Here is a 57,671-nt window from a genome sequence, read left to right on the forward strand (position 1 = left end):
TTAAAGTATTGGCAGATGTAGACAGATATCCACATTACCAGTATTCCTCTGTCAGAACCAATATTACCCTGAAGGTATTCGTCGGTTCTCCATTAAAACGGCCTCTTACGTTGCTCGCTGAAACATATATACTTTCGTATTAGTCCCCTCGAAACAACTAACCCGGCCGCTGGCTCCTGATGTTTCAGGAAGCGTGTGGGATAACAAAGTTGCATTGATCAACATATATAGACTTCGATTTGATATCGAGATCAATCAGGTCCATCACAGAAAAAACAAATTCTGTTCCACTAGACTTTAAAAAACTCTAAAAATGACCAACAAAGAAGGTATGGCGGTGTTGATGCGAGGAGTACCAAACATGAATACTAACGTATCAGCTTGGTGTTGATTGCACCATACCCCTCTTTGTGGTATTACATACTCCTTTTGTATCAGTGAACGTATAAGGTTTCTTATTCGTAATTAGTAATTTAATGGAAATAATCGGAGATCTAAAGCATCGGAGTCTATTTAAACATTTTTCGAAAAGTTATAATTTTTCATTTAAGGGATAATTTTTTTTAAATTTAGAAAATAAAAAAAAATATTTACTTTTCTTTTAAACCCGCTGCATTCCGATGATATTTACCAAGTTCACTGTTTTGCAGAGATAACCCGGAAAATATCGGACCATCCCTGCAGACGCACAAACCATCAGGATCCATGCAACATGATCCACAAACACCAACCCCGCATTTCATGTACCGGTGCATGCTGAATTGCGATTTTTCAAGTGAACTCCGTTTTTGAAGCACTGACAACACAGAACGCATCATGGGATCAGGTCCACAGACAACAATAGTATCATACTCATCAAGGGAAATCTCATCGAGCAGACCTGCAACATAACCATGAAATCCCGCAGAACCATCATCAGTTGCTACCCGGACATCGCATTTCTCTGTAAGCATTTTATGAAAAATTAGTTCATCAGCAGTTCTTGCCCCCATAAGAAAAGTCACATCCGGACATTCAAGTCCGACCCGGAGCAGAGGAGCGGTACCTGCCCCTCCGGAGATAGCGAGAATCTTCCCATGTAATCTGAAACCATTCCCAAAAGGACCACGAATTCCGAGTTTTTCCCCGGGTTTCATAGCAACCAGACGGGTGGTAGCATCTCCAACGCGCTGAATCGTTATCGCATTCTTGTACGAAAGGGCCATGGGTATCTCATCGGTGCCCTCTACCCAGACCATCACAAACTGTCCTATACATGACTCAAACTCGCGGTCAAAAAAGACCGTTGTAACACCCGGACTCTCCTTCACCACCTTTGTGATAGTTACCGTTACCGGAAGGCCTTCAGCCATGGGCACACCCCACAATTTCCCGGGGAGATATCCCATCAGGAGCATACAGATCCTTACAGATATGACTAAAAATATCCGGATCACGAACAATTGCGCTACCGATCTCAACACCCTGGGCGCCGGCCATCATCATCTCAATCACATCCTCCGCACACGAAACTCCTCCGCAACCGATAATTGGAATCGAACATGCTTCATACAACTCATACACACACCGGACTGCGATAGGAAAAATTGCCTTCCCGGAAAGACCTCCGTATTTGTTACCCAGGACCGGTCTTCTCATTCCGGTTGAAATACGCATAGCCCTGACGGTATTAATTGCAACAATTGCATCAGCTCCTCCTTCCTCGGCAGCCTTACCAATACTGGTAATGTCAGTTACATTAGGAGTCAGTTTTACCCAGGCAGGTTTTTTCCATTCCTTAACCGCTTCGGTGCAGGCCTTCACAATATCCGGATTTGTTCCAATCTGGGCGCCAAATCCTGAAGCATGAGGACAACTGACATTCAATTCAAACGCCTGCGCTTTATCTGCAAACCATCCGGCAACCTCATGAAATTGTTCAGGGTTTCCCCCAAAAATACTGACAATCACTGGTTCGCCGGATAATGCGGATAATTCATCCTGAAATTGCTTTGAAGGATTGGGAAGTCCCATCGCATTCATGAGTCCATCCTCAAGAACAACCAAACAGGGACCGGGGTGACCAAACCGTGGTTCAGGCCCAATCGATTTTGTAACAACTGCTCCTGCCCCTGAACGCAGCATACGTGAAAGCGAAGAAGCGCAGGTCCCGAGAACACCCGCTGCCAGCACAAGATGGTTTCTCGCAGATACACCACCCATCATCACGGGCTCTGGACTCAGTGTAATCATGATGAGAAAAATGAGATGATGGTAATTATCTATTCTTCGTTCCTACGGATATGGGATGACCAGCCTTGCTGTTTTCGGTACCGGGCGCATTGGGGGCGGAGTTGCTTCCCGGGCCGTGTCAAGTGGTCTGATAGACAATCTGGTATTGTATGACTGCTATCAACCACTCCTCGAGGCGCAACGACTTGACCTGGAACATATGCGATGTCCGGTAACAATCTCCACCAACCCGGAAAAAATTGCTGCATGTGATATTATCCTCTATACAGCAGGACTGCCAAGAAATCCAAATATTAAAACAAGGGCTGCATTACTGGACTGTAATGTACCTGTCGCTGCAGAACTTGCAGCACTTATCCCTGAGTACAAAGGAATTCTGATTGTTGTTACTAATCCTGCAGATGTCCTGACATATTATCTCTGGAAAAAAATTGGACTTTCCAAAAACAGGATTATTGGTTTTGGAGGTCAACTGGACGGAGCCCGCTTTAATTATGAACTCCGTCTTCGGGATCTTCGACCTGATGGAATAATTCTTGGAGAACACGGCGAACACCAGGTTCCTATTTTCAGCCTGGCTGGATTGGATGTGGATCTTAGCTCCAGAGAAGAAATTCTTACAACTCTTCGTAATGCCAGCATGGAGATCATAAAAGGAAAGGGTGCAACAGAATACGCTCCGGTTTATCACATATGGCAACTGGTATCAGCAATTCTTACAGATTCAAAAGAAAACTTTGTCTGTTCTGCTATTATGGATGGAGAATATGGGATTTCAGGATGTTCTCTTGGAATTCCAGTAATCATCGGCCGTGAAGGAATCCTTTCGGTAAAAACTCCGGAACTTGACTCATGGGAGATGGAACATTATCTGAATGCAGCCGGTTTTGTAACCGATCTCTGCAGGAGGCTGAATTTTGACTGATGAAAATGGGAACAATATCACACAGATAGAGCAATTTCAAAAGACTGATTCACAGAAATCGGATCAGGAACGGATTCAGATCAGTATCAACCAGGTGGAATATTCAACCGCGGCTGATGGCCCGATTATTCACATATTTGGAAGAAATGGGAAAGGAGATTTCCAGGAAATTCAGGTAACAGGTTTCTATCCTTATTTTTACATCCCGGTCTCACAGGTTACCCGGAACCACCCGGACCAGGTTTTGAAAGTTGACAATAAACCCTATCAGTCAATTCATGGAGAAGAACTCCGCCGCCTTTATACAAAACGACCATCAGATGTCAGGGATGTAAGAAGCGAATACAAACATTTTGAAGCAGACATCCCCTTTGCCACCAGGTACCTGATCGATGCAGGCATAACCGGAGGAATAGAGGTTCCAGCTGGTAGAACAGTCGTTCCCCACAACGAAGTTGTTCCTGCTGAAGTTCATGCTCCATCAAGATACTGTCTTCTTGATATTGAATGTGAAGATGACAAAGGAGGACTCCCGACACCGGATCGGGACAGGATCATCTGTATTACAACCTGGGACTCTTTTGATGATTATTATACAACATTTCTTCTTCAGAACGATGGCAAATCTATTCAAAAAGAAGAGATCTGTCATAAATCACTTGTGAATGGCTGTTTTAATCAGGAAACCCACACGGTCAGAATATTTGAGAACGAAACAACGCTCCTGAGGGATTTTTCACATTACATCAAAGAAAAAAACCCTGATATCCTTTCCGGATGGAATTTTACCGACTTTGACCTGCCTTTTATCTTCGGAAGAATACGGGCTCTCGGTCTTCCCCCTGACAGTCTTGCACGACTTCCCGGAATGAGTGAGCGTTCAGGTGTCAGAGGACGGGTTGATTTTGACCTTCTTTCCGCATACAAAAAGATGCAGTCATCAAAACTGGACTCATACCGTCTGGATGCAGTTGGAGAACGGGAAGTCGGTGACGTAAAGGCCTTCCATTACCAGCCGGGAATGACAACGCGGATGTGGAATGAATCTCCTGAAGAACTGGTCGAGTATAACTTCAAAGACGTCGAACTTTGCGTCAAAATTAACCAGAAAAATAATATCATTGAATTTTACCAGGAGATTGCAAAGTATGTCGGATGCCCGCTTGACCGGACACTGAATTCATCCAATGTCATTGATATCTATATTCTTCGAAAAGCCCATGGAAAGTTCATTCTCCCCTCGAAGGGCTATAGTCCGGGTGATGAATTTGAAGGTGCTACGGTATTTGAACCAAGTTCAGGAATTAGAGAAAATGTCGTAGTACTGGACCTGAAATCACTCTACCCCATGGCGATGATGACAATTAATGCTTCACCGGAAACAAAAAATCCGGAAGGGGATCTTATTGCACCCAATGGTATCCGGTTTTACTCAAAACCGGACGGACTTACCCGGAGCATCATCAGCGAACTATTGCTGGAACGTGATTTTAAAAAGAATAAGCGAAACGAATACCCCTTTGGTTCGGCAGAATATCATCTCTTTGACATGCAACAGAATGTCATCAAAGTCATCATGAATACCTACTACGGAGTGAGCGGGTATTCCCGATTCAGACTCTATGACCGCGAGATTGGATCGGCTGTTACCTCTGTTGGCAGGGCAATTATTGAACATACCAGAAATATTATTGAAAATATGGGATATACGGTCATATACGGCGATACCGATTCCTGTATGATCCAGATTCCATCAGATTCCCTGGATGAAACAATCACAAAAGCCCGTGAAATAGAAGCAATTCTGAATGAGAGTTACAATACATTCGCGAAAGATAAACTGCATGCTGAAAAACATTATTTCTCCATAAAATTCGAAAAAGTCTACAGGCGGTTCTTCCAGGGTGGAAAGAAGAAGCGTTATGCAGGCAACCTCATCTGGAAAGAGGGAAAGTCGGTTGATGAAATTGACATGGTTGGATTTGAGGCAAAACGATCAGATTCACCACTCCTTACCCGGACGGTGATGAAAGAGGTAATGAACCGGATCCTGCAGGGTGCCGAACTCCCGGAAATTAAAAAATACCTGGGAGATATCATCAAAAAATACCGGACCGGAGGATATTCTCTGGATGAAATCGGCATTCCCGGAGGAATTGGAAAAGAACTCAAGGACTATGAGACTGATGATGCACATGTCCGGGGAGCTACGTATGCAAACAAAAACTTTGGGACGAATTTCGGGAAAGGGAGCAAGCCAAAGAGAATCTACATAAAAGCCGTCAATGGAGGGTACCCGAAAACCGATGTCATCTGTTTTGAATATGGTGACCAGGTTCCAAAAGAATTCACTGTGGATCTGGAGTTGATGCTTGAAAAAACACTCAAATCTCCCATATCCCGGATCCTTGAACCGATTGGATGGACATGGTCAGATGTTGATCCGAGCAGGACGACCCTTTCTGATTTTTTTTAACTGATACTATGAAAGAAGAACAGACCGGGGAAGAGATCACGTGTACAATTCCCCGCATAGTTATCGCAGGGATTCATAGCGGGTGTGGAAAAACCACGGTGACTCGTGGATTGATGGCCGCTCTTAAAAAAAGAGGGCTTGTCGTTCAACCATTCAAGATTGGTCCGGATTTTATCGATCCCAGCCATCACACGAGGATATGCGGACGGGTTTCCAGAAATCTTGATGTGGTAATGACCGGAGAAGACGGGGTTCTGAACTCATTCTATGAAGGGACTCAGGGCGCTGACATTGCGGTTATTGAAGGCGTTATGGGGATGTATGACGGAATGGATCATTCCACGTATGGAAGTTCTGCTCATATTGCCCGGATTATCAAGGCACCCCTCCTCCTGGTAATTCCGGTCCACGGCATGTCAGCCAGTGTTCATGCCATCGCTGCCGGATTTAAAAATTACGAACCTGATTCCACAATGGCAGGAGTGATTCTGAACAAGGTGGGCAGCCCAAAACATGCAGACCTGCTGAAAGGAAGAGCAGAGATCCCCCAATTTGGTTTCATCCCAAAAGATCCCTCATTTCATACAGAAAGTCGTCACCTTGGCCTTTTCATGGGCGATGAATCACCAGCAGAGGAACCAGTATCCCTTATTGAAGAATCATGTGATGTCCCGGAGATTCTGAAAGTAGCATCCACGGCACCTCCATTAAAAATAACAGTCAGGAAAAAAGAAAACCCCAATTACCAGGTTCGTGTCGGAATTGCACGCGATCCGGCATTTTGTTTTTATTACCAGCATAACCTGGACCTCCTTAAAGAATCCGGAGCAGAACTCATATTTTTCAGTCCCATGCAGGATCACCTTCCTGACATTGATGCCCTGTATTTAGGCGGAGGCTACCCCGAATTACATCCGGACTATCTTGAAAACGGCCCTGCAAGGAGAGAGATACAAAAAGCGTGTGATGATAACCTTCCAGTTTACGGAGAATGCGGTGGGCTGATGTATCTTACCGAAGGCCTGTCAGGGGATCAATCCTACCGGTGGGCAGATGTTCTTCCGGCAAAAACCGGGATGGCAAACCGGTTCCAGGCTCTTGGTTATAGTGAAGGCACTACCACGGGAGGGACTAATATCACAACAGAAGGTATTCCGTTACGGGGTCATGAATTCCATTATTCATTTGTAACTCCCGAAAATGATGCACGGTACGGCATCAGGTTATCACGGGGGAAGGGTATCTCCAATGGAGATGATGGAATGTATTGTCATGAAACAATAGGTAGTTACACTCATGCCTGGTTTTCACGACAATTTACAGACACCATCGTAAAGGCAGCCAGGACTTATAAAATGAGATAATTATTTCTGCATTACCTGCCTGAACCGCTGACCAAAAACCGGGAAGAAATCCTTTTTTCTTGACATAACACCTTCAAGAACCACCGGTTGTTTCTGATACCCCATTTTGTTAACAAGACCGGAATCACCAGAAGCAAACAGGAAACTTGTCTGACCAATGACATCGGTGACCAGAACTATGCTCAAATCATATCCATGCATTGTCTGATACTGACTGAGAGAATCGCGAATTGTTCTGTCATTCTGGAGTGCAAAATCTTTAGAACCGGTCATGATCTGTGCAATTGACACAGTCCGGTCCTGAAGCGTATAGTCCTTAATATCCCTGACAATAAGCTCTTCTACCGGAACACCCTCAAGGTTCATGCCTTTATTGATAAGTTCACTTCCAAACTCTTCCGGATTAATTGAGGTGATTTCTGACAGATATCTGACAGCTTCGCGGTCCTGTTCTGTTGTGGTAGACATCTTCAGAACCAGGGTATCCGAAAGAATTCCAGCAAGGAGCAATGTAGCAACAGCCTTGTCCGGAACGACATGCTCTTCCCTGAACCTCATAGTGATAATCGTGGAGGTTGAACCAACCGGTTCATTCCTGAAACGAATGGGCTGCAATGTTGCAATGGTTCCCAGACGGTGATGATCAATTATCTCCAGAATTTCAGCGGTTTCAATTCCTTCTACTGCCTGGGCATATTCGTTATGATCCACCAGAATGACAGACTTGTGAACATCTTCCAGGAAGGAATTCCTGGAGAGCATGCCAATAAAATGACCGTCCTCATCGGTCACGCACGCAGTCCGGTATGGGGAGTTTGAAACAATCTGTGCGGCAGTTGAGAGAAGGAAATCGCGATGAAGTGTCTCGGCATCTGTTGCCATGATGGTCTCGACCGGTCCGGATAGGTGGAGCATTCTGCCAACACTAAACGCATCAAGGGGTGTTTTCAAAAGGGTGACCCCCATTTTTTTCGCACTCTCCCTGACCCGTTCACCAAGGTGTGCACCTTCGGCAATAATAAGAGCACAAATTCGCTCTGCAATCAATGCAATCTGTGACGGTTCATTATCCCCTATGATTGCAATATCTTCAGCTCCAAGCCTTGCAAGAGATATATGAAGTGCGTCGATGACAATAGATGCACTTCCGCTAATTTCTTCATGGGCGGCATGAACAATTTCTGCCTGAAGTATCCGGGCGAGTGCTTCTAGTTTTATTGGACCGACTTTAAGTGGAAGACTTGCATGGGGACTGACATACGCCCGGGCAAGACCATGTTCACTGACAAGACCTAAAAACCGGTCATCTGTATCCACGATCGGAATGTTTCTGAGATCATATTCATCCATCAGAGAGGCAACATCAATGGCAGGCAGGCTCATTGGAGCTTTCTGAGTATAGAGGAATGGGATGTCCCCTACCATTGGCTCAACATTTTCAATCAGAACCGGAGTTTCAAGACCGGTTATCTCAAGGGCATACCGGCTCTCAGCATTGATATCCCCGCACCGTGCAGGAATGAAGTTGTTTTCATGTACCTGGTTTAATAGAGAAGCATATGCAATAGCACTGGCAATACTATCAGTATCAGGCTGCCGGTGTCCGATGATGTAGGTTTGCTGCATAAGTGATATACACAGAATTGCGTGTTAACCGTACATATGAATTACCGATCCTTTAAATTGCCATAGAAGAATATTCCTAACAAAGGCGGGATACATGAACCTGAATGATGAGATAGACCTGGGTCAGGTTACAGGAGTCATGCAGAAATTAATCGGATATATCGGAGTTGTTGCCCTGTTAATCGGCGGGATAGCCATGTACGTTGATCTTCCTGTAATTGGAAGAGTTACATGCCTCTATTGTCCGACTCCTTCGGGATATTTTTACATTATTTTGGCACTGGCCTCTGCATTCCTCTTGTATTCTGGTTGGACCAAACTCCTGTACCTGACAGGAGGACTGGCATTTGTTCTAATGGCATATGATGGATATTCATCTACAACCATGGGATATGCAGTCCAGATGCTCCTCTCCGGTGGACTGACTCCCTCAATGGGAGGTCAGATGGATCCGGTGATGGCCCAAATGATGCAGAATACCGATCTTTCAATCCCTGTCGGGTGGATAGTGACTGCACTTGGCGCATTGCTTCTGATATTAGTCCCTAAAATTGAGGCTGATACTGATGAAAAAGCCCCGGCAAATCCCAGGGAAGCAAATCTTCAGGAGAGGATGAAGGAACTAGATAAGATAGTTGCCATGTATAAGGACGGTGACCTTTCAAAACAGGAATTTAACCGATTAAAAGAGGATATTCTCGGAACGACCAAAGAGAAATAACCTTTTTTTGGTTTGTATAAAACGCCGGAGAAGTTTTATTTTTTCTAGCATATTTAAATACCTCCACAGAAGGCCGCTATTCACCGATCTCCTAATCAACCACCTAATTACAAGGGTCCGATCTTTCGAGAATAGCGACCCCTTATTAAAACGACTATAATCATTTATTCATTATTTAAAACCCATTTCTTACGTATTTTTATATGATACCAGACCTACAACCAGGATCAATATAAATATCAGATATTTACCCTAAAAAACCTCAAATAAGAGTTATTTTTTCCCCTTCTTCTTACAAACCCTCCCCAGGTAAGAAGGTTCAGATAGTACCCCCGGGGAGACAGAGAACCCATTTGTACCTGAACAGTCAACAGGTATATGCAAATCAGATAATGATCTTCAAATAATTACATTTGAGCCGATTTTTGAATGAATTACGTATAAATTAATTGAAATATGAAAGATATCACCATCAAAGGTGCCAGGGAACATAACCTGAAAAATATCACCGTAACAATCCCACGAGATCAATTTGTGGTTGTTACAGGTCTTTCCGGATCAGGCAAATCAACCCTGGCATTTGACACACTCTATGCGGAGGGGCAACGCAGGTACGTTGAGTCCCTCTCCTCATATGCACGGCAGTTCCTTGGTCTGATGAATAAACCGGACGTGGATTCCATCGAAGGTCTTTCACCGGCTATTTCAATCGAACAAAAATCAACTTCAAAAAACCCCCGTTCAACTGTTGGAACGGTAACTGAGATTTATGATTACCTCCGTCTGCTCTATGCACGAATCGGGATTCCATACTGTCCGGAGCATAACCTTCCCATCATTGGCCAGTCACCGGAACGAATAGCTGAGCGCATTGAAGAGGAATGTTCAGGCCAGGTGACCATCCTTGCACCACTTATCCGGAAGAAGAAGGGAACATATCAGCAGCTTTTCAAAGATTTAAACAAGGAAGGATTTGCAAGGGTCAGAGTAAACGGGGAAATCCACCGGACTGAAGATGATATTGTACTTGAACGGTACAAGATGCATGACATCGACCTGGTTATTGACCGGCTTGACATTTCTGACCATTCACGGCTTGTTGAGGCATGTGAACAGGCTGTTGCCAGATCTGACGGATTACTGATCGTTACCTGCGAAGATGGAACAGAAAAATTGTTCTCCTCAAAGATGGCATGCCCGGAGTGTGGAATTACCTTTGAAGAACTCCAGCCCAGGATGTTCTCTTTCAACAGTCCTTTTGGTGCCTGTCCGGAATGTAAGGGCCTTGGATTCAGAATGGATTTTGAACCAGACCTTATTATTCCTGATAAGGAAAAATCCATCGCTGAAGGAGCAATCGCCACCTATCGAAATTTTCTGGATGGATACCGATCACAGTTTGTCGGAGCGGTTGCAGATCATTTTGGATTTTCTGTTAATACTCCCATTAAGGATCTTACAGAAAAGCAGTATAATGCCCTGATGTATGGATCAACTGAAAAAATAGCCTTCCATATGAGTTACAAGCAGGGAGAAGGGGAATGGTCTCACCGTGGCACCTGGGAAGGACTGCTCCCCCAGGCTGAACGACTTTATAGCCAAACAAACTCTGAATACCGGAAACGTGAACTGGAAAAGTTCATGAGGATCTCTCCGTGCGGGGCATGTAAAGGGAAAAGGCTCAAGGAAAAGATTCTGGCAGTACGGGTTGCAGATAAATCCATTATCGACCTGACTGATCTTTCTATCTCTGCCAGTATCGCATTTTTCAACAACTTACATCTCTCAGAAAAGGAGATGGAGATTGCCAGGCAGGTTCTCAAGGAGGTACTGGCTCGCCTTACCTTCCTGGAACGGGTAGGCCTTGGATACCTGACCCTCTCACGCAGTGCCGGAACACTTTCCGGTGGGGAAGCGCAACGAATTCGGCTGGCAACCCAGATTGGATCCAACCTCATGGGAGTGCTCTATGTACTGGATGAGCCATCCATCGGTCTTCATCAGCGGGATAATAACCGGCTCATTGATACGCTTCGCCAGCTCCGGGATCTTGGAAATACCCTCATCGTGGTTGAACATGATGAGGATACCATACGGGCAGCGGACCATGTTATCGACATGGGACCAGGAGCCGGTCTTAACGGTGGAGAGATAATCGCCGAAGGAACTCCAATTGAGATAGAACAAAATGAAAAGTCTCTAACCGGTGCCTACCTCTCCGGAAGGATGAAGATAGATATTCCCAAAACCAGACGGACAAGTGACCGGTTCATATCCATCTCCGGGTGCTCGGAAAACAATCTGAAAAATATCACGGCAAAAATTCCCATGGGAACCCTGACACTTATCACCGGGGTTTCAGGTTCTGGAAAGTCAACCCTCATCTATGATACCCTGTATCCGGCATTGCAGAAGACGGTTTACCATTCTCGTGTCGAAGCCGGGAAACATACTGCAGTTTCCAGCGATGATCCAATTGACAAAGTCATTGTTATTGACCAGTCACCAATCGGGAGGACGCCTCGATCCAACCCTGCCACGTACACCAAGCTCTTTGATGAGGTAAGGCAGATCTTCGCCGAGACCAAAGAAGCAAAGATACGGGGATACAAGACAGGGCGGTTTTCCTTCAATGTAAAAGGCGGCCGGTGTGAAGCCTGCCAGGGTGACGGCCTGATAAAAATCGAGATGAACTTCCTTCCGGATGTATACATCGAATGTGAGGAATGCAAGGGGAAACGGTACAACAAAGAGACGCTTGAAGTCAAATACAAGGACAAATCAATCGCCGATGTTCTTGAGATGAGCGTTGATGAGGCAATAGAACTCTTTGATTCGATTCCCAAGATCCGTAACAAATTACAGACTCTTGTTGATGTCGGTCTTGGTTACATAAAACTTGGTCAGAGTGCTACAACCCTCTCCGGCGGTGAGGCGCAGCGAATCAAACTTACCAGGGAGTTATCAAAGCGGGCAACCGGACAGACAGTATACCTCCTTGATGAGCCAACAACCGGCCTTCACTTTCATGATGTCAGAAAACTCATCCAGGTATTTACCGAACTGGTAGCAAAAGGCAACACCGTAATTGTCATTGAGCACAATCTCGATGTCATCAAATCTGCCGATTATATCCTTGACCTGGGTCCGGAAGGAGGAGACGCCGGAGGAGAGATTATCGCAACCGGAACACCTGAAGAGATTGCGGTAAACCCGGACAGTTATACCGGTTCGTTTCTGTCAAAAATGCTGGGAGATATCCCCCCGAAAGCAGCTAAATCGAAACGGAAAAAAATTAGTGCCTGAATGAATCCTATACACGTGATGATGCGGTGACAATAGATCTTTCAACTATTCCCGAGGAACCAGGCTGCTACCAGTTCAAAGACGAATCCGGAAACATCCTCTACGTCGGGAAAGCAAAAAATCTCAAAAAAAGAGTATCAAGTTATTTCCAGAAGAAAAGTATCGCACCCCGGACTGATATTCTGGTCTCCCTGATCCGGGATATTGATACTATTGTCACTTCTTCAGAAGTCGAAGCACTCATCCTGGAAAATAACCTAATCAAAAAATATCAGCCAAAATATAACATCGATCTAAAAGATGCGAAAAGTTATGCATTCATTCAGTTAACCGATGAACCTTTTCCCCGGATTGGAATAGCACGAGAGAGAAACGGGAAAATCAAGGGCACTTTGTATGGTCCTTTCGTTTCAGCTGCTGAAAGAGACCAGATTTTAAAATTTATCAAGCAGACATTTCATCTCCGGACATGTAAAAAGATAACGAAGCGGGCATGCCTCAGATCGCATCTTGGCACTTGTGCAGCTCCCTGTATCGGAAAAATATCTGAACCCGAATATCAGTACCTGGTGAAAAGTGCAGATCTTTTGCTTCGGGGAAAAAACCAGGATCTAATTTCTTCCCTAAAAGAAGAGATGCAAAATTTTTCAGACTCTGAAGAGTTTGAAAAAGCACTGGTATTACGAAACAGGATACAGGCCATCGAGAATTTATCCGAACGACAATACGTCCAGCGGCAGAAGAAGGCTGATGAGCATATTATCAACTACATCATCTCCGGAGACATGGTGTATCTCATCCTCTTTCATGTTGAACGGGGATCTCTTACAAGTAAAGAAGAATTTGTATTTCAAGAGACCGAAGATTTTCTTGATGAATTCATACTTCAGTACTATGCAACAAATAAGCCCCCCAATGAACTTATCCTTCCAATCCAGCCAGAACAGGGAATCCAGGAATACCTGATGCATATCCGGGGGACTAATGTTACCATCACCGTCCCGAAACAGGGTGAAAAAAAGCACCTCATTGACTTAGCATATAAAAATCTCGAAGTGTCTTTTTTCACCGGAAAAATGCGGCTTTCTGAACTTGGTGAAGCATTACATATGGATAATCCGCCTGAAGTCATCGAATGTTTTGATATCTCACACCTCAGGGGGACCGGAACGGTAGGTTCGATGGTCTCATTCCGGGATGGAAAGCCGGATAAGCGGAACTACAGAAGATACAAGATAAAAACTGCAGGCCCTTCTGATGATTATGCGGCGATTAGTGAGGTTGTAAAAAGAAGATATTCACGGCTTTTGAGTGAAAACCATCCGATGCCAGACCTTATTCTCATTGATGGAGGTCCTGGCCAGTTAAAATCCGCTAAAACGGTACTGGATGAACTTAATCTTTCAATTCCGGTTATATCATTGGCTAAACGCGAAGAAGAAATCTACGTTCCCGGTCGTCATCTCCCCCTGTCAGTTCAGAAAAAAAGTCCGGCATCACTCCTGGTCCAGGAGATTCGGGATGAAGCACACCGGTTTGCGATAACGTACCAGAGAAAACTCAGACAAAAACAGATGAAAGAATGAATCAGTTTAAACTGGTTTCTGATTTTAAACCCACCGGATCCCAGCCGGATGCAATAACTGAACTGGTCAGGGGATGCAGGGAAGGTAACTCATTTCAGACACTTCTTGGCGTTACCGGGTCTGGTAAAACATTCACTATGGCGAATGTAATCGAGGAGTTACAACTCCCAACCCTTGTCATTGCACATAATAAGACCCTGGCAGCCCAGCTCTATAACGAATTCAGGGATTTTTTCCCGGAGAACCGGGTTGAATATTTTGTTTCGTACTATGATTATTACCAGCCTGAATCGTATATCGCTAAAAAAGATCAGTACATCGAGAAAGATGCACAGATAAACCCGAAAATAGAGATGATGCGGCTCTCTGCTACGGCATCACTTTTAAACCGGACCGACGTTATCGTCATTGCTTCAGTTTCCTGTATCTATGGTCTTGGAAATCCGAATACTTACAAACGAATGGGTTTTGACCTTGGAGTCGGACAGAAGATTGGAAGAAGAGAGATAATAAGCCGTCTTGTCGATAACCTGTATGAGCGGAACGACATTGAGATAATTCCAGGAAGGTTCCGGGTGAAAGGAGACATCATCGACCTGGTCCCGAGTTATTATAATAACATCATCCGGATTGAGCTCTTCGGCGATGAGATAGAACGAATCACAGAAATTAACCGGATAACCGGAAACCCGGTTGAGCGGCTCAGACATATCTACGTCTATCCGGCCAGTCATTATGTCATTGACGAGGCCCAGAAAGAAGAGGCACTTTTCGGGATTGAAAAAGAACTGGAAGAGCGACTTCCAAACCTTGGTATGCTGGAGTCTCATCGTCTTCGTCAGCGGACGATGTACGACATCGAAATGATCCGGGAGACCGGTTCCTGCAAAGGTATTGAAAATTATTCCCGATTTTTTGACGGGAGAAAGCCGGGCGAAAAACCATATTGCCTGCTTGATTATTTTCCGGAACAATTCTTGATATTCATTGATGAAAGTCACCAGACACTTCCCCAGGTCCGGGCGATGTTTAATGGTGACCGGTCAAGAAAAACCCCTCTTATTGAGTACGGATTTCGTCTTCCATCGGCATTTGACAACCGGCCACTCAGGTTTTTTGAGTTTGAACAATACCTGAAAAACGTCGTCTGTGTTTCAGCAACTCCTGGCGATTATGAACTTGAACATTCAAACCAGGTTGTCGAACAGATTATCAGACCCACCGGTCTTGTAGACCCGGTAGTTGAAGTCCGGCCAATCCAGGGACAGATGGAAGATATCAAAAGAGAGATCAAAAAGACCATCGACCGGAAGGATAGGATCCTGCTTACAACCCTGACGAAAAGGCTTGCCGAAGAACTGACTGAGTACCTGCTGTCATCCGGCATAAAGACAAAATATCTTCATTCTGACATCGACACCCTTGACCGGACGGAGATAATTCGGGAACTTCGGATAGGAGAATTTGATGTCCTGGTAGGAATTAACCTCCTCCGGGAAGGACTTGATATTCCGGAAGTAGGATTCATCGGAATCCTGGATGCAGACAAAGAGGGATTTTTACGGGATGCACGAAGTTTAATTCAGATAATCGGTCGGGCTGCACGAAACTCCGAGGCTTTCGTGGTTCTTTATGCCGATACTACAACCGGTTCAATGCAAAGAGCACTGGATGAAACCAGTCGGAGAAGGGCACTCCAGATAGAATATAACACCATACATGGTATCACACCCAAAACCATTCAAAAACCAGTCAGGGAACAGGAAATTGATACCGGAAAGAAAGAAAAAGTTCCAAAGAAGGCACTTCCAAACCTCATCATCAATCTTGAATCTCAAATGAAATCTGCCGCACAACGACTTGATTTCGAAGAAGCAATAAAACTCCGGGATCAAATCGCAGATCTTCGAAAAGAAATGGAAAAGGGAGAAAAAAAGGTTACAGGACAGTAACAAGTCCTTCTTTTATTTTTACTGAACTTCCTTCGTCACTGAAGACACTTAAGGAGACTGTGAAGTTACCGGATGCTCCATAGATGTGTTCCGGATTCTGGTCATATGACTTCACGGTATCACCAAAGTCCCAGAGCCAGGAGGTCGGGAATCCTGTCGAAAGATCCTCGAACTTCACGGTGAGCGGAGACTTTCCTGAAACCGGATGTGCAATAAAGTCTGCTTCAGGCTTTTGCAGGATGGTGATGGTCTCATATGCATAATCCTTTGCAATGAATGGTTTTTCAACCTGGTGTGTTACCTGATATACCCCCGGAGCGGTGTAATTATGAGTTGCATTCTTCGATATTGCTCCATCAGGACCATCACCAAATACCCAGCCATATGATACGCCATCTGTGTTCAGGGATTTATCAATAAATTTGATCTGAACATCAGCCCCAAGAATTCCTCCGTTCTTGTCAACGGTAAACTCTGCAATCGGGTTTTTCGTAACTTCGATATAGTTAACTTTTGTCTTGTTGACACCATCGAGAGCTGCAGCATTATATGCAGTAAGGGTCACGGTGTAATTTCCAACTTCTGAATAGAGATGTACCGGTTCACGGGTGGTTGTAATCTCGCCGTCACCAAAGTCCCAAAGCCAGTCAGTTGGATTATTCCGGGTAAAGTCCTTGAACGTTACCGGATACTTTGGCGGAACACGGATCCGGTCAGCTCCAAAATCAGGTTCCGGAGGGATAACAAAGACTGCTTCAATGGTATGGTCACCGGTGATATTGGTAAAGCAGTACTGGTCATACACGCCAACTGATGAGTTATCCACAATTACATCATATATGGCATTTCCGGCATCCGGAGTTATGTTGAAGCACTGAGTACTTCCACAATTTACCTCAACAATACCATCTGTTCCGGCAGGCTCAATTGTTCCTCCTTCACTCTGATTGACGAGAATTTCATACTTCTTTATCTGGAAATCGGCATTGATGGTGTGATCAGCATCAACATCTTCAAAGGTGTAAGACGTAATTGCTCCCTGGCTTACTCCATCTACCTGGACATCCTGGATATTATAGCATCCGTTCGAGGTAATAGTGAAGGTGACATCATCACCCATTGGCACAACCTGCGGTGTTGACGGACTGATAGTTCCACCTACTCCGGCCGAAGGGGTGATAGTATAAGCATACTGGGTGAACTCAGCACTAATGGCATGATTACTGGTTACATTGTTGAAGCAGTATTCATAGGGGCTGGTCTGGTTCCCCAGATCTTCTTCATCAACAATTACAGATGATATGTAATAATTCGCATTTGCGGTAATATTGAAGCACTGGCTATCGCCAAAGGTGACATTCACTGAGCCGTTTGGCTCTATCTTTCCGCCCTCACCAGCAACCGCCGTGATAGTCAGGACGTCAGACTGAAAATGTGCAATGATGTCATGATCCTCAGTAACGGTGATATTATACGGGTTTACTGCTCCCTTCGATATTCCATTATCAGTCAGATCTGAAAACTGATACCCGGTAAAACCAGTTACTTTAAAGGAGAGATTCTCTCCGTAACAAGAGGTATAGTTATCATAAGCAGGCTGAATCATACCCTTGGTTGCATCATCAACCCTTGAATTAATGGTGAAATTCAAAGGTGCAAAGATTGCAGTTACGGAAGTATTAGTGGTAAGACCGGAGATTGGCCCCCAATAATAATGATCTGATTCACTCTGTAATACACTGACTTCTTCTCTTGATTCATCAAATTTCACAAAATGGTATCCAGGATCGGCAACTGCTTCATGTTGATGAGTGGTTCCATTATAGGGTATCTTATATGGAACTGCATCCTCCGTTCCATCTAGCATTCTTCCCCCTGGACCTGCTAATGGAGTTATCCAGACATAGTTCGGAGAGAACAGACAATTTAAGGTGTGATTCTCCTGGATATTATAAATGGTGTATGTCGGAGCCCAACCTACAGGAACCTGGTTATCATACAACTGTTTGACTGAGTAATCAGGATCCGCAGAGAAATTATAGCCATAACTGTCGGAACCAAAATCATACATGGTAAGACCAGGATAATTGACAGAACCTCCCTTTCCTGCAGTCGCATTTACAAAGAGCTTCCTCTTCGTCGATGTAAGAGAGAGTGTTGCATTTTCAAGTGCTGTTGAATGCTGGTATACGACACTACTCATGTTTTTGTAAATATCATAGGGCATGGGTGCCTGACCTTCACGTGTTACCGTGAAATTGTCAATAACCCAGGCAGGCTGTTCTCCGGAGAGGGTAAACGGAGTAGTGTTTCCAGCCTTTACTGCAACGGGTCCTGCAGGACTTATCGTGCTGTGTTGGTCACTGATGGTTGTGATATAGTAGGTCATCAGTTCCAACTGAATAATATCTCCCCATTTGGAAGGTCGTCCTTCGAATAAGGTAGTATCTACACGAACCGTCTTCTTTGCATAAAGAGGTAATTGATCAAATGTTACATCAACGATGTTCTGTGAAGGAAGCGGAATCCAGCATGGTGTAGTATTTTCGAATACTTCTCCATCCACACTGACAGAAGCACCTCCTTCATCATCAATGTTGGTTTCAAAGTACACCTGAACATATTCCTGAATCGGATCCAATGCTTCCAGTATGGTTTTATCATTCCCTGGTGTAACATTGAATTCGCCTCCGGTATCATCATATCCATCAAGGAAATACCAATAACCATAATCTCCTTCATGAAGTTCCATCTCGAACGGTGTAGTTCCAACAAATCCCATCACAAATTTCCATGGCGGAACGGTTTCTGCCCCTACCATACTCTGGATGTGAGCTGATGCTTCATCTACGGAGTCATTTGTTGATTCCAGGTAAGCAGCAATCTCATTTTTAAGACCACTCTGCATGGCAGAGAAGTTACCACCATACACAAGCACCCGTGCTTGGTTAGGATCGCTCTTAAAAGTGACCATTGCGGAATCCGGAATTGGATCAAGTGTCTCATAGATTTCCCTGACATCACCGGCAGTTACCGTGGTACTGCCTTCACATGGATTATAACCATCCTTGGTAATAGTATAGTTATAAGTTCCAATTGGGAGTGATTCCAAAGAGACCGGAGTTTCTCCATAAATCACACTGGTGACATTCGGAATAACCCGCTGAAGAACAAGTTTTGCACCGGGAGGATTGGAATCCAGATGAATTGCTCCATATTGTGGGTTCATCTCTGTCATAGTGACATTATAAACCTTGTATGATTCAGGAGTAACAGCAAAAGATTCGTTCCACCATGTGATATACCCGTATTTTTTCAGGTATATGCTGTAGGTACCCGGATCAACAAAAAATTCACGCGGAGTTACTCCGGCAGTATCTTCTACTGTCAGATTATCCGGATCAACCGATTTATTTGTAAGATAGATGTCAGCTCCACCTGGAGTGGAGTCAACATAAATAACTCCTTTCGATGGAGCGGCCATAGATCCGGTCACCAAAAGCAGTAATATACATGCTACTGCTATGAACGGAATTAGCTGAAGCTTTCCCATAATTTTTCGTCCCCTTCCCTTCCATACGAGAATGCCCTGTTTTTCCGATATGCATTCCCCTTACTGGTGCAACTCGCGACAGGAATTAATCAGGGTTATATTGTTCATCATATATATAGGTATGGAAATACGTTCTATATACACCCGGTTTTTTATTCGCATCGGGATTTAAAATCAGTTTTACGATCAGGTAGAGATTATTCGAACGAAGAAAAAATTTAGAAAATTTTTACATTAATTTTCTAAAAAATAGAATTTTTTTGTTTTTCTTACAGGACCACTACGTATGCAACCCTTCTCTTCTCATTCGTTCCGGCATCATTGCGCACGGTAAGTATGACTGTATATTGTCCGGGTTTCTGATATGTGTGATTTGGTTCTTTCTCGAATGAATTGGTCCCATCTCCAAATTCCCATAACCATTCGACAACATTTGCCTGTGCCGGTGTCGTGTCTTCAAACTGGACATACAGCGGATGATTACCACTATACTTTTGTTCAGGGATATTAAAGTCGACACCCTGCGGGACGGTCTTATTGATTATAGTTAACTGCTTCGTAATAGAATCTTCAACAGGCTCCCAGTTTGTCGCTTTCATGGTGATATTATATAGACCTTCTTTTTCGAATTTATGAACAACAAAATTATCGTACGTCTGCTCGATAATTGTGTTGTCACCAAAGTCCCATGCCCATTTTTCAGGATTCCCTACTGAATTATCCATGAAAGTAACATTTGTGTTAACCGTTGCCCATCCACCTGGTGGCACTATGATAAAGTCCGGATCAAGACCACGAATAGAAGCTGGGTGTGTTTTACTCACAGCAGGCCCATAATCACCAGTTACTGTTGCAGTCACATTAAATATCCCGGACTTCTGGAACTGGTGTGTTGGCTTTATTCCAGTTACCTCTGGAGAACCATCACCAAAGTTCCAGACAGGAGTACTGACATTTGTTCCCCCAATTTCAGTTACGGTAAAAGAAACCGGTTCCATTTTATCTGCTCTTGGCGGATTTACTACAAAGTCGATGTAGGGATATTCCTGTGGAGTAATGTTTAAGAGAAAACCAGTGGTGTTAGTTAAGTTATAATAGTCATTTGCCACAGTAAGATTAACCTGATATTCCTTAAATTCCGGGAAAATGTGCACTACTGTCGGGTCGGTTTCGATTTGACTTTCATCTCCGAAATCCCAGAAATACTCAGTTACATTTCCGACAGATAAACTCTCGAACAGAACACCAGTAGTCTTATTCATGTAAACATATGTCTGATTGGGTTTGAAATTGGCATAAATCGGATCAACTACTTCAATAGTGCTCTGGTATGATCCTGTTGCCTGGGTTGTAGTATTTCTGACGGTAAGATTTACGATAAAGTTTCCTGCATCAGAATAAGTATAATTCGGATTTTGTTCATCACTACCATGAAGATTGTCACCAAAGTCCCAGGTCCAGTTATTAACTAATGCCGGCTCCGTTTTATCGGTGAACTGAACCTTGAGTGGCCATCCTCCCCTGACAGGTTCAGCTTCGAACTTTGTGTCAAACCCTTCTGAAAGAATAATCGATTTGGTAGTACCTCTCCATGACATTATTGGTACAATCGTTGTATTTTTCACCCATAATGTAACATCATACGAGCCGGGTGCAGCGTACTGATGAACAGGGTCTTTCTTATCCGAATGATATGAACTATCTCCAAAATCCCACTCCCATTGATTTGGAGAATCTGTTGAGGTATCAGTAAACTGGACATTTAATGGGAATTTTCCATAACTTGGTTGATAGGTAAAATTCGGAACAGGTCGTTCAATAATTGAAATTACCCTTTCTGTACTGTTGTATTGATTACAGGTATTACCAACAGTCAAATTCACAGTATAATTACCCGGACGAGTATAGATTGAACTTACTGTTTGATCCTCTTTTCCAGTTGAATCGCCATTTCCAAAATCCCAATGAATGGATGCTGCATCAAACACATCGGTTGCGTTATAGGTGAAATTAACTTTTATCGGTTGGTTCGTTTCAGTCTGGAATCCCTTCTCAGGATCTGCAGTGAAATTTGCATACAAACCTGATACTAAAACTTGTTGCATTTCACTCTGATTAATATCGTGAGTCTCATTATAGGTTGTCAGGATTACATCATAGATACCCGGCAAGTTGAAACGATGATCAGGATTCTGTCTTGTATCATTTACAGTCTTGTCACCAAAACTCCAATTCCAGGCAGTGGGAATGCTGTTTCCGGTTTTTGTATCATTTGCAGAAAAATAATACGTAACTGGAAAAACAGGCCTATTACAAGAATCCGTTTTATTTGTATAGGTAAACCCTGCATCCAGAGGTAAATATGCATTTACATACCGTTTTTGAGTTGTGTTGTTAAAATCCCACGGACTACTGACATTTAATGTAACATCAAATATTCCCGGAGTTGTATAGGTGTATGTTGGATGTGTATTCAAATTATAAGGTGAATTATCACCAAATGACCAGTTGCGTCCATTAATATCACTGCCAGTGGAATTGTCAAAAAATTGGAGAGCTAAAGGTACCGGCCCCTTTACCTGACCGGTAAACGGAACTACAGTTGTACCATATTTTGCAGTAAAATTTGCAACGATTGCTTCTTTTCCAATTATTTGATAAATACTTGATGTTGAATTATTTACCCATCCATTTTTATATTGATATTGAACTAAAGGCGAGTCATATGTTGTATTCCAAACAGTATGTTTTATAGTATATGTCGTTGCTGTCGGGAATCGTAAAGTCCCATTCCGATTCACTCCGTCTGTTTTCAGGGCGCCTGATTCCCAGTACCATTTATTTGGACCTCCAGTAAAATTATCACTATAGAACGTAACATCTAGAGGAAGAACTCCCGTTGTGGGTGTAATATTTGTAAAGTTTGCTGAAACCGGCTTGTATGCAGTAATATAACCTAATGGGCGTGGGTTAGAATTCCAACTTTCTCCAGGTGTTCCAGTGCTATTATATGCAATACAAGTAACCCCGTAAAGACCTGGATGAGAAATAATTTGAGTCCAATTATCACTTGTGTAAGGAATTTTTGTAGATGTTGCATAAATTCCATTTTTATCAAGTAATGTCCAATTTATTTCATCAGGATATCCCGGTGAACCATCATGAATATCTGCAGTAAAATTCACGCTCACTGGACTTGATACATCAAAAAATGTCTTATTTGCTGAAATATCAAAGGTAACAGTACTTTCGACGCTTATCTCTCCATCCCCAAATGCCGGACTGATGAGATTTATCACCATTAATGCCACAAACAGGGCAAATACATAATATAACGGTCGTTCATGCATGACTTAAACACTCCCCACGTGGTAAAGTCGTTCTCATGTATGGTTCCGGATCAACACCTGACGTCATTTCAGACCCAAAAACCACATACCAGAACTGACTCTCGATATATAGAAGATCATATTCTTCACATATTATAAATATATTCATATTTTTACTCTCAAGGCGTAAAATTCAAAGTAGGTTTCCACCTGTTCCGGACCCCCTCAAAAATTTAAAAAACAGGAAAGAAATTTTCAGTACCAACATCCCATTACTATTGTATGGCAGAACCTGTAAAGGTAAAAATGACCACATCCATGGGGGACATTCTCATCGAACTCTATGAGGATAAGCCAATAACTGCAGGCAATTTTAAAAAACTCGTCGAAAAAGGATTTTATGATGGGATCATTTTCCACCGGGTGATTGATGGTTTCATGGTCCAGGCAGGATGTCCGGAAGGAAGAGGAACCGGAGGCCCGGGTTATAACATAAAGGATGAGTTTGGTAAGATCAACAAAAATGATCGCGGAACATTATCCATGGCTAACGCAGGACCAAACACCGGCGGCAGTCAGTTCTTTATTAATGTCGTAAACAACAATTTCCTTGACCCAAAACACCCGGTCTTTGGAAAAGTGATTCAGGGCATGGACATCGTGGATGCAATCTCAAAAGTAAAAAGAGACAGGTATGACAAACCAAAAGAAGATGTTGTCATCCTGAAAGCATCGGTTGTATAAATTATTCTTCAGTCTCTTTTTTCGGCTTGATATAATTCTCAATATACCGGATTTCTTCTATACCTTTGACATCCTCAAAGATGGTATTTGTCACATACGGCTTCATATTGAGCCAGGACCTGCTTGCATAGTAAATACCTGGTGGTAATTTAACAAGTGCAGTGGTATCCTCAAGAGTGACATCCATATCATACCCGGTGAAGAGCTTGATAATGCCGGAAACCTGCTCGGTTACCTGATCGACGATGCTTTCAATCCGGTAGGTATACGTCACAGTCTGTCCTGCAAGCGGGTGATTAAAGTCTACAATAACCCGGTTACCAATAACATTCACAACAGTTCCTGTCCCGGCATCCGGAATATTAACCTGCATTCCGCGTTCAGGCTTTTTAGAGAATGATTTCTTCTCGTATGACCGGAGAAGTTCCTGCTCATGCTCACCAAATGCCTTTTCCGGTGGAACTTCAATTGTCTCTTCAAATCCTATCTCTTTGCCAAGAAGCGCTTCGTCAAGACCAAGGACAATCTGATGTTTTCCAACACAAACAACCTTTGGAGTATAACTCTTCTTCTCATCAAAGGTTCCTGCTTCGCGGGCTTTCTCTTCATCGGTAGTATCAAAGAGTATTCCATTTACATATCCGGTAAAGTTCAGCCGGATAAAATCTCCCTCATTTATTGGCATTCCTGATTCCTTAATTAAGTGGCAAACAAGATAGATAAAGGATAGTGTATATGCTTGAGATTGAGATAAAAGTCAGAGTTTCCAATATTGAAGAGATTAAAGCAAATATAATGAAAATTGGAGGCAGACATTCAGAAACCGTAACAGAAGAAGACATGTATTATAATGCCCCTCATCGTGATTTTGGAATAACCGATGAAGCTCTCCGGGTCAGAAGTGCCGGAGGAAAAACGATTCTCACGTACAAAGGACCGAAAAATACCCTGAAAGGATCTAAAATCAGAGAAGAACATAACCTTCACCTTGACGATGCAAAGACCTTTGACACCATCCTTAAAAACCTTGGATTCAGAGAGGTTGCAAGAGTCAGAAAACTCCGTGAATACTACACATACCAGGACTTCTCAATAGCCCTTGATAACGTAGAGGAACTCGGAGAATTTGTAGAGATTGAACTCATCACTGAAAACAATGCAGAACTTGCAGCCACACGAGTAGATACTCTTGCGGAAAAATTGGGAGTAAACGGAGAGCGCTTAAGCATCTCCTACTTAGAACTCCTCCTTTCTACACATTAAGTAACTTTACTTCAATGTCTTTGGCATCTTCACCAAAGTGAATCATAGCACAGTTACCCATGGCAGCCGGGCCAGGGTTGACCACTTTTATACCATTTTCTTCAACAATTCCACGTTGTTCATGAACATGGGCACAACAGACAAGGTCAAACTGATCTATGTATTTCAGAATGCTTGCACTTCCCACATGATTGCCACCAATCTCGTCCAGGTATCCCTGAGGAGGCGCATGGGAAATGAGAACATTATGAATACTCTTCTGCATCCGTCCCATTGAAATTTTCATCAGATCATCGATCTGTTTATCAGTCATTTCAAATGGAGTTTCAAACGGTGTGGGGTTGGATCCACCGATCCCAACCAGAGATATCCGGCCCAGGTTCATGCAAGAACCATGAAGGTTAACACTGCTGCTCTGTTCAAGAGCATCAATGACCTCCTTTGGATCACAATTTCCGGGAACCGAGAAACTCGGGATATCGATCCGGGAAAAACAGGTCTCAACATCCTTTGCAGTTCCCATATTGGTGATATCCCCTGCGATGAAGACGACATCGGGCGCTAATTCCATGAAGGATTCAAGCATCCCGTATTCTCCGTGCAGATCTGCAAGCAGGAGCGCTTTCAACATACGTTATTACTTGGAAATTTTGCTAAAAAATCTTATCTCAGGGTTGTTCCATGATCCGGTTAATCGGCCGGATAATGCAAGGGATCCAAGAGCTGATACTACCTCCGGGATCAGATCACGGGACTTACCCCCTTCCAGAGGGGTCCCGGGAAGAGGAAAAAACCGGTGGGCATGCACATACCCGATCCTGGATACCTCACGACAGAACTGAACCGTCTCCATCATCTCTTCATCGGTTTCGTCAGGAAACCCGACGATTATATCAACAACCGGAGTAAGACCCCCGTCAATACAGCAGTCAATTGCATTCCATACCTCACGGCACCCATGACCCCGGTGTATCTTTGTAAGAGTAGACCCGGCTCCGGACTGAACGCCAATGTGCAGTTTTGAGTTCGCACAATACGACGTGATGAGATAAACTGCTTCTTCATTAACAAATTCGGGTCTGATTTCACCAGGAAATGTTCCAAGATATATCCTTTTATCAGGTATTCGGGAAAGTTCCCGGATAAGTTTCTGAATATGCCGAAGGTCCGGATGAATACCGTCAGTCCCATAGGCCAGTGCATTCGGACTTAAAAACCGGATATCCCGGAATGATTTTGCATGAGATAGAATAGAAGAAATACTCCTGTGTCTCATGCGATGACCAAAAATCCTGGGAGTCTGACAGTATGTACATCCAAAGGGACAGCCGCGTGATATCTCGATGTAACCCTTATACTCTCCAAAAGAGCGAAAACCATCCAGAAATACCGAATGATCTACCGGGATAAAACCATCTTTCGTAGCAACACCCGGTGGAGGAGGTAGCCCGGCCTTTATGCACTCGAGTAAACGCAAAGCAGTATACTCTCCTTCGCCAACCACCACATAATCCGCAATAGAAACGAGTTCTTCCCACTTCGCACAGGCATGAGGCCCCCCTACAATCGTAATGGAATCTGCATCCCGGATCTCATCTTCGTATACCATACCGGTTATCGAATTCAGACTGTAGAGCGTCACATCCTTTTGCGGTTTATCTGTAAGCCCGAGATGATATCCGGCCTGTTCTAACGCCGCATGAATACAGGCCATGCTGTTTCGCTGACTGGGAATATCTCGCCAGAAAATCTTCATGATAAAATAAAAATCAGAAAAGATCAGAAGACAGTTGCTTCAGTATATACCTTCACTGAATCCTGGTATATCTCAAAAGGCTTGACTTCGCGGGAATGCTGGGACATACGCATCTTTGCCACTTCAATTGCCAGGTGAACATCAGAAACATCATTTCCTCTGGCATATTTCAGGATGATAACCGTATCACTCAGATATTCTATGAGATTATATTTGCTGGAGAAGGGATTTGTTTTATCAGCTTCACTAATGAGCAAAGAAGTACAGTTTAAATCACGAAGACCCTCCAGGAACCGCATCATCTCCCGTCTTCTCGTTGCATCATCCTGAAAAAGATCCTCAAAGAGAGAGACCGGATCAATTACAACCCGGTGTGCCCCTGTTTTCTTGATAAGTGTAGGGAGTTCATTTTTTACACTATTAATGGCCAGATTAAAATCCGAAGGATCAAGATTTACAATAGTAAAACTGGAATCAAGATACTGAGAAATATCCCACCCCTTATTTTCCATGTATCCGGTTATTCGGGAAGTCCGTTCCTCAAGAGTAATATATAGAGCATTCTGACCAAGGAGCAAACCCTGCCATATAAAATACAGAGCAAAGTTCGTTTTCCCGGTTCCATATGCACCGATAATTGAAGATACGGTGCCTTCAATAAGACCTCCGGAGAGCATCTCATCAAGACCTTTAATGCCAAAATTAAACCGGGGAACCGTCATAAGCGGGATTTTCATATTACCACCCTGATATTACTAACTTCAAAACCGCGCTCCGGAGTAATTTTTACTGCAAATTTCACAAGATCGCGGTCTTCGAGGTGTATCATGACCCCTCGGAATTTCTCAATATACAAAACCCGCTGCCTTTTAGCGCTGGAAGACTCCTCCCATTTAAAGTGGATAACTGCATCCATCGCATCAGCAACTTCAATCTCCTGGTATTGATTTAAAATTCCTTTTGTCAGCATTAAATAAAATGTTGTATTCCATTTTTTCGAAACACGCTGCATTCCCCTGAGATACGCAGATAAATCAGGCCATTTGCCTGCAGCAATATATTGTGTTGCAATTTCAGTCAGAGAATCAATGATAACCATACTCTGATGATTCACCTCATCCAGAGTGTAAGAAAGCGTAGTAAGGAGATTATCGTGGATTTTGCGGCGCGCCGTCATGCGTTCTATGATATCGTCATACTCCGAATACCATCCTATCGGAACCAGACTGGTATCAAAATAAATATCAGAAAGATCATCAAAAATTATCTTATCGATGTCAGATAGAAGATCATTGTGAAAGGAAAGAGAGATCTCACGGATAATAGACTCTTTTCTCTTCGTGACCGTGATATATCGTATCTCTTTTGGAATCATCACCTTTCCGTTCGGATTGTCCTTCCCCATCATGTGAGACAGATGAATCATGGAGGTATATGCAAACTCATTCTTGCCAGATCCAATGTCCCCCTTCAGTAACACCACAGAGCCCGGAGGAATACCTCCATCAAAAACCGGATCAAGCGTTGATAACCCGGTTGGCATATGTTGTTCAATTTTTATTCCGGCCATTATTCGAAGATCCGATTACCACTATTTCATCAGAACTCATAAATTAATTCTTTGGAATGGAGATTAAGAAAAACTCAATTTTTATTATACTTACACCTTTTTGCAATTGAATGGTAAATGCAAAATCTTACAGATATCCTATGTAATTGTGATTATTTTTATGCTATGATAGCATATGATATTTTTACGTGGTGCCTGGGGAACACCATTTTAATACCTATGTGTCTGGTGGTTTGTTATGGGGGATGCCAAAATAAGTGATGATAGTAACGTTCCAAATAAAAAAAGTCGTTCAATTAAGATCAAAGTTCCCAGGTTCAGCCTTGGAAAATCTGCCCCCAAGGATAAAACAGATATTCAGAAGAAATCCATTCAGCTTCCTTTTTTAAAAGGTCCTGGAATCAGGAAAGTCCCTCATGTTGAACTTGAAAAGAAGGAAGTTACTGAAAACCAGGATAAAACGGCTGAAAAAGGATCCGGAATTACCAGGATTAAACTTCCTGTTTTAAACAAAGAAGAAGAGATCACTGCCAGAGAAAAGGATCTTCAGCAAACTTTTAAAACCGAAAAAGAGAGTGTCGACCCGGGATTTGAAAGAAAACTTTTAAGGAAACTTAGTGTTACCCAGAAAAGAGGATTTGAAACCTATGATATGGAAAAGCACAGGAGCCTTTTAGAGATAAAACTTCCCTATCCCTATGAATCTAAACAGGAATACTGGGTTGATCCAGGCCTTGCAAAAATAATTATTGCTAACAATCTAAAATCAAGATTAACAGAATATCTTCTTTTTGAACCCGAACTTACTCCTTTTGAGTATGAATTATTAGAGAGGATTCACGAGGATTTACGGGATGTCCTCATCCTTACTGATGAAGAACTAGGTATCGAGAGGAAAAAACTCCTTATCTCCAAGGTAATAGATCTTATCGATTATTATGGAATACAACTAGATAAAAAGTCATTATTTAAGATTGAATATTACCTGATACGAAACTACCTTGGATGGGGAAGAATCAATGCACTCATGATTGATCCACTCATCGAGGATATCTCATGTGATGGTGACAATGTCCCGATATTCCTGTTTCACCGGAAGGAACAGAATATTAAAACCAATATTTCATTTGATACGAATTCGTTAATTTCACTCGCGATCACCCTGGCCCAGAGATCCGGAAAACACATCTCATCTGCAAATCCCATTGTTGATGCGACGATGCCTGACGGTTCGCGTCTGCAGCTGACATTCGGAACCGAAGTGACATCCCGGGGAACATCATTTACCATTCGTAAATTCAGGGAAACCCCATTTACTCCTGTAGACCTGATGGACCTGCATACCTTTAACGTCGAAATGCTGGTCTACTTCTGGCTTTCCATTGAAAACAACAAAAGCCTTGTTTTTATCGGGGGCACTGCATCTGGAAAAACAACATCGCTTAATGCCGTCTCACTTTTTATTCCTCCCCTGGCCAAGGTAATATCCATTGAAGACACGAGGGAAGTGACTCTCTTTCATGATAACTGGATTGCCAGTATCACAAGAGAGATAGTAGCCGAAGGAGGAGGAACCCAGGTAGACATGTTCATGCTCCTGAAAGCTGCAATGCGTCAGAGACCCGAGTATATTCTGGTCGGAGAAGTCCGGGGTCATGAAGCACAGACATTATTCCAGGCAATGAATACCGGACATACAACCTTTTCCACAATGCATGCAGGAAGCGTTGATGCAGCAATTCACCGGCTTGAAAATGAACCTCTGAATGTTCCAAGAAATATGCTCCAGGCCCTGAACATCATGAGCATCCAGAAACAGATCCAGATGGGACCTGACCGTGTCAGACGATGCGATGAAATTGTCGAGATTGCAGGTATTGATCCGGCTACCGGAAATATCATGGTCAATACAGTTTTTGAATATGATCCGGTCGGCGATGACTTTTCTTACACCGGCAGATCCCAGGTGCTTGGAGAGATTGCAGCATTTCATGGATGGGGTCCGGAAAAACTGGTTGAAGAGATGGACAGAAGGAAAAAGGTTCTTTCTGCAATTTGGGACCAGAATATCAGGGATTACATGACTTTTACCAAAGTAATCCAGGCATATTACATTGACAAAGATAATGTCATTAACAATCTTGATGATCTTTCCATAATTGTAGCATGATTGCCGGAAAATTTGTTAAACGGATGGTTTTCCGTAACCCGGATAAATACCACAATCTTCACAAAGACTTAATTGGTATCAGATCCGGACTGACCCTGGAACAGTTTTTAAACCAGGCAATACTCGTTTCTATCGGGGTCGGTATTTTTTGCGGGATTATTGGATTTATCACTGGCTTTGCTCTTTTTTCTCTGGACCTTGGACTAAAACCTGAACTCTATAATGTCCTGAACATCTCCTTTGATCCGGATACCGGCGGACTTCCCATAATTATCATGGTCCAGGTACTCCTGGCCATTATCCTTTTTATCCTCGGAACATTTCTGACATATGTAATATACACCAACATACCTGCTTTATCCAAAAAAACCCGTGAGACAAAGATTACTATCGGTCTTCCAAATGCAGTCTCATATATGTACGCCATGAGAAAGGGTGGTGCCGAAATGATTACCATTCTTCGCTCAATATCAGAAATGTCGGCAATTTATGGAGAAATCTCTTATGAATTCAGACAGGCAGTACGAGATGCAGACTTTTTTGGATATGATATAATAAATGCGCTCAAAATGGTTGGTGAAACAACACCAAGCAGGAAACTTCGCGATTTTCTTCAGGATCTCATCTCAACGGTAGAAAGCGGAGGAAACCTTGCACAATTTTTACAGGACAGAGTTTTCATCCTCCAGGAAGAGGCGAAATTTGAACAGAAACAATTTCTTCAGTTTCTGGGTCTGGTCGCAGAGATATATGTGACAATCTTTATTGCAGGGCCCCTCTTTCTCATCGTCATCCTTGTTGTCATGGGAATGATGGGATCATCAGCAATACTTGAATTATCGCTGATCGGATATCTGGTCCTCCCAATCGGTGCTACCATTTTTATTCTCATGATTGATACCATCTCCATAAAAGACGAGAATATTGTCAGATATGTGAAGGCAAAATGGCTCAACCAGTATACCGATGTCCGGATTACAGAAACCGGAGGTGAAGAACATCTCTTTACCGCTATAGCAAGGTTTGACAAGATAAAACCATTAAAACGCTGGCTTGCAAATCCTATCCAGGGATTTGTTCAGTACCCGGAATTATCGTTTTTTATCACCGTGCCAATCGCTCTGGCTTATGTAATTTTTATCTTTCTGACTATTCCGGCCGGAACATTGGAAGACAACATCAATTACATCGACGACCAGTTGATGGTTGCCCTGCTTATTACCCTCATTCCTTTTGCGGTCTTCTATACCCGCTGGAACCAGAAGATAAGATCTTTAGAATCAATGATTCCGGATTTTCTTGATCGTATGGCAGGTATTAATGAAGTCGGGATAACCCTGACCCAGTCAATCTCAGTTATCGCAAGGGCAAACATGGGTATCCTGGGATATGAAATTAACCGGATTCATCGGGATATTGAGTGGGGTGCAAATTTCTCCGATGCTCTTATCAGGTTCGAACACCGGGTAAGAACAGCACTCATTGCAAGAACCGTCACCCTGATAACACGGGCAGCAACGATGAGCAGTTCCATCGCTTCATTACTCAGGATAGCAGCAAATGATGCCCGAATGTCTGAAAACTTGCGTAGAGACCGATTTTCAGAGATGTTTATCTATACTGCTATTGTATACCTTTCATTTTTTGTCTTCATCTTCGTGATAGGGGTAATTAATACCCAGTTTCTCACAGTTCTGGCTGCGCAAAGCAAAGAAGGATTATCAATGGCCGGGCCTCTTTCAAATCTTGGTGCAACTTCTCTCATTACAATGGACAGATTACTCTATCATATCTGCCTTATCCAGGGACTTTGTTCAGGTCTGATGGCAGGACTTATGGGCGAATCATCAATAAAAGCGGGTGTAAAGCACAGTTGCATCTTGATTATCGGTGCATTAATAGCCTTTAACTTCATGTTCTAAAAAACAGAATCAAAAATTTTCGATGGTATTATTGATATTGTGCAACAGAAGAGGCCATATTAGAACGACGCCATTCCCTAAACCGAAGGCGGGTATCCCATATTAATTCCCGAAGACCGCTTTCAGATGAATCCAGCAGATCGGAAAGGGGCTTTGTGGCCCTTTGATCATTCATTTCATATAACAGAACAGCAACCCACGCCCGGCGATTCAGAGGTCCACGATATAAAAGGGGAATAAGAATCTCTATTGTCTGAGGTCCCAGTTTAAGGATTTCAGCTGCCGCCTGCATGGCCTGCATCGGATCATCAAGGTTGGAAAGATATTCAGAGATATCATGAGGTTTAAGAGAAACCTGCTCTGCAGACCATCCCTGTCTGTCACCAGTTACCGGCGTAGGATCTTTTTGGTATTCAGCCAGTTCACTTTCTGCCAGGAGTCGGGTCAGGTGAGTATTTTCTGTATCCAGACGCATAATCCGGGATGCCAGCGCTGAATTCTCGGATTCCTTCCCGGCCAGTTTCGCAGATAAACTTTGAATCTGGCGATACAATGCATGAACCGGTTCTTCTTTATCTTCCCGGATGGTTTTTTCGAGCAAAATCAGTCGTGAACGGATTCTCTCCAGCTCTGAACGAAGAGCTTCATTGTTACCACTGATAAGAGAGATATGCCGGTCCCTTTCTGCAAGATCCCGGGATTTAGATTCCAAATGCTCTTTCCATTCTTCCATCCCCTTAATATGTTCCTCATGAAGATGCGCAATCTCATCCCGGTATTCCTGTTCACGCTGGTTTTTCTGTTCGATTGTATGGGTAAGTCCGGTGAGATCAGATTGCAAGTCCTGAATTTCTAAAGAGAGTCTGGATATTTCATGTGCAGCAGCATCTTCCCGTTCTTCTGCCTGATTGATGAGGAGGAGCTCCTTCTGCTGCAATTCATCAATTGTTAATTCCAGAGAGGAGATCTTTTCATCATTTTCACGTATTATCGTACCGATATCAGCTTCAAGTGTTGTCCGGACATGTTCTGCCCTGGAAATTTCCTCATCCTTCTCTTCAATAATCCCGGATAATTCTAATATACGATCTTCAAGTCTTCCCCTGAGATCTTCCATTTGATCCCGGAGTTTATCACCTTCCCTGACCTTTTCTGCTAAATCAGTCTGATAATGCTCATTCTCCTGAATAAGATCAGATATCCGGGATTCAAGACTGAAACGAAGGGCATCCATATCCGCCCTTAATGTATCAATCTCCTGACTCTTTGTGGATATATCATTCAGGTGTTGCTCAATACTCTCACGCAAACTATTGTTTTCCCTTTGAAGTTCAGAAATTAGTTCAAGATTCTTTGTATTTGTTTCATTAATCCGGGAGTTTTCAGTCTCCAGACTCGTAATTTTTACATCCCGTTCTGAAATGATGTCAGCACTGGTTTTTTCTAAGGAAGAGATCTGATTCTGGAGATTCCCGATAACATTCTCCATCTTTTCAGATTTTTGGGCAAAATCAGATTCAATCTTTATCCGTTCTCTATGTTCCAGGTCAAGGATATCATTCAGTTCCTCAAGGATTTTTTTCTGTTTTATCTGCTCTTTTATGGTATCCTGTTCTAACGCTATCTTATTTTTTAATTCATTTGCAAGTGCCCGCAGTTCTGAATCCTTTCGTTCAATCTCGTCTTTTAAAGTGGATATTTGTTTAGAATAGTGTATTGAAAGATTCTTATATTCCGTTTCACTTTTTTCCCGTTCATTTACTATTTCAGCCTGAAATTCGGAAATTTTTTCCTTTGTAAACTCCGATTCCTCAATTAGCTGCAGCTGAAAACGACGGTTTTTCTCTTCCAGCTCTAACAGAGTCTGATTCTTTCTGGCAATCTCACCATCATATTTTTCGATTATTTCCTCCAGATGTGAAATTTTTCCGGAAAAATCTAATTCAATCTGTTCTTTAACCTTTTCTAACTCATCACGTTCTTTTTTTGACTCCCTTATCTGCGCCTCAAACTTTTTTTCTGATTTGGCGGCGTTGTCCTGAACTTTTTTTATCTTTTTATTCAAATCTGATATTTTATCTTCAAACTGGTGAATGATTACATCAGATTCATGTTCCAGCCGGGTTATTATTGCAACCAGTTCTTCGTTCTTTTTTTGTAATGATACCAGTTCATTCAGAATAGATTCCGCTAAATCCATACAGCCCCCCACAAGCTCATGGAATGATCTCTGTTTATAGTACCTTCTTCATCAGGCTGATAAATGATTCCATAAAAAAAAGCCAGTACATGTCTTATTTCAAAGCCTGAATAAAAGAAAAGTGTCATGAGTTATTTATCAAAAAAAATTTATGCGCGAATATCAGAGGTTAAACCGGGACATAGACTCAGATACCTGCTCTGCAATCCCTGAAACCTTGTCAACAATATATTTTAACTCCTTAACTGATACGGAGGTATCATTAATTGCCGATGCAGAATCAACCGCTTCTTTTGCAGTATCCTTTAGCATTGCTGAAACTTCATGCATACTACTGGTGATCTCTTCTACTGCTGCGGCCTGTTCTTCATTCATACTTGCGACCTGTTCAATGTTTTGGGATATTTCCTCAACTGAACCGGCCATTTTTCCAAAAATTGCAAGAGTATCCGATAGAAGAACATTTCCATCACGGACAGCAACAGTTGCTCCACTTACTGCGTCCGCTGCTTTTTGAGATTGTTTCTGAAGGCCTCCAATCATATCTGTTATCTTTTCTGCGGACTGCCGGGACTCCAGAGCAAGTGCTTTCACTTCCGAGGCAACCACTGCAAATCCCCTGCCCATCTCACCCGCCCGTGCAGCTTCAATAGCTGCATTGAGTGCAAGCAGATTGGTCTGGTTCGCAATATCGGTAATCACCCTGACTATCTCATCAATCTTTTTCATTTCACCCTGGATATCTCCAATCAGGCGATCTGCCTCCTCTGCACTGGTGGTAATATGACCCATCCCTTCTTCTGCTTTTTTAGCAAATTCAGAGCCCTCTCTTGCCATCCGGGTGCCTTCATGTGCAAGCCGTGATACAGATTCCGCCTTTTGAGAGACATCGCCCACAGTGACAGACAAATCTTCCATTGCCCGGAGAACCTGTCTGACTCCGGCATCACTCTGCTCAGTGTTTTCAGATACTGCGGATGAATTTTTGGCGACCTGTTCAGAATTGCTCGCAACTTCAATAACGCTAGCATTGGCTTTCTCTGCATTTACGGATAAATCGACAATCTCCTGGTTGATTATCCGGAATGCATCATTCACCTGTAATCCGGTAGTATTAAGAGAATCTTTTAGCCGTTTCCATTCTCCTCTTACCTTTATAGAATCATCAAACCGTGCTGAAAAGTCATATGAAGCAAACTGCCCGGAAATTCGAACCGCTTCCTGTAATGGGACCTTTACCCCATGGACAATATCCCGGACCTGATTGGTGAAGTTTCCAAAAATTCCTATGTTATCTGGAATAGAAATCTCTTCATCCATTTTTCCTTCGAGTATACAATTGGAGACAAGAGAAAGAGTATGGGATACTTTGGATATATCATCCCTTATCACATTGAATGATTTATAAAGGGTCTGTGCGGATGTTTCAAGGGATTCAAAATTGCCTTCCCGCTTTGGCGGTTCTAATACAGTCGTAGAATCTCCCCTTGAAAGCCGGTCACAGGCATCTCCAAAGGCTTTTAAATAGACGGAACAGGTATGTTCAATCGCTTCTGCATCAGCAGCTTTTTGTTCATAATCACGACTGATGGTGCGTATCTTTTCCTGGCAGGTATCAAGAACAGAGTTGAAGGCACGTGCGAGATCTTCATTCCCGTCAGAACGGGTTGAGGATGCAATCCGTACATCAAAATTTCCCTTTTTTAACTCTTCTATCGCGGAAAAGATCTCTTTTGACAACTCCATACCTCATCCCCTTAATTAATCCTACCATTATCTCATCCCGACAACTTATTAAATATGTAGGAACCGCCCTTTTTAAAAAAACGCAACCGTTATAACTGCATTATTTAAATCGCCTTTGAATTCTAATCCGGATTAAAACAATAACAAATATACTCATGACTGTCCACTTAAGTAATGAACCATCAATGAGAGGAGGGTTGGATGAAAATTGAGGTCTTGAAGGATATCAGACTTGCAGAAGAAGACTACAAAAAGATGATTTCAGAGGCACAGGAAAAGCGCAAAACAATTACTACCAGTGCCGAACTCGAAGCAGACAACATGATTCAGAAGGCTCATGCAGATGCGGAAGAGTTCAAAAAACAGCGGATTGCAGATGCACGGAAAGAGGCTGATAACCGGTATCAGCGGATTGTCAGTGATGGAAAGGCTGAAGCAATGGCTCTGGAAAACAAGGGGCGGCAAAATCTGCCTAAGGCAGTAGACCTGCTCGTATCTCGATTCCGGGAGCAGCTTAATGTTTCAACCTGAGTCAATGAGCAGACTGCTCATTGTCGCATCAAAACAGCAACTCGAGCCAGTCATTACTGAACTATATCGCATGAACATCTTCCATATCGACGATTATGTAGAGAAGGGAGATGGAGAATGGGAAGGGTTCAGGATTGGAATGCCTCTTGCCGGGGCAGATGTAACATCCGCGGCACTTGTGAAGATTCGATCAATTGCCAGTGCATTTGGTATCAGTAAAGATACGATTAGTGATACAGAACGCTCTTCAATCAAAGAACTAAAACGACGCATTGAACAGGATCTTCCTGCCATCGCCGAAGAAGTTGAAAAACTCCTTTCTCATAAGACAAAACTTGAGTCTACGGCCAAGGAGTATGAACAGCGTATCGAAGCACTTCGTCCGTTTACTGACGCTCCTGTGTCAATGGAACTTCTGCAGGGTTATGATACCATCAGTTTCATTGCCGGAAATGTGAAAGGTCAGGTTAGTCTGTCAGTTCCCTGTGAAATATGGGAAAAACAGTCAAAATCAGGATCTTTCGTTATTATCGCAGTGAAAAACTCAGATGTTTCAACGGCAGAGAGAGAACTGCTTGATTTCCAGATACAAAAAATTCAGATTCCGGTAGAAAACGGCTCAGCTTCCCAGGTAATTGGAGAATATGAGCAGAAGATCGAGGAACTGAAGAAAGAAATCGCAGGTCTCGAAGGTCAGATGGAAAATATCCGGGGAAGACATGAATTTTTCCTGATGTCATCAGAAGAATTTTTGTCAGGAAATGTTGAGCAGGCTGAAGCACCACTTCGATTTGCTACATCAGAACATGCATTTTCAGTAACCGGATGGGTTCCGACAAGTAAAGTTACCAAAGTCTTTGAAAACCTGGACAAGGTCTGTGCAGGAAAAGTGTATGTCTCCGAACTCGAAGTCGAGGACTACAATGAAATGCCACCGGTTGAATATCACAACCCGGACTTTGCACACCCTACCCAGTTATTCATGGACCTGTATTCACGGCCCAGATATTCCGAAGTTGATCCTACACTTTTAATGGCAATCTTATATCCGATAATGTTCGGTTTGATCCTTGGAGATGTAGGGTACGGTATTATTCTGCTCATCATGAGCCTGGGTCTCAGGTCATTTGTAAAAGGCAGCGATGCCGGAAACCAGTTGGTTACCGTTCTTCGTAACTGCAGTATCAGTAGTATCATCTTTGGTGTTGCATTTTCAGAAGTATTCGGATTTTCACTTCCATGGCATCCGATATGGCTTTCGCGTCATATTAACATGGGTGGTGCTGCTACAGAGGCAGCAGCAGAAGCAGCAACTCATGGGATGGAAGCGTCTGTTGAACATGTTTCCCATATCCCGCAATTACTTGTTCTTTCGATCTGGATTGGAATTTTACACATCACTCTTGGAAGAATCTGGGGTGCCCGGAATGCCGCAAAAATGGACCACGGTCACCACAGAACCCTGAAGATTTATTCTAACATTGGATGGATCCTTGTTATGTGGGGTATTCTCGTCCTTATCTGGTCGAACTTTGGCATACCGATGATGCCGGACTTTTCCGGACTTCCGGTAATTGTAGCGGGAATGAATCCTGCAATGATTGCCGGTGCAGTCATGCTGATTTTAGGACTTGTATTTATTGCCCGGGAAAATGTTCTTGACCTTATGGAGGTTCCGACGATTATCAGTCACGTACTTTCATATACGCGTCTTATTGCCGTCGGTCTTTCTTCCGTTGCAATCGCAATGGTTACCAACTTTATCGCAATTGATATGATAATCAGCCCCCAGCTGAAGCTCTTATCACCTATAGGGATTATCCTGGTCATTGCAGGAATTGTAGTCTTCCTCTTTGGTCATGCACTGAATACCGCACTTGGTATTCTCGGTGGTGGATTACATCCCCTTCGTCTTCACTATGTAGAGTTCTTCACCAAGTTTTACCGTGGTGGAGGTAAGAAATACACCCCATTCGGGATGATTCGTAAATTAACTGAACAAACAGATTAAAAGAGAAATTATTGGAGTTTGAATTATGGCAGCAGAAATTATGACAGTTGAAGTAGCACAGGCATCAGCAGCAGGACTTAAAGCAGTCGGTGCAGGTCTCGCAGTAGGCCTTGCAGGTATTGGTTCCGGACTTGGTGAGATGGGTATCGGTGCAGCAGCAATGGGAGCAGTCGCAGAAAACAAGGATATGTTCGGTCTTGCACTGCTCTTTACCGTTCTGCCGGAAACAATCGTCATCTTTGGTCTTGTTGTGGCACTCCTTCTCATGTTCCAGTGAGTGAGGAAAGGAACATGGGACTGGACGCAGTCATTGCAGAGATAAAGGAAAAAGGACGACAAGAGGCGGACACCATTCTACAGGAAGGTTCCGCACGGAAAGATGAGATAATGAATGCTGCAAGCCAGGAAGTTGGAAAAATCCAGCAGACGGTTAAGGATGAAGTGGAGAAAAACCTCTCCCACATCATCTCCCAGGAAGAGGCTGCAGCACATCTCATCGTAAAACGCCAGGTACTGAACGCCCAGAAGGATTTAATGGACCAGGTTTACAAGCAGTCGCTTGAAAAAATCATTTCCATGCCAGAATCCTTCCACGAGAAGGCAATCACTTCCCTGCTCAGAAAAGCAAAGGAAGAGATCCCAAAGGGAAAGGTAAGCTGTGCGGCCCGTGATGAGAAAATCCTCAAGAATGTCCTGAAAGAATCTGAATTCTCTGCATATAAATTCGGTTCTGTCATCGAAACCGACGGAGGAATCATCGTTGAAAGCGATGACGGACAACTGCAGGTCGATTACAGTTATCGTACATTCCTGAATCAGGTTTGGGAATTAGGATTAAAGGACGCATCAGACGCTCTCTTCGCATAAACACAGGGGTTTAAAAAATGGTTCAGAACAGTGGCGGCCCGGCTCCGTATATCTATGTAAGTACACGGTTACGGGTCAGGAAAGCCAAACTGCTCCCCCCTGAAGAATATCAGCGGATGCTCAACATGAGCCTTCCGGAGATTATTCGTCTGATTGGAGAGACAGAATACCAGAAAGAAGTCGATGAACTTGGAACTTCATTTGAAGGTATCGATCTGATAGAAGTCGCTCTTTCCTGGAATCTTGCCAAAGAATATCAGCGGGTTATCGAACTGGCTCCCGGATCCCTCAAGGAATTTACCATGGCATACCTTCGCCGGTGGGATATCTACAATGTCCTGACCATCCTTCGTGGGAAAATGCAGGGAATGAAAGAAGGTAAGATTAAAGAAGTACTCATTCCTGCAGGAAGCCTTGACCGAACCATCCTTGACCGGGTACTGGCAGAAGAAAACTGTGAACGTGTTGCTGATGCTCTGAAAAACTGGAAGATGTATCCCACCATCTCTGCGGAACTCTCCGAGGGATGTGCTATCGGATCATTTGCACGGCTTGAAAATGAGCTTTACAAGCGTTTATATGCAGATCTTCTCCAGATTGCCCGCAGAGGCGTTAAGGGAGGAAACCAGTTTCTGAAATTTGTCCAACTGGAGATTGATGTCAAAAACATCAAGACGCTGTTTCGTATGAGGGGAGACGGATATGAAGAGGATGCACGTGAATTCTTCATCTCCGGCGCAACCTTTACCCCGGAAGAATTACAGCAGATGAACCAGATGGCAAACAGGAATGAGGTTATTGATGCCCTGCTCGCACGAATTAAGGCAAAAGCCCTCCAGGTTGCTCTTGAAGATTTGAGAACGGAAAAATCAGAACAGGAGGTCGACACGGAACTTACCAAGACCCAGCTCGACCACATGGAGCAGCTCTCCAAGATTAATCCATTCTCAATTCATCCCATCCTCGTCTATCTTGAAAAGAAGAAATACGAGGTTGTTAACCTGAGAGCAATAGCCCGTGGAAAAGAATCCCGACTGCCCGGTGAGACCATAGGAAAATATCTGGTGATATAAATGGAGATCGCGGTAATCGGTAACAGTGAATTCATCCTCGGGTTCAGACTTGCCGGAATTACGAAGACATACGCAGCTGAATCTGAAGAAAAAGTTGTTGAGTCCGTAAATAAGGTACTTGAAGATAATACAGTCGGAATTCTGGTACTCAACAGCAGCGATATGGCTAAGATTCCAGTACGACTCCGCACAAACCTCGAAAACTCAGTTCACCCGACGGTTATCACACTTGGTGAGGAGGAAGGCGGTCTGTCAATGCGTGAGAGAATTAAACGATCAGTGGGTGTTGATCTGTGGAAGTAAAACGAACCAAAGGGGTTTTAAAGAGAATTGCAGGACCTGTCGTCACTGCAGTCAATCTCGACGCACACATGTATGATGTGGTGAAGGTCGGGGATGAGCAGCTGATGGGTGAGGTTATCAAGATCAAGGGTGAGGACATCATCATCCAGGTCTATGAGGATACCTCAGGCATCAAGCCGGGTGAACCGGTAGAGAACACCGGTCTTTCGCTCTCAGTTGAGCTGGGACCAGGACTTCTGACTAGTATTTATGATGGTATTCAAAGACCACTCGAAGTACTGGTTGAGAAGATGGGAGATTTCATCGAGCGTGGAGTTACTGCTCCCGGCCTTTCCCACGACAAGAAGTGGGACTTTAAGCCGGTTGTAAAAACTGGTGATATGGTCTCTCCCGGAACAATCATCGGTGAAGTTCAGGAGACCAACATCCTGCATAAGGTAATGGTTCCTCCAAACGTTGAAGCAGGTAAGATAAAAGAGATCAAAAGCGGATCCTTCACCATCGATGATATCATCTGTACCCTTGACAACGGGGCAGAGATAGCCATGATGCACAAGTGGCCGGTACGTATCCCACGTCCGTTTACAGAAAAACTCAACCCGGACATCCCGCTAATCACCGGTCAGCGTATCCTTGACGGTCTGTTCCCGATTGCAAAAGGTGGAACGGCTGCAATTCCAGGACCATTCGGATCCGGAAAGACGGTTACCCAGCAGGCACTTGCAAAGTGGTCTGATGCTGAGATCGTCGTTTACATCGGGTGTGGAGAACGTGGAAACGAGATGACTGAAGTTCTGACCGAATTCCCCGAACTCGAAGACCCGAAGACCGGAAAGCCACTCATGGAACGGACAGTCCTTATCGCCAACACTTCAAACATGCCGGTAGCTGCCCGTGAGGCATCTGTGTATACTGGTATTACCATCGCGGAATACTTCCGTGACATGGGATACGACGTTTCCCTGATGGCCGACTCCACCTCCCGGTGGGCAGAAGCCATGCGTGAAATTTCATCCCGTCTTGAAGAGATGCCTGGTGAGGAAGGTTATCCTGCATACCTTGCAGCCCGTCTTTCAGAATTCTATGAGCGTGCAGGTCGTGTCCACACCCTGAACAAGGATTATGGATCAGTCACCGTCATCGGGGCAGTTTCACCACCTGGTGGAGACTTTTCAGAGCCGGTTACCCAGAACACCCTGCGTATCGTGAAATGTTTCTGGGCACTGGATGCAAAACTCTCTCAGAGACGTCACTTCCCGGCAATTAACTGGCTGAACTCATATTCACTGTACCTGGATACCTTAAGCCAGTACTACGATGAGAAGGTCTCTCCGGAGTGGAACCCGCTTCGTACCTGGGCCATGGAAGTCCTTCAGAAAGAAGCTGAACTCCAGGAAATTGTCCAGCTCGTCGGTTCTGATGCACTGCCTGATGAGGAGCAGATTACCATTGAAGTAGCACGTATGCTTCGTGAGATCTTCCTGCAGCAGAATGCATTTGACGCGGTTGATACCTATTGTGACATGACCAAGCAGTTTGACATCCTCAAGGCTATCAAGTTCTATTCCGACCAGGCCTACGCAGCACTGAAAACAGGTGTTATGACCGCTCAGATAACCGGTCTAAAAGCCAAAAATGACCTGCCACAGATCAAGTACGTCAAGGAGTATAAACCTGAGATCGAGGGCATTGTCAAGGCAATGGAATCTGAGTTTACCAAACTCAGGGAGGCGGCTTAGATGAAGGAGTATCGAACTATCTCACAGGTTGCAGGTCCTCTGGTGTTTGTCGAGAAGACTGAACCTGTTGGATACCAGGAACTCGTCAACCTCGTCCTTGCTGACGGAACAGAAAAGCGTGGTCAGGTCCTTGATACCTCTGACGAAATCGTTGTCGTTCAGGTGTTCGAGACCACTACCGGTATCGGAAAAGACACTGGTGTCCGGTTTACCGGCGAGACTATCAAGATGCCGGTCGGAAAGGACATGCTCGGTCGTATCCTCTCCGGTGCAGGAAAGCCAAAAGACGGCGGCCCGGACATTGTACCGGAGAAGCGTCTTGAGATCACTGGTGCTGCAATCAACCCCTGGGCACGTGGTTCACCACGCCAGTTTATCCAGACCGGTATCTCAACCATTGATCTGACAAACACCCTCGTTCGTGGACAGAAACTGCCAATCTTCTCCGGTTCAGGTCTTCCACACAACGAGATTGCACTGCAGATTGCCCGTCAGGCAAAGGTTCCAGGCTCTGATGAAGAGTTTGCAGTCGTGTTTGCTGCAATGGGTATCACCAAGGAAGAAGAAAACCAGTTCATGGCCGAGTTCGAGAGAACCGGTGCTCTTGAACACGCAGTGGTGTTCTTAAACCTTGCAGATGATCCGGCAGTTGAGCGTATCATTACCCCACGGCTTGCCCTGACAACCGCAGAATACCTGGCATTCGAACTTGGATACCATGTGCTGGTTATCCTGACCGATATGACCAACTACTGTGAAGCACTCCGTCAGATTGGTGCTGCCCGTGAAGAAGTGCCAGGACGTCGTGGATATCCGGGTTACATGTATACCGACCTTGCTTCCCTGTACGAGCGTGCAGGTATTATCAAGGGCAAAAAAGGTTCAGTTACCCAGCTCTCTATCCTGACTATGCCAGGTGACGATATCACACACCCAATCCCTGACCTTTCCGGATACATTACCGAAGGGCAGATTGTGGTTAACCGTGATCTTCACCGGAAGGGTATCTACCCACCGATCAACGTTCTGCCATCACTTTCCCGTCTGATGAACCTTGGTATCGGGAAAGGTTTCACCCGTGAAGACCACAAGAAAGTGTCTGACCAGCTCTATGCAGGATATGCAGAAGGTGTGGACCTCCGTGGACTTGTTGCAATCGTCGGTAAGGATGCTCTTTCAGAGCGTGACCGGGGATTCCTTGAGTTTGCAGAGATGTTTGAGAACCGGTTTGTCAGACAGGGTAAGGATGAGGACCGGACCATCGATGAGTCACTTGACCTTGGATGGGACCTGCTCAAAGACATTCCGGAAGAACAGCTTGTGCGTATAGACCGTGAACTTATCCAGAAGTATCATCCAAAATACCGCAAGAAGGCAGAGTGAGCCTCCATGGCACTGAAAGATGTCAAGCCGACACGGTCAGAACTGATCAACACCAAAAAGAAGATCAAACTCTCCCAGAACGGCTACAAGATCCTCAAAATGAAGCGCGACGGACTCATTATGGAGTTCTTCAAAGTGCTTGAGGAGGCAAAGGACTCCAGAGGTGCTCTGCTTGAAAGATACTCCCGTGCACAGGAGATGATGGCTATCGCAAACACCATTGAAGGTTCAATTGGTGTGAAGGCAGCCGCATTTTCTGTCCGGGAAAACCCGGATATCACCCTCAAGAGTAAAAATATCATGGGTGTTGTGGTTCCGGAGATTGCATCGACTCAGGTGAAAAAAGGTATTGCTGAACGTGGATACGGTGTTATCGGGACCACCCCGATCATTGATGATACGGCTTCAGCCTTTGAAGAACTGGTCGAAGCAATCATTAAAAGTGCAGAGATAGAGACCACCATGAAACGTCTGCTTGATGAGATTGAATCTACCAAGCGGCGTGTCAATGCTCTGGAGTTCAAGGTTATTCCGGAACTTTCCGAGGCACGGGACTTTATCAAGATGCGGCTTGATGAGATGGAGCGTGAAGAGTTATTCAGGCTCAAGAAGATCAAAGCCAGATCTACCGCATAATTTTTTTTCTGAAGAATTCAGGTTATTTTGGTTATTCACTCTTTTCGCTTTTCACTAGCGATTAATTTCACTGCATCACAGCGGAATTACGCATTACCATACTGAATCATATTTGTCATTCTGTTTCACTCTTTTTTCATGTAGTAATTGCCTCTTATCTATGTATCAACCTCAAAAGCGAAATAAAAAATTCAACAACTGTTAGATAATTGGGCAAAATCAACCACATGATTCATTAAGGCTTGTTTCGAGTTTATGATAGTAATTAAAGATAATAAAATCATATAATCAACACGTAAAGAGTATACGCAGTTGAATCTCATGAACTCAAATGATTGTTTTAAACACACAAACGAAAAAAATGGTGAATTAATAAGAATATTGACAGAATTAAAAAAAAATTACCAGGCATTTCAAGAGAAATATCATATCAAGGAGATCAGTATTATAGGTTCATATGCCAGGGGAGAACAGACCGAAGATAGTGACCTTGACATCATGGTTGATTTTATCAAACCAATCGGATGGGAAGTCGTGGATCTCAGAGATGACCTGGAAAAACTCCTTGGCAAAAAAGTTGATCTTATTTTAAAGGCCGGAGTTGTGCAACGAAAACAACTCTATTCCGGAATATTAGAGGATGCAGTATATGTCAAAGCGTGATATCAAACTGATACTTGATGACATAATTGTGGCATCAGAAAGAATATCCGAATATATTGGCAAATACTCGAAAGAAGAATTTTCAGGGGATCAAAAAACAATTGATGCTGTTATCAGGAACATTGAGATAATTGGGGAGGCAGTAACCCAAATTCCATAAGAAATTCGAAGAGAATTTCCAGAAATTCCTTGGTCCAAAATTGTCGGAGTAAGGAATATAGTGATTCATAGATATTTTGGGGTTGACATCGAGACATTATGGATCATAATTAAGGAACAGATTCCAAGACTCAAAGAGCAGGTTTCTGCGATAACTAGAAATTATTAATTTTCAAATAAAAGAAGATAACATTCGCTAATTTATAAAAAATTCAAAACCACTGTTTTCACATAAAAATGAGTTTTTTCTACAAATATTGAGAATCCTGATATCCATTTTTCTATAAAACCCTCCATTTCGACTAACAATGGATTAACGTTTAAGGTGGGTTTTTAACGATGATCTCAGGTTAAAGCATTCATCATATTATTAAGAAAAAACCATAAAGTTATTTTCCATTCAGTTAAGACCGCGAGACCCCATATGCCATTGCCCATCAGAATCATTTCCTGAGCCATAGAATCATGATCTCATGATATTTAAGATAAATCTCGTTTTGTTCATATGGGCGACCATTACCCGATATTTAATTAAAATACGGCATATTTATCGATAAAAAATCGAATGCCCATAGAAAAGTATGGATGTATTACTGAAAAACTACAGTCCTTTATAAGTGTATTCTCGAAAAGTCGGAAAAACCGCCCATAATTACAAATATCTATCAATATAGATCACCCAAAAATGTTTGAATAGTAAGATTTTACCATAGCAGGAGAAAATTAAAGGGAAATGTTATCCTTCTCTTTACCACCAATAAACCAGACTTTGGCAGATTTTTTAACAAATAAAAAGAATAGTGACACAACCTTATAATGATTAACTAACTTTACAGATATGGGGCGTGGATACCTGCAAAGGGACCCGATACTCTCAATATTAAGGCAGAATTAGAGATACATGCATATTAGGAGAATATATGGATCAAAAAGAGATTATTACTTCTCTTAAACGATAGAAAAGTGAGATCCATAAAAAATATCAGGTGAAACAGATTGTCTTGTTTGGCTCTTTTGCGAGAGGAGATGAAAAAAAAATAGTGATATTGACATTTATCCAGAATTCGAACCTAAGCAGATATTCTGGATCTATCCGGACTATCAATTGAACTTGAGGAAATGTTTCACCGTTCAATTGATATTGCAACCCCATATGGAATTCGGGAAGAAATGAAAAACTCAATATTTCGTGATCTTATCGTAATATGAGAAATATTCGATTTTTTCTAGAGGATATGCACGAAGCTCTTAATAAGATGATTGAAATTATAAAGGGACTTCAAATTGATGATTTTTTTGATAACAGGGCCACTAATTACAATTCTGCCTTTTGATAAAAGAAATATTTTTTTCATTCACATAACATGGTCATGATCCAACAATCCAGGAGTCAATATTCCGTGTCTTCGGGTTGAAAATTATCCCTATCTCGATTATCTTCCGGGAATCTTTCCGATATTTCTCTGCATAGCCACGGTTTTGTATCTGCTTAAGAGGATTTTGAATCCCGGTTTTTTCAGGTAGACCTACCTTAAACTCAAATATCCAGATAAAATCAGATGTTTTAACCGTAAGATCAATCCGGCCCCTGTTTGTTGTATCTTCGGGAATTACCTCAAACCCAAGACTTGCCATAAGTGAATACACCAGGCCGGACCAGTATCCCTCGAACTTTGACAAGGAATTATTCCTATACCAATCATGGGGAATCGAAGCAAAAAAAGCCTGAAGCTTGTGATGCAATCCGTCAATATCACCTAAAATCAGTATCTTTCGAATATCCAGGTTTGAAAGAGGTTCATTATCCGTTTTCAGGAGCGAAAGAATGCTCCTGTTGAATGATTCTTTCACCTCCCGGTTTGGAAATCCAAGAGTATACCAGGTACCCTCTTCCGGATTGCTCCTCCATGATGTGATCGTAAGATACCCTGCCTGGAAGAGAAGGGTTTCAAGACGGATATGATCAGGATCAAATGATCCCAGCAGGTCATCACTCGCAATAAGGCCCTCATATTCAGCCGGAACTCTCGGATTTGCCTGCCATAAACTGATTAGAAATGAAGGGGTTCCGGTTTCGAACCAATAGGGTTTAAAAAGACCTGAATCAAAATACAGAAGAATATCAAAGGGATTGTACACCGACTCACCGGTCCAGGAATACCCATCATACCATTCACGAACCAATTCAGAGTTTTTTTCTGCGTACCATGATGAGAAGTTCTTTCGGAGATCTTCCTTTGTATATCCACAAATAGACGAATACCTGCTATCAAGAGTAATATCCTTGAGATTATTCAACCCGGAGAATATGCCTGTTCTGACAAATTTCGACACCCCGGTTAGAAAAACAAACCGGATATGAGAATCTAGAGGTTTTATGACACCATAAAAATCCCGAAGAATATCACGCATTTCAGCCGCTTTTGATGGATGATTAAGGACATCGAGGATTGGTTTGTCATATTCATCAACCAGGATGACTACCTGCTGGCCGGTTTGTGCATGAATGTGCCTTACTATTGCAGCAAAACGACCCCCGGGTGATGACTCATGAGGGAAACATTTCCACTCCCGGGCCCATGATGTAAGAAATTCATCTATTCCTGCTTTAAGCTCATCTCCGGATCGGGGAGACGAGAATGACCAGTCAATCTTCAGGACAGGATTCTTACGGTTCCAGTCCCAGGCAGCAATAGGGGTATCCAGGAACAATCCTGAGAATAAATCACGACGTCCCAAAAAAGCACAATGCAATGTGTCAATCAGAAGACTCTTGCCAAATCGACGGGGACGGGAAAGAAAATAATATTTTCCTGACTGGATTAGTGAATGTAAGAGCGGTGTTTTATCAACATAAACATACCCACCGGTTCTCATTTCAACAAAAGACTGGATACCGATGGGAAGTTTCAGATTTGACATTCTCGTATTAATTATTGCTCCGGTTTTATGTAAAATTTAGTATTTGCAATACATTCTTTCAAAAATTTCTAACTAAAATTCTCACCGGGCAATCGATCTGTTTAAACCATATCATGACAGGAATTAATGTACTTCCAGCTTCTATGTCGCTGTGATTACTCATATAGAACTCATTAACCGGGGAAATCTATGGGAACATATTCAAACATAAAAGGTCTATCAGATGTCGATGTTTCTGGAAAAACAGTCCTTCTTCGGGTTGATTTTAACTCACCCATTGACCCGATCACCGGCGCTATACTCGATGACAAACGATTCCGGGAGCACCTCTATACCATAAAGGCACTTAACGGGGCAAAAACCATCATTGTTACACACCAGAGCAGACCGGGAAAAAAGGATTTTACCTCCCTTGTTTCACATGCCCAAAGATTATCAGAACTGCTTGGAAAAGAGATCAAATTTGTAGATGACATCTTTGGTTCGAATGCGCAGGATGTCGTGAAAAAGGCACAAATCGGTGATGTCATTCTGCTTGAAAATGTCAGGTTCAATGCAGAGGAGAACCTGAAACTCTCCGGAGAAGATTCGGCTAAAACCGTTCTTATAAAAAATCTTGCCCGAATGGGAGATATATTCATTAATGATGCATTTGGAACCGCTCATCGCTCACAACCAACCATCGTGGGACTTCCGGAGGTTCTTCCTGCGATTGCAGGCCTTCTTATGGAACGGGAAGTTGAAAACCTTTCCAAGGTTTTTACCGGAGCACCCCGTCCTGTAACATTTATCCTCGGGGGGACAAAAGTTGACGATTCCATTGATGTAGCCCGCCATGTATTAATGAATGGGATCGCTGATTATGTCCTTGCCGTTGGTGTCGTTGCCAACATCTTCCTTGCTGCCAGAGACTTTTCTATTGGAAAACCCTCCATGGACCTCATTGAACAACTGGGCTATACCGGACAGATTGATATTGCCCGTGACATTTACTCGCGATTTAAGGAAAAGATTGTCATGCCGGAAGATGTCGCTATCCGGAAAGACGGGAAGCGTGTTGAAGTCGCAATCCAGGATATGCCAGATGACTGTCCCATTCTTGATATCAGTGCAGCAGGTCTTATTCCCTGTCTCGAAATAATAAAAAAATCTCACACAGTTGTCCTGAATGGACCTGCAGGGCTTTTTGAAGAAGAAGAATTTTCCCAAGGTACCATTGAAATAATTAAAGCAGCATCAGAAGCAGAATTTTCAGTAGTAGGTGGCGGTCATACCGCAGCAGCAATAGAGAAAATGGGATATGACTCCCGTTTTACCCATATTTCTACCGGAGGAGGAGCCTGTATTGAATTTTTAACCGGTAAAAAACTTCCGGCCATTGCTGCTCTTGAAAAAAGTTCTCAAAGATTTGCCTGATAACAGGTATCAAAAAGCAAACTTATTTTTCTCTGCTGCTGACTTTTCTGCAGCATATACCTATGACAGGAGATTTGATACAGCTGAACCATATTGCTCTTTATGTTACCAACCTCGAGCGAAGTATCCGGTTTTATGAGGATATTCTGCATATGCAGGCTTTTGGTCCGGTCCATCTCGGATCGATATCCACCAGCGGGCAACTTATCGGAAAGGCAGTATCAGGTGGTCACGGACTTTTAAAAGGAATAATTGGTGGCATCTCATCCAGAGCAGTTAAAGACCAGTATACGGATATTGCTCTTCTTTCATCCACTGGCTCCGGATATGATATTCTCCTTATCCAGGAACGGCATCCTGATTCAGATAATACAAAATCAGTTGATGGGAAGACGATATTCGGATTTTCATGTACACTCTCACCATCTGTTGATATGGAAATTCTTGGATGGGATCTTCATCAGGCAGAGGCAAATTTTGAATGGGGAGATCCCGGACTTGATGGAACGGTATTTACAGAGGATGCTCAGTATCACTCACTCTATGTCAAGGACCCGGAGGGAAGGATTATTGAATTAAAGCCGGACACAGAAAATACAAAAACTGGGGGTTTTATCACCAGTCTTGACTCAATAATCCTTCATGTGACCTATCCGGATATCAGTAAAAAGTACTACCTTGAAGAATTACACTTCCGGATTGATTCGGATTCAGGCAATAAAATTACAGGAAAACGAATTATTTCGCTAACTAACCAGTCAGGGAAAAGATGCGTAACCCTCTATGGTCTGACAACACCGGATGGAAATCCTGTGCAGACTGGAGGATATGGACTGGATCATTTTGCCCTCTCCGGTTTGGAGGAGAAGGGAGAGAAAAATTATCCTGGACTGGATTTAAAAATGGATCCGGATACCTTGCAGGAAAAAACAAATTCTTCCTATATCCATGATAGCGATGGATACTGGATTGAATGCTGCCAATATCAGGAATAATCGTTCCTGATTTTAAGAAATTCTATGAAAACAGGAAACTGGAAAATTGTAGGCGGATTTGGTGCACACATCAAATCAAACCGGACAGAATTAATCATTCAGCATAAGGGAATAATAAAAGAAACTCCAATAAATGAAATCTCTCATTTGGTAATTTTTGGTGGCCACAACATCCAGACTTCCACGATTACCACTCTTATCAAGGAAGGAGTTTTCATCTCTTTTTGTGAATCTGATGGGGAACCGGTAGGGTATATGGCCCCTTATGATTATTCATCATTCAGGGAAATCCAGGAACTTCAGAAATCAGTTGCTCCATATTCATACGCATTTACCTGTGCTCTCGGATCCATCAGAACAAGAATTCTCACAATTGAAAAATATGCCGAAATATTCGGGCCGGATATCATTTATTCAGGTGAACTGGATCTTTTGTCAGGGTACAGTAAAGAACTGGAAAATATGGTCCGGATTGAAGAACTTCGAAGAATCGAGAAGCTTGTTCGTGATATGTATTATGAAATAATCAGCAGGTTTATTGATCCATCCTTGCATTTTAAAAGAAGAACGGTTAGACCATATTCAGATCCGGTAAATGCAATACTGTCGTTTGGATACGGAATGCTTTCTTCTGCATTTACCCGGGCTGTTGTTGGGGGTTATTTAGACCCATCAGCCGGATTTTTGAACAGAGGGAACCAGGCATTAGTGCAGGACCTCATTAATTGCTGGAAATGTGAAATGATTGATAAAGCAGCAATAGAATTTATCAGATCCGACGATTTTAACGTAAAAGGATACGAAATTTCACACGGACGATGTATCCTGAAAGAGGATATAATTCAGCAGTTAATTACCATTTTTTCGAGTACCATCAACCCGGATCTCATTGATTCACAGGTGGAAAATCTTATTCAGGCATTAAAAGGAGAATCACAATTTTCAATTCTCCGATAATCAGATGAGCTGACAAGTTCTTTTTTGCGATAATGACAGCAGCAGGTCATTATCATTTTTCACATTATATTTTCTTCACAGTATATGTTTTTTTTAATATTTTTCGTTGTATTTTATATTTTGTAATATATAGCATAATAAGGTTTATTATATGAATGTTGTGATCCAGAAAAATTAATAAAATAATAATAGAATTATAAAAATAAATTATATAAAAGAGGATATACAGGAGAGCAGTTCTGTTTCAAAACTCTTTGCAAACGCCTCATCTATTGATTCAACATATAATCTGACCAGTGGCTCGGTTCCTGATGGCCGGATGAGAGCCCAGGCATCTTTACGGTCGATTCGTATTCCATCAACCAGGTTCAGCGAGTCTTGAGCGAATTTTTCTTTAACGGCAGCAAGAATCTGTTCTGCATTCTTTGTATGGAATTTATGTTTAAGCATAACAGAAGGAGGAAGAGCATCAACAAGAGATGATAACGGCTGTTTTTTGTTTGCAAGGAGTATCACCATCATCGCTGCGGTCATTCCTCCATCCCTGCAGAACTGGTGATTCGGATAAATAAGCCCGCCATTTCCTTCACCGCCAAAAACCACCGGTTTTCCTTCTGAAAGAAGTGCCCTCATCCGACGTGCAACATAGATACTGCCAACAGCAGTGTAATCGACCATGCAGCCATGAGGAGAGATAACAGTTTCAATAAGCCGTGAGGTGCTGACCGGAGTTACCAGTACACCTTTTTTATTGGAACAGATATATTCGGCAACAAGAGCAAATTCCTTATTTTCCTCAACAAACCGGCCTTTATCGTCAATGAATACTGCCCGATCAGCATCCCCGTCGTGAGCAACTCCGAATGCTGCACCGGTTGAAACAACCATGTCAGCCAGTGGAGCGAGCCCTTCTATGGAGGGTTCCGGGTCCCGGGCGGGGAAATTTCCATCAGGATAGGCATTGAGAGTAAAAACCTGACAACCGATTGACTTTAAAATTTCCGCGGTTGTCCGGAAAGCTGCACCACAACCAGGATCGATGACAACTTTCATCCCCTCCCCAATCTTCTCCGGAACTTTTTTGACGACTCCTTCGATATACTTTGTAACCAGGTCACCTTCAGGGATTATCACCCCGACATCCTTCCATTCTTTCAGATCAAAATTGTAAGAAAAGACACGTTCTTCTATCTCGATGGATGCTTCATCATCCATTTCAGTCCCATCTTTTTCGATAACCTTAACCCCATTATATTCACCCGGATTATGGGATGCAGTAATTACCACTCCGGCACTGTACCGGTTCATGACAATGTACTGAAGAGCGGGCGTTGGAAGAATTCCACAATCAATGACATCACAGCCTGTTGCCATAAGACCTGCTTTCATTGCATTAATTAATGCAGGCCCTGAGGTCCTGGTATCCATACCAACAGCAATAGTCCCAGGGCGCATTGACCCGACCGCCATTCCAATCTTCATAACAAGGTCCGGAGTAATCAGTTCGCCAACAATACCCCGGACTCCGTTTGTTCCAAATAATTGCTTCTTCTTTTCAGACATTAGGCATCTTGTGTTAAATCATCAGGATTAAGACCTGGATTTTCTATCTGCTCTTCTTCTGGTTGAGATTCGGATTTCTTTCTTTTTTCCTGTTTTTCTTTTAACTGTTCCTCACGAATTTTCAGGAGACGAGATGATGCAAGAGCAACATGGCGCATTACCTCAGTAACGCGATCTTCTATCTCTATTTCATCATCGACCTCAATAGAAGTACTCTCAATCTCCATGAGAAACCGGGCTACTTCACTAACCTCGAATAATAAATCATCCAGTTCTTCCGGGGTGTAAAAACCACACATTGCCCCGTACAAAAAAGTAGCTCCTGCTTTACTGACTTTCTTTTTAAAAGAACTCCGGGCCTGGTTTACTGCCTGCGGAGTATACGTTCCGGTCATAAATGGGACCAGTTCAGGAAGATTTTTCCCGATATATGTCATTTCAGCACCGGATGAAGTCTGAAAATCTGAACATAACCTGGAGATTGCCCATTCCCTGGCAGTAATGAATGTCCTCTTCCGAAGAAACTGGTTTACCTGGGAGTATGATGCACCGTCAACCTTCCTGAACTTGTGATACTTTGTTGGATCCCGTGAACGGAATGAAGTTGACATGAGAAGTACCGTTAGAATTGCCTCACAGATAAGTCCACGGTAAAAAGAATTACCAGATAGACGGGGGGTTTTTTATATCTGACATACAACATGTATAGGGGTTGTCCCAAAGCCCAGATAGTGTAGTGGCCTATCATGTCGGCCTGTCACGCCGACGACTCGGATTCGAATTCCGATCTGGGCGTCTTGTTTTTATCAGTTTTTATCTTCAGTATATCCTCCATATCCAACTCTTATCTCAAATCGTGCTCCCTTTCCTCCTTCTCCGGTTTCATGGATAGTAATACCAGTAATCGATAGGATCTCTCTGACAAGGAAAAGACCAAGGCCGGTATTACTTCCATATCCCCGTTCAAATACTGTTTCTTTCAGGTCATCAGGAATCCCGATGCCATCATCTTCACACAAAATACAGACGAAATCGCCATCATGATAGTAGGAAAAACGGATGAGCGATAAAAATTCACCACCATGACGGAGAGCATTGTCAATAAGATTGAAAAAAACCCGTTCCAAAAGTGGATCAGCATAGATAATAAGCCCGTATAATTCATTAACAATCCTGACTTTTTCTGGAATACCAATTTCCGAAACTCTCTGAACAAGAGTTCCAACATCCTTCCACTCCGGCGAGTGGATACCAAGGTCCTGGTATACACGGGAAAATTCTATCTGGTCCTGAATTAACCTGGCAGCATCATTAATAATACTGATAATCTTCTTCGTTTCCAGATCATCATCTGGTTTTCCCAGAAGAGGTACAAGACCCAGGATTACAGAAACACGATTTCGAATGTCATGCCGTGTAATACTGGAAAGGAGATTTAATTTTTCATTCGTCCGGATTAATGCCCGTTCCGCCATAATCCGGGGAGTGATATCACGCATGCTCTGAATAGCCCCGATGATCTGACCCTTTGAATCATACAAAGGACCAGCCATGGATGAGAAATGTTTTCCCCCTTTGCCCATCCGGGGAAAAGACTCTTCAATAAATAAGGAATCACCGACTCTGCTCACATCCGGAAAAAACTCCATGACTGCAGTTTCTTTGTTAAGAACAGCATTAAGCAGCATTGGCCTTTTTTCCCCATAAAAGGGTATGGCGTACTCATATTTTCCCCGGCCGATGATATCAGAGTCAGGAATCCCTGTGAGTATCTCCATGGCATGGTTCCAGAAAATGACCCATCCATCCTTATCAACGACAAACGTCGCATCAGGAAGACGAGAGATGACATCCCGGAGTTGACGCGCTGATTCGCGGAGAGCTCCACTCTCAACCACCGCCTTCCAGGCAGTCCGCTGCCCGGTTATATCCTGCACATTAAGTGACCAGAATGCATTGACTTTTGTTCTTCCGGAAAGAATCGTCAGGTTATGAAATGCTGGAAATATGCTCCCATCCTGCCTTACATGATCTAACTCAAATGTGGTGTGTCCGGAATGTAGAGCTTTTTCCAGAAATGGAATGAATTGTTTATCAGGATAACCGGAAACTGAGGAAAATGGACTCCTCCCAATGAACCATTCCGGCTCAGTTCCATGCATTGATGAATAGGCAGTATTCACATAATCGACAACATCACCTGTCCCTGTCACAATACCGGTACTGGTATTTTCAACAATATTGGCCAGTTTTTGAAGTGATGTCTCAAATTTTTTTCTTTCAGATATATCTATTGCAAATCCACGAAAACCAATAATGTCAGTTCCGGTCCTGATAGGTGCAGCATATATAACCAGGGGGAATATATCACCATCCTTCGTAAGACCGGAATATTCCTTCCCGCTTATGGTTTTACCATCCCGGATCATCTGAAGGGACGATAAAAACAACTGATGATCCTCTGAATCGATAAGGTTTAAAATATGAAGACCTGATTCAAAATCTGTGCTGGAATACCCGGAGATTTCAAACCCCATCTGATTTAGAAAGGTAATATTTCCTTTCATATCACATTCAAACACAAATTCCGGAAGGAGGTCTGCAAGTTCCCGGTATTTTTTTTTCACTCTCGGTTAAAAGAAGAACATGTTCCTCCAGTTGTCTTCTTGACCGATTTAACTCCAGAAAAATGGGGTGAATTTCCTGTGCCAGCCTGCTGAATTCATCATCACCTTCCAGAAGTGATTCTGATGATTTTTTACGTTCACTTGACCGGATTTTTATCTGCTCAATAAGAGTATGTAACCGGGACAGGACCAGCCGGTCAATCATTACCAGGGATACCAGGATAACGACAAGGCCCAGAGCCAGCAGAATAACAATATAAATAAATATTGTGGATTTTCCCCGGTTGATAATATCCCTTTGAATGAGAACATCTAATTTAAGAAAACCATTGGAATCTATCGTTGGGATAAGGGTTGATCCGGTAATATTCGTGTCAGATAATGGAACTACAGTAATACGAGTCCCATCTTCCATTGTTAAAGGCTTGGAAGCAGGCAGAGATATCACCGGTTCAGACTGCCAATTTATCGAGAGAGAGAGATCAGAGATATCCGAAAGGGTATTGATCTTTTCATCATCAAGATATTCTCCAAAAATCAGGGTCCCTCCGGAAGGCCCCTCATATATGCTGGTAATAACCGGTTGGGCGACAATAAAAGAGTCACCTTCCGGGAGATGAATAAATCCGGAATGAGTATCCAGAATTGAATCAAAGGATAATAACCCGGGTATTGAAAGGATTTTTGTGACAGCATCAGGAGGCAGGGGCCCCAGGGATTCTTCAGAAACATTTTTCAACGCAGAATATTTGACTGAATTATCACTACGCAGATAAATAACGAAATCTATCCCGATGTTATGTATCGATTCGTAATTTATATTGCGTTCAATATATGCATCGTTTTTATCCCTTACAAAATCGTACGTCTCATCCCATCTGGACCAGTCTGTAGTTACTGCAATAAACTGTTGATTTTCATAATCAAGCATTTTGAGACTTTTCATCATCTTCTGAGTTACATCATCCTGCTCAAACTGAGCATAACTTTGAGTTAATAGGGTATTAGAAAAAAGAATGATGATGAAAATGCCACCAAGGAGAGTAAGCCCGATTATTAAGAATGTTTTTATCCGCAGATCCATTGCGCAGTTCCCCCATCCCGGCTTAAAGCCGATTCAGGATGGCATCTCACCAGAAAGACGGATTATTGAGGTGTGGTAATACTGATGAATGATCCTGAATATATTCCAAATACATTCATAATCGGGCGGGCAGTAATTATACATTGCCTCATCTGACCATCAAAGGGAATTGCTACGGGTATTTTTGAATCGTCAGAACCTCTGAAAAATGACGGAGATATCTGGATGGAGGGATTTATTACCGATAGACCCTCCCGGATATCCCTTAAAAAAATCGCCTGACCATTCTCATGGAATAATT

At 43.1% G+C, this 57,671-nt stretch carries 42 protein-coding genes, 1 tRNA gene and 1 pseudogene (1 of these 44 running past the window's edge); 26 read left to right on the top strand and 18 right to left on the bottom strand.

What is annotated here, in order from left to right:
* Positions 1-590: 590 nt before the first annotated feature.
* Together DLD82_RS10505 and DLD82_RS10510 are read right to left on the bottom strand one after the other, a co-directional pair.
* Entirely contained in the window at positions 591-1,352 is a 762-nt protein-coding gene (locus tag DLD82_RS10505) for a dihydroorotate dehydrogenase electron transfer subunit (RefSeq protein ID WP_109941081.1), read from the bottom strand.
* On the bottom strand, positions 1,345-2,232 hold the full coding sequence (locus DLD82_RS10510) for a dihydroorotate dehydrogenase (protein WP_109941082.1): 888 nt from the start codon (positions 2,230-2,232) through the stop codon (positions 1,345-1,347). Before DLD82_RS10510 ends, DLD82_RS10505 begins: the two co-directional genes overlap by 8 nt.
* Before the next feature lie 55 nt (positions 2,233-2,287).
* Here DLD82_RS10510 and DLD82_RS10515 point away from each other — a divergent pair, with 55 nt between their 5' ends.
* From DLD82_RS10515 to DLD82_RS10525, 3 genes are read left to right on the top strand one after another with little or no spacing between them, the layout of a single operon-like run.
* Positions 2,288-3,157, top strand: coding sequence for a malate dehydrogenase (locus tag DLD82_RS10515; protein WP_109941083.1), 870 nt, complete (start codon positions 2,288-2,290; stop codon positions 3,155-3,157).
* A 25-nt stretch (positions 3,158-3,182) separates the two neighbouring features.
* Positions 3,183-5,633, top strand: a complete 2,451-nt coding sequence (locus DLD82_RS10520) for a DNA-directed DNA polymerase (protein WP_109941158.1) — start codon at positions 3,183-3,185, stop codon at positions 5,631-5,633.
* An 8-nt stretch (positions 5,634-5,641) separates the two neighbouring features.
* Positions 5,642-6,997, top strand: coding sequence for a cobyrinate a,c-diamide synthase (locus tag DLD82_RS10525; RefSeq protein WP_109941084.1), 1,356 nt, complete (start codon positions 5,642-5,644; stop codon positions 6,995-6,997).
* Here DLD82_RS10525 and DLD82_RS10530 read toward each other — a convergent pair whose 3' ends face one another.
* Positions 6,998-8,623 (bottom strand): putative manganese-dependent inorganic diphosphatase, encoded by a 1,626-nt coding sequence (locus DLD82_RS10530; RefSeq protein ID WP_109941085.1) that lies wholly within the window; start codon positions 8,621-8,623, stop codon positions 6,998-7,000.
* Positions 8,624-8,717: 94 nt separating this feature from the next.
* Here DLD82_RS10530 and DLD82_RS10535 point away from each other — a divergent pair, with 94 nt between their 5' ends.
* The 4 genes from DLD82_RS10535 to uvrB all read left to right on the top strand — a co-directional run bounded on the left by DLD82_RS10535 (position 8,718) and on the right by uvrB (position 16,188).
* Entirely contained in the window at positions 8,718-9,344 is a 627-nt protein-coding gene (locus DLD82_RS10535) for an SHOCT domain-containing protein (RefSeq protein ID WP_109941086.1), read from the top strand.
* 456 nt (positions 9,345-9,800) lie between these two features.
* Positions 9,801-12,650 (top strand): excinuclease ABC subunit UvrA, encoded by a 2,850-nt coding sequence (gene uvrA / locus DLD82_RS10540; RefSeq protein WP_109941087.1) that lies wholly within the window; start codon positions 9,801-9,803, stop codon positions 12,648-12,650.
* 26 nt (positions 12,651-12,676) lie between these two features.
* On the top strand, positions 12,677-14,236 hold the full coding sequence (uvrC, locus tag DLD82_RS10545; protein WP_109941088.1) for an excinuclease ABC subunit UvrC: 1,560 nt from the start codon (positions 12,677-12,679) through the stop codon (positions 14,234-14,236).
* Positions 14,233-16,188, top strand: coding sequence for an excinuclease ABC subunit UvrB (gene uvrB / locus DLD82_RS10550; RefSeq protein ID WP_109941089.1), 1,956 nt, complete (start codon positions 14,233-14,235; stop codon positions 16,186-16,188). The genes uvrC and uvrB overlap by 4 nt, the downstream gene beginning before the upstream one ends.
* Here uvrB and DLD82_RS10555 read toward each other — a convergent pair.
* Positions 16,175-19,741: a PKD domain-containing protein gene (locus DLD82_RS10555; protein WP_109941090.1), complete on the bottom strand. Its 3,567-nt coding sequence runs from the start codon at positions 19,739-19,741 to the stop codon at positions 16,175-16,177. The genes uvrB and DLD82_RS10555 overlap by 14 nt on opposite strands.
* A 269-nt stretch (positions 19,742-20,010) precedes the next feature.
* Positions 20,011-23,091, bottom strand: coding sequence for a PKD domain-containing protein (locus DLD82_RS10560; protein WP_109941091.1), 3,081 nt, complete (start codon positions 23,089-23,091; stop codon positions 20,011-20,013).
* A 261-nt stretch (positions 23,092-23,352) separates the two neighbouring features.
* On the opposite strand from DLD82_RS10560, the gene DLD82_RS10565 reads away from it, so the two are divergent.
* Entirely contained in the window at positions 23,353-23,814 is a 462-nt protein-coding gene (locus DLD82_RS10565; protein WP_109941092.1) for a peptidylprolyl isomerase, read from the top strand.
* A 1-nt stretch (position 23,815) separates the two neighbouring features.
* Here DLD82_RS10565 and DLD82_RS10570 read toward each other — a convergent pair whose 3' ends face one another.
* A complete protein-coding gene (locus DLD82_RS10570; protein WP_109941093.1) occupies positions 23,816-24,499 on the bottom strand; it encodes an FKBP-type peptidyl-prolyl cis-trans isomerase in 684 nt (227 codons plus the stop codon).
* Positions 24,500-24,549: 50 nt separating this feature from the next.
* On the opposite strand from DLD82_RS10570, the gene cyaB reads away from it, so the two are divergent.
* Positions 24,550-25,077, top strand: a complete 528-nt coding sequence (gene cyaB / locus DLD82_RS10575) for a class IV adenylate cyclase (RefSeq protein ID WP_109941094.1) — start codon at positions 24,550-24,552, stop codon at positions 25,075-25,077.
* On the opposite strand, the gene DLD82_RS10580 is transcribed toward cyaB, so the two are convergent.
* The 4 genes from DLD82_RS10580 to DLD82_RS10595 are packed head-to-tail and all read right to left on the bottom strand — an operon-like array spanning position 25,067 to position 28,403.
* Positions 25,067-25,708, bottom strand: a complete 642-nt coding sequence (locus DLD82_RS10580) for a metallophosphoesterase family protein (protein WP_109941095.1) — start codon at positions 25,706-25,708, stop codon at positions 25,067-25,069. The genes cyaB and DLD82_RS10580 overlap by 11 nt on opposite strands.
* 6 nt (positions 25,709-25,714) lie before the next feature.
* On the bottom strand, positions 25,715-26,833 hold the full coding sequence (locus DLD82_RS10585) for a TIGR04013 family B12-binding domain/radical SAM domain-containing protein (protein WP_109941096.1): 1,119 nt from the start codon (positions 26,831-26,833) through the stop codon (positions 25,715-25,717).
* 23 nt (positions 26,834-26,856) lie between these two features.
* Positions 26,857-27,570: a KaiC domain-containing protein gene (locus tag DLD82_RS10590; protein WP_109941097.1), complete on the bottom strand. Its 714-nt coding sequence runs from the start codon at positions 27,568-27,570 to the stop codon at positions 26,857-26,859.
* Entirely contained in the window at positions 27,567-28,403 is an 837-nt protein-coding gene (locus DLD82_RS10595; RefSeq protein WP_109941098.1) for an RAD55 family ATPase, read from the bottom strand. The genes DLD82_RS10590 and DLD82_RS10595 overlap by 4 nt, the downstream gene beginning before the upstream one ends.
* Positions 28,404-28,641: 238 nt before the next feature.
* On the opposite strand from DLD82_RS10595, the gene DLD82_RS10600 reads away from it, so the two are divergent.
* Together DLD82_RS10600 and DLD82_RS10605 are read left to right on the top strand one after the other, a co-directional pair.
* Positions 28,642-30,573: a type II/IV secretion system ATPase subunit gene (locus DLD82_RS10600; RefSeq protein WP_109941099.1), complete on the top strand. Its 1,932-nt coding sequence runs from the start codon at positions 28,642-28,644 to the stop codon at positions 30,571-30,573.
* 23 nt (positions 30,574-30,596) lie between these two features.
* The gene (locus tag DLD82_RS10605; protein WP_245920419.1) at positions 30,597-32,495 is read left to right on the top strand and encodes a type II secretion system F family protein; all 1,899 of its coding nucleotides are present in this window, start codon (positions 30,597-30,599) and stop codon (positions 32,493-32,495) included.
* A 28-nt stretch (positions 32,496-32,523) separates the two neighbouring features.
* On the opposite strand, the gene DLD82_RS10610 is transcribed toward DLD82_RS10605, so the two are convergent.
* Positions 32,524-34,695 carry a coiled-coil domain-containing protein gene (locus tag DLD82_RS10610; RefSeq protein ID WP_109941101.1) on the bottom strand — a complete coding sequence of 724 codons (2,172 nt, stop codon included), beginning with the start codon at positions 34,693-34,695 and terminating at the stop codon, positions 32,524-32,526.
* Between the two features lie 162 nt (positions 34,696-34,857).
* Entirely contained in the window at positions 34,858-36,441 is a 1,584-nt protein-coding gene (locus tag DLD82_RS10615; protein ID WP_109941102.1) for a methyl-accepting chemotaxis protein, read from the bottom strand.
* A gap of 201 nt (positions 36,442-36,642) precedes the next feature.
* Here DLD82_RS10615 and DLD82_RS10620 point away from each other — a divergent pair, with 201 nt between their 5' ends.
* From DLD82_RS10620 to DLD82_RS10670, 11 genes and pseudogenes are all read left to right on the top strand, one after another.
* Positions 36,643-36,972: a V-type ATP synthase subunit E family protein gene (locus tag DLD82_RS10620; RefSeq protein ID WP_109941103.1), complete on the top strand. Its 330-nt coding sequence runs from the start codon at positions 36,643-36,645 to the stop codon at positions 36,970-36,972.
* The gene (locus tag DLD82_RS10625; RefSeq protein ID WP_109941104.1) at positions 36,959-38,983 is read left to right on the top strand and encodes a V-type ATP synthase subunit I; all 2,025 of its coding nucleotides are present in this window, start codon (positions 36,959-36,961) and stop codon (positions 38,981-38,983) included. The genes DLD82_RS10620 and DLD82_RS10625 overlap by 14 nt, the downstream gene beginning before the upstream one ends.
* 25 nt (positions 38,984-39,008) lie before the next feature.
* Positions 39,009-39,260, top strand: coding sequence for an ATPase (locus tag DLD82_RS10630; RefSeq protein ID WP_109941105.1), 252 nt, complete (start codon positions 39,009-39,011; stop codon positions 39,258-39,260).
* A 14-nt stretch (positions 39,261-39,274) separates the two neighbouring features.
* The gene (locus tag DLD82_RS10635) at positions 39,275-39,850 is read left to right on the top strand and encodes a V-type ATP synthase subunit E family protein (RefSeq protein ID WP_109941106.1); all 576 of its coding nucleotides are present in this window, start codon (positions 39,275-39,277) and stop codon (positions 39,848-39,850) included.
* Between the two features lie 17 nt (positions 39,851-39,867).
* Entirely contained in the window at positions 39,868-40,923 is a 1,056-nt protein-coding gene (locus DLD82_RS10640; protein WP_109941107.1) for a V-type ATP synthase subunit C, read from the top strand.
* A complete protein-coding gene (locus tag DLD82_RS10645) occupies positions 40,924-41,226 on the top strand; it encodes a V-type ATP synthase subunit F (RefSeq protein ID WP_109941108.1) in 303 nt (100 codons plus the stop codon).
* Positions 41,217-42,965: an ATP synthase subunit A gene (locus DLD82_RS10650; RefSeq protein WP_109941109.1), complete on the top strand. Its 1,749-nt coding sequence runs from the start codon at positions 41,217-41,219 to the stop codon at positions 42,963-42,965. Before DLD82_RS10645 ends, DLD82_RS10650 begins: the two co-directional genes overlap by 10 nt.
* Entirely contained in the window at positions 42,966-44,348 is a 1,383-nt protein-coding gene (locus DLD82_RS10655) for a V-type ATP synthase subunit B (RefSeq protein ID WP_109941110.1), read from the top strand.
* A gap of 6 nt (positions 44,349-44,354) precedes the next feature.
* Positions 44,355-44,984, top strand: a complete 630-nt coding sequence (locus DLD82_RS10660; RefSeq protein ID WP_109941111.1) for a V-type ATP synthase subunit D — start codon at positions 44,355-44,357, stop codon at positions 44,982-44,984.
* Positions 44,985-45,365: 381 nt separating this feature from the next.
* Entirely contained in the window at positions 45,366-45,647 is a 282-nt protein-coding gene (locus tag DLD82_RS10665) for a nucleotidyltransferase family protein (RefSeq protein WP_245920420.1), read from the top strand.
* A pseudogene (locus DLD82_RS10670) lies at positions 45,634-45,975 on the top strand (HepT-like ribonuclease domain-containing protein). The gene DLD82_RS10665 and the pseudogene DLD82_RS10670 overlap by 14 nt, the downstream one beginning before the upstream one ends.
* A 1,199-nt stretch (positions 45,976-47,174) precedes the next feature.
* Here the strand turns inward: DLD82_RS10670 and DLD82_RS10675 are convergent.
* The gene (locus DLD82_RS10675; protein WP_109941113.1) at positions 47,175-48,728 is read right to left on the bottom strand and encodes an ATP-binding protein; all 1,554 of its coding nucleotides are present in this window, start codon (positions 48,726-48,728) and stop codon (positions 47,175-47,177) included.
* A gap of 189 nt (positions 48,729-48,917) precedes the next feature.
* Between DLD82_RS10675 and DLD82_RS10680 the strand changes: the two genes are divergently transcribed.
* The 3 genes from DLD82_RS10680 to cas1 all read left to right on the top strand — a co-directional run bounded on the left by DLD82_RS10680 (position 48,918) and on the right by cas1 (position 52,096).
* Positions 48,918-50,144, top strand: a complete 1,227-nt coding sequence (locus tag DLD82_RS10680; protein ID WP_109941114.1) for a phosphoglycerate kinase — start codon at positions 48,918-48,920, stop codon at positions 50,142-50,144.
* 74 nt (positions 50,145-50,218) lie between these two features.
* The gene (locus DLD82_RS10685) at positions 50,219-51,139 is read left to right on the top strand and encodes a VOC family protein (RefSeq protein ID WP_181391373.1); all 921 of its coding nucleotides are present in this window, start codon (positions 50,219-50,221) and stop codon (positions 51,137-51,139) included.
* 24 nt (positions 51,140-51,163) lie between these two features.
* Positions 51,164-52,096, top strand: a complete 933-nt coding sequence (gene cas1 / locus DLD82_RS10690; RefSeq protein ID WP_109941116.1) for a CRISPR-associated endonuclease Cas1 — start codon at positions 51,164-51,166, stop codon at positions 52,094-52,096.
* Positions 52,097-52,303: 207 nt separating this feature from the next.
* On the opposite strand, the gene glmM is transcribed toward cas1, so the two are convergent.
* Positions 52,304-53,659 (bottom strand): phosphoglucosamine mutase, encoded by a 1,356-nt coding sequence (glmM, locus tag DLD82_RS10695; protein ID WP_109941117.1) that lies wholly within the window; start codon positions 53,657-53,659, stop codon positions 52,304-52,306.
* On the bottom strand, positions 53,659-54,270 hold the full coding sequence (locus DLD82_RS10700; RefSeq protein ID WP_109941118.1) for a DUF5806 family protein: 612 nt from the start codon (positions 54,268-54,270) through the stop codon (positions 53,659-53,661). The genes glmM and DLD82_RS10700 overlap by 1 nt, the downstream gene beginning before the upstream one ends.
* A 111-nt stretch (positions 54,271-54,381) precedes the next feature.
* Here DLD82_RS10700 and DLD82_RS10705 point away from each other — a divergent pair.
* Positions 54,382-54,454 (top strand) — tRNA-Asp (locus DLD82_RS10705).
* Between the two features lie 11 nt (positions 54,455-54,465).
* On the opposite strand, the gene DLD82_RS10710 is transcribed toward DLD82_RS10705, so the two are convergent.
* The 3 genes from DLD82_RS10710 to DLD82_RS10720 all read right to left on the bottom strand — a co-directional run.
* On the bottom strand, positions 54,466-56,286 hold the full coding sequence (locus DLD82_RS10710; protein ID WP_109941119.1) for a PAS domain-containing protein: 1,821 nt from the start codon (positions 56,284-56,286) through the stop codon (positions 54,466-54,468).
* Positions 56,234-57,370, bottom strand: coding sequence for a CHASE4 domain-containing protein (locus DLD82_RS10715; protein WP_109941120.1), 1,137 nt, complete (start codon positions 57,368-57,370; stop codon positions 56,234-56,236). The genes DLD82_RS10710 and DLD82_RS10715 overlap by 53 nt, the downstream gene beginning before the upstream one ends.
* 62 nt (positions 57,371-57,432) lie before the next feature.
* Positions 57,433-57,671 carry the final stretch of a response regulator gene (locus tag DLD82_RS10720; protein ID WP_109941121.1) on the bottom strand. The gene runs 508 nt beyond the window's last position, so only the last 239 of its 747 coding nucleotides appear in the window; its start codon lies beyond the right edge, outside the window; the stop codon is at positions 57,433-57,435.

This window comes from Methanospirillum stamsii (genome assembly GCF_003173335.1).
Taxonomy (GTDB): Archaea; Halobacteriota; Methanomicrobia; order Methanomicrobiales; family Methanospirillaceae; genus Methanospirillum; species Methanospirillum stamsii.

Coding starts and splice junctions, on each gene's coding strand:
- DLD82_RS10585 (WP_109941096.1), bottom strand. CDS start 26,833: ATGAAGATTTTCTGGCGAGATATTCCCAGTCAGCGAAACAGCATGGCC.
- cas1 (WP_109941116.1), top strand. CDS start 51,164: ATGAAAACAGGAAACTGGAAAATTGTAGGCGGATTTGGTGCACACATC.
- DLD82_RS10605 (WP_245920419.1), top strand. CDS start 30,597: ATGGTTTTCCGTAACCCGGATAAATACCACAATCTTCACAAAGACTTA.
- DLD82_RS10530 (WP_109941085.1), bottom strand. CDS start 8,623: ATGCAGCAAACCTACATCATCGGACACCGGCAGCCTGATACTGATAGT.
- DLD82_RS10635 (WP_109941106.1), top strand. CDS start 39,275: ATGGGACTGGACGCAGTCATTGCAGAGATAAAGGAAAAAGGACGACAA.
- DLD82_RS10630 (WP_109941105.1), top strand. CDS start 39,009: ATGGCAGCAGAAATTATGACAGTTGAAGTAGCACAGGCATCAGCAGCA.
- DLD82_RS10715 (WP_109941120.1), bottom strand. CDS start 57,370: ATGGATCTGCGGATAAAAACATTCTTAATAATCGGGCTTACTCTCCTT.
- DLD82_RS10555 (WP_109941090.1), bottom strand. CDS start 19,741: ATGGGAAAGCTTCAGCTAATTCCGTTCATAGCAGTAGCATGTATATTA.
- DLD82_RS10600 (WP_109941099.1), top strand. CDS start 28,642: ATGGGGGATGCCAAAATAAGTGATGATAGTAACGTTCCAAATAAAAAA.
- DLD82_RS10565 (WP_109941092.1), top strand. CDS start 23,353: ATGGCAGAACCTGTAAAGGTAAAAATGACCACATCCATGGGGGACATT.
- DLD82_RS10580 (WP_109941095.1), bottom strand. CDS start 25,708: ATGTTGAAAGCGCTCCTGCTTGCAGATCTGCACGGAGAATACGGGATG.
- uvrB (WP_109941089.1), top strand. CDS start 14,233: ATGAATCAGTTTAAACTGGTTTCTGATTTTAAACCCACCGGATCCCAG.
- uvrA (WP_109941087.1), top strand. CDS start 9,801: ATGAAAGATATCACCATCAAAGGTGCCAGGGAACATAACCTGAAAAAT.
- DLD82_RS10640 (WP_109941107.1), top strand. CDS start 39,868: ATGGTTCAGAACAGTGGCGGCCCGGCTCCGTATATCTATGTAAGTACA.
- DLD82_RS10660 (WP_109941111.1), top strand. CDS start 44,355: ATGGCACTGAAAGATGTCAAGCCGACACGGTCAGAACTGATCAACACC.
- DLD82_RS10535 (WP_109941086.1), top strand. CDS start 8,718: ATGAACCTGAATGATGAGATAGACCTGGGTCAGGTTACAGGAGTCATG.
- DLD82_RS10510 (WP_109941082.1), bottom strand. CDS start 2,232: ATGATTACACTGAGTCCAGAGCCCGTGATGATGGGTGGTGTATCTGCG.
- DLD82_RS10515 (WP_109941083.1), top strand. CDS start 2,288: ATGACCAGCCTTGCTGTTTTCGGTACCGGGCGCATTGGGGGCGGAGTT.
- DLD82_RS10680 (WP_109941114.1), top strand. CDS start 48,918: ATGGGAACATATTCAAACATAAAAGGTCTATCAGATGTCGATGTTTCT.
- DLD82_RS10700 (WP_109941118.1), bottom strand. CDS start 54,270: ATGTCAACTTCATTCCGTTCACGGGATCCAACAAAGTATCACAAGTTC.
- DLD82_RS10505 (WP_109941081.1), bottom strand. CDS start 1,352: ATGGCTGAAGGCCTTCCGGTAACGGTAACTATCACAAAGGTGGTGAAG.
- DLD82_RS10655 (WP_109941110.1), top strand. CDS start 42,966: ATGAAGGAGTATCGAACTATCTCACAGGTTGCAGGTCCTCTGGTGTTT.
- DLD82_RS10590 (WP_109941097.1), bottom strand. CDS start 27,570: ATGAAAATCCCGCTTATGACGGTTCCCCGGTTTAATTTTGGCATTAAA.
- DLD82_RS10625 (WP_109941104.1), top strand. CDS start 36,959: ATGTTTCAACCTGAGTCAATGAGCAGACTGCTCATTGTCGCATCAAAA.
- DLD82_RS10610 (WP_109941101.1), bottom strand. CDS start 34,695: ATGGATTTAGCGGAATCTATTCTGAATGAACTGGTATCATTACAAAAA.
- DLD82_RS10595 (WP_109941098.1), bottom strand. CDS start 28,403: ATGGCCGGAATAAAAATTGAACAACATATGCCAACCGGGTTATCAACG.
- DLD82_RS10615 (WP_109941102.1), bottom strand. CDS start 36,441: ATGGAGTTGTCAAAAGAGATCTTTTCCGCGATAGAAGAGTTAAAAAAG.
- DLD82_RS10570 (WP_109941093.1), bottom strand. CDS start 24,499: ATGCCAATAAATGAGGGAGATTTTATCCGGCTGAACTTTACCGGATAT.
- DLD82_RS10620 (WP_109941103.1), top strand. CDS start 36,643: ATGAAAATTGAGGTCTTGAAGGATATCAGACTTGCAGAAGAAGACTAC.
- cyaB (WP_109941094.1), top strand. CDS start 24,550: ATGCTTGAGATTGAGATAAAAGTCAGAGTTTCCAATATTGAAGAGATT.
- DLD82_RS10560 (WP_109941091.1), bottom strand. CDS start 23,091: ATGCATGAACGACCGTTATATTATGTATTTGCCCTGTTTGTGGCATTA.
- DLD82_RS10645 (WP_109941108.1), top strand. CDS start 40,924: ATGGAGATCGCGGTAATCGGTAACAGTGAATTCATCCTCGGGTTCAGA.
- glmM (WP_109941117.1), bottom strand. CDS start 53,659: ATGTCTGAAAAGAAGAAGCAATTATTTGGAACAAACGGAGTCCGGGGT.
- DLD82_RS10675 (WP_109941113.1), bottom strand. CDS start 48,728: ATGTCAAATCTGAAACTTCCCATCGGTATCCAGTCTTTTGTTGAAATG.
- DLD82_RS10525 (WP_109941084.1), top strand. CDS start 5,642: ATGAAAGAAGAACAGACCGGGGAAGAGATCACGTGTACAATTCCCCGC.